Raw genomic sequence first — 50121 nt, forward strand, 5'->3', positions numbered from 1 at the left:
ACCAACAAAAAAGCGATGCAGAGCTCGCCCTCACCGCGGAGACCGCTTACGCCGACGCTGAAACTGGATCCTTCCTGCAGGAACGCTGGGCCTACCAACTACTCGTCCAGGCCTACTACGCGGACGACCTGCCTGCGGCGGACCGGCTCTTCACCCAACACTTCGAGGGGAACGACGAGAGCGTGCTGGCCGACTGGGCCCGCTACCACATGGCGGGGTTTTACAAGGACGACGTAAGACGCACCATCATGCTGGCCAACGCCTTCCGCGAAGTTCCGGAAAAGGCGCACGCGGTATTCACGCGTACCGCCAACGAATTTAATGTCCTGGATTATCTGGACCAGGCGAGTAACGATTACGAACGGTCCAACCTCTACGCCCTGGCAGCAGCGAAACGGCCGGACCGCGCCCTGGATCTACTTAAAGAAGCGTACCGCTATGACCCTACCAATCCGGTCCTGGACCTCCTAATGACGCGGGAGATCAACAAGCTGGAAGACTGGCTGATGAGCTTTCGGCTAACCAATATGGCACCCGCCGTACACGCTGGTTACTTCGGCCCGGAGCAAGATTTCAGCTACCGGGATCTTTACCCTGAACTCGGGGATCGGGCCACGGCCTTCCGGGAAAAGAATTACCGCCGCGACCGGGCCTACCTGAAAGAAGTACGCGCCTTCGCCAAGCAATTCACCTCCCCCACCCCGGACATGACCGTCCTGTACCGCGCCCATCTGGCCTTCCTGGATGAAGATTACGATGCGGCCATCACCCTGCTGCCCGCCGCCGCGGAGGTCAACCCCAAATACGCGCTTCAGGGGGACATCATTTATTACTTGGCGGCAATCCAACGGCCCGGCAACGACCTGCAGGAGTTGAAGGAACTCGTCAGCAACCGCCTCCCTGAACTTGAGGAAGCCCTCGCACCACCACCAGGGACGGAGGAACGGGCGCGGTATGATTCCGGAGATTATTACTACGGAGAAAACCAGGAAGAAGGCAACCGTTCCTCCGCCTTATCCCGGGCCACTTCGCTGCGGTGTGAGGCCCTGAAGGATACCGTTTCCGCCTACTTCATGAGCGTGCGATCATTGCCCTACATCAATGGTTACGGGTATTCCAGTAAGTACTATTCCTACATCGATTACCTGGACCGCGACCTTAGTTACCAGGTCTACGATGGCATCATCGCAACGATTAGTCGTGCCCCAAAAGATCGCTTTGAACGGATGCTAGCCAAGAAGGGGTTTGTCGACGTTAACGCCGTCCGCGACGTCGCCGGCACCTCCGCCCTCCGCCGCCGGGACGTGGCGAAGGCACTGGAGTACATCTCACCGATTGGAAACAAATGGTACGCGGAGACCTATGCGTTTAGCGATTACCTCCAGCAGTCCGTCTTCACCCGCCCCTTCGAAACCACTGCTCCCTTCCCCGGCAAAGCGGCCACGCTGCGGAAATTACTGGACCTGGAACAGGCGACTCAACAGACGGGCGAAGCCGGAGCTGCCGCCTGCTACGAACTCGCCAACGCCTGGTACAATATGAGTTACTACGGTGAATCCTGGATGATGCTCAGCTACGGCTGGTCGGGCTACCTCGAGCCCGGCTATCAAGCCTGGCCGTTCACCAACGGGCACATGGCCCTTCCGCACAATCGGGCGGATTACCGCGCCACCCAGTCCGGCGCTTACGTGCTTGGTTACCTGGATTGCGCCTACGATTTGTCCGACGAACCGGAGTTACTCGCTCAAATTGCTTACCTGCGTGGTATGGTGGACTGGCAGGTACCTCTTACCGCGAAAACCTCCAATTACACCTGGAGCAACGACTACACGTTTACGGCGGATTCCATCTACCGGGTCGCATTCTCCCCCTTTATCCGCCAGTATCAAGGTACCGAATTTTACGACGTCGCAACGGGGCGGTGCAGTGCCCTGAGTTTCTGACCATTGCAATTCATTTGACGGTGCATCATCCGCAAGTTTACTGCGAACCTTTATGGGGCCTTTCCCCCTTTTAGAACTGAGCCTAAACCCACCAACCACAGCCACATGCGTTACCTATTTTTCTTTCTGCTCACCGCAGCTCTAGCGGCCTGTTCGTCGCCCGAACCCGTGAACACCAACGACGCTACCAGCGGCCCGGCGGAAGAGATTTCGCTGCCGGCTCCCGGCATTTCCGAGCGGCCGGCCATCACTGGAGAGGCGGAGATTGATTTGACCGGCCTGGCAGAGTTTCCAACTCAGCTGCAGGGTTGTTCCTGTGCCCTTACGCTGGACGCGCCGGTGGATGATTTCGATAGCGACTACCTATTCGTATTCGGTTACGGCCGCGGCGATGGCGTCATCGGCATCGACGGGCAGGAGTTACAAGTCCGGTGGGACCGGCAGCCGCAGGACCTGGATTCTGATGTGGATGAAGATGTCTACGTCCACGAAGACGATACTTACCGCGTCGTGACTCGGCTTTACGAAGAAGGTGATACCGGTTTTGGGGGGACGATGTTTTCCGGCTCCGTCCGCGTCATTGTCAAAGCTACGGGTGCCTATAAGCAGGCTCGCATTACGGGGGATTGTAGCTGTTAGTGCAACTCTTTCGCTTTACCCATACCGCTCAATGAAGTCCGCTTTTTGTTTCAGGTAGCGTTCGTCGGCGACGGCGGCGTCCCACTTGGCTTTGAAGATGCGGGCGGCTTCGGCCTTTACCGGGTCTTCGGGCGTACGGGGTAGTTCGGGCCGGCCATGGGCGCCACTGACGCCCTTTTTGTCGTCGGGGACGGGCCCGTCATACTTCTTCCCGCCCTTATGGTTGGCGTAGCGGCGAGCGCGGGTGTAGCCCATCTGCAAGAATTTGCGGGCCATATCGGCACCGACGAATTCCCCCTTATCCAGGTATTCCTGAAACTGGGCCCAGATCTTTTCTGATGATTTGGTGGCCGTTTCCGGGTCCTTGAATCGCCAGTTGGGTAGGATCTCCGACTTGTAGGGTTCGACCGTGAGCACGCCCTGTTCCCCACGCCCAATCGCGTAGAGTTCAGGGCGTTCCCGTAGGTCCAGTTGCTTGTAGTCTAAGCTGTAATCGAATTTCCTCACGCGGGTACGGCGGCTCTGCTGAAGACCTCCACCATCTTTTCGTTGAAGGCGGGGATGTCATCCGGGTTCCGGCTGGTGACGAGAGTGCCGTCCACCACTACCGGTTCATCTACCACAATCGCGCCGGCGTTGACGAGGTCGGTCCGGATCGCTTTGTAGGCCGTCATCCGTTTGCCCTGCACGAGGCCGGCGGAGATCATCGTCTGGCTACCGTGGCAGATGGCCGCAACCGGTTTGCCTTCGCGAAAAAAGTGATCGACGAACGCCAGGGCATCGCCATTAATGCGCAGCGCGTCGGGGCTCAATACGCCGCCGGGTAGCAGTAGCGCATCGTAGTCGCTACCCATCGTTTCTTCGGAGAGGACGACGTCCACATCGTAGGTGCCTCCCCAGTCATCTCCGGCCCAGGCCTTGATCTTGCCGGATTCCGGGCTGATGAGGGTCACGGTTGCGCCAGCCTCCTCGAGTGCCTTCCGCGGTTGGGTGAGTTCGACTTCCTCGAAGCCGTTAGTAGCCAGGGCGGCCACGCGTAAATTTGATAGTTGCATGCTTGGGTTGTTTAAATGACTAATGCATTCCTCCTAACGCAAGCGAAGGGTTTCGGAGTTCGTTTTTCCCCGCTGCATCAACCCGATTTGGGCGCTGCCGCGGGTGCAAAGGAAGTGGGGAGAGGATCAATCCGCCACTCTCAGGATAAGTACGCCAAGAAATAGCTAAACCTGATGTTCCAGAACACTCCCCCAGCGAATGGACTTATGAATAACGGACCCAAGCCACCCAACCGACCAAGCTATGCCCGAAATCTGGACCTGCCCCAAATGCCAACGAGAGTTCTTCCGCCAAAACCAAACCCACTACTGCAGTGACCGGACCATCGAAGACATCTTCGAAGGCAAAGCCGCCGACGTCGTACTCGCTTTCGACGCCCTCCTCCTCGCCGTAGCCGAATGGGAGCCCCAAGTGATTGGCGCCGGCAAAAACGCCATCATCTTCAACAATGGCAAAGCCTGGATGGTCGTCCGCGCCCTCAAAACGGAGCTGGACGTGTCCTTCTTTTACAATGAGATCCTCAAAAGCTCCGCCATCAAAACCGCCCGGCTGGATAATATGGGCAAGAACAAATACGTCCACACCCTCCGCCTCCGCGATGAGAGTGACGTCACCCCGGAGGTAGTCGATCTACTCCGCAAAGGCTTTGATTTCATCCTAAATAGTAAGCGGCTCCCGAAATTGAAGAAGGTGGTGACCAAGAAGAAGGTGCGGAAGAAGAAATAGGATTGGTGGGGATTACACGGTATACCTACATGAATCCAATGTTTCGTTAACTTTGGAACATCGGTTTATTCTTCGAATCCAAAGTGTGCAACTCAACGAGACTCTCTAGACTCCAGTCACTATGACAAAGGCAGAAGTAATTAGAAAACTAAGAGAAAATCGATTGGACATCAAAAAGAGGTTCCATGCAGAGATCGTAGCCCTTTACGGAAGTTATGCCCGTGATGAGCAATCCGCCGAAAGCGATTTAGACCTCCTCTACCAATTGGAGGAGAATACCATTTTCGGTTTGGTGGAGATGGAGGAATTGGAAAACTACCTTAAAAATCTCTTCAACGTCCCCGCCGTGGACTTGGCAAACTCAAACTACCTCAATCCCGTAGTTGAATTAGAGATACAAAGTGATCTAGTCTATGTATGACAATTAAAATTAAATCCGCATTTAACCGGCTTGCGTGTATTAAAAGTTTATGCTTTGTAAAAGGGCCGAAGGTCCGGTCCAACTTAGCGTAGGATGAAATAGGCCGCTAGGCCATGGAATCCTACGTGTTCGTTCAGTTAAATCAAATAAATCACACAATTACCATTAAATAAGCCGCTTGGCAATGCAATCCACATATTCGTTGAATTCAATTAAGCAATTGGTATCAATTAAAATCAATCACCCCAACCCCCTACCCACCAATCATCTCCAACAAAAAGGCATTTTCCTCCGCCGAAAGTAATTCCTTCATTTCTGTGGCTACCCATTGGTTGTATTGATCCAACCATTGCACCTGCGGCAGCGCCAGCATATCTTCTTTGACCAGTGAGCGATTAATGGGGAATACGGTGAGGTCCTCAAACTCCAACCAGCCATCCTGGCCTTCGACGGGGCGGACGGCGACGAGGTTTTCGATACGGATACCGTACTCACCCTCCTTGTAAAAACCGGGCTCGTTGCTGAGGACCATCCCCGCCGCGAGGGGGACGCGACCATTGGCGGCGTTGACGCGGGAGTGAATGCCCATCGGCCCTTCGTGGACGTTGAGGAAATAACCCACCCCGTGGCCCGTGCCGTGGCCGTAATTGAGGCAGGCGGACCACAGTGGCATACGGGCCAAAGTATCGAGCTGGACGCCCGTAGTGCCTACGGGAAAACGCGCCATCGCCAGATCAATGTGGCCCATGAGGACGCGGGTGTAATTTTCACGCATCTCGTCCGTCACCTCTCCCATTGGAATGGTACGGGTGATGTCGGTCGTTCCACTCGTGTACTGGCCACCGGAGTCCAGGAGCAACAATCCCTTTTTCTCCAATTTGGCAGACCCCTCCTCGGGCGCCCGGTAATGAATGATGGCCCCGTTCCCGGCGTAGCCGACGATGGCCGGAAAGCTATCCGTAACGTAGCCCGGCTGCTCGGCGCGCAGTGCCGTGAGTTTTCGCGCTACGTCGGCCTCATAGATTTCTTCGTCGGACGTTTTTAGCCAGTGAAACAAACGCAGCAGCGCGACAGCATCGTGTTTCATCGTTTGGCGAAGATGACCAAGCGCTACCTCGTTTTTGATGGCCTTCCAACCGGGGATGGGACTGGCGATTTGGCTACATTCATCACCACCGGCATAAGTAGCCAAACGGCTGGAAAGCGTGGCGGGGTCGAAGCCAATATCCGCGTTGGAAGCATTGACGCGGCGCAGGAAACTGCTAATTTTCTTGTAATCGTGGGTCTGAATGCTCTGGCCATCGGGCGCTTTTTCCGTCCACTCCCGGAATTCGGGGCGGGGCGCGGCGAATAAGGCGTGGTCACCCTGAGTACCCACCACCAGGTAGGCTACGCAAAGGGGATTAAATTCGATATCGCTACCCCGAATATTGAGCAGCCAGGCTACTTCATCGAGGGCGGAGATTACATAGTAATCCAGCCCCTGCTCCCCCTGCCAGGCCATCATGCGTTCCAGGCGATCTTGCCAGGATTCGCCGGCGAGGTCTGCCTCGTGCTCAAAGACCGGCTGGTTGGGTACTTCGGGGCGGTCGGACCAAATACCCCGCAGCAAATCTTCCTCGAGGATAAGATTAAGATCGTTGTCCGCCAATTTCTTGGCCATGCGACGGGCGGTGGTGGCGCTAATGACGCGCCCATCCGCCCCTACATTCTGGCCGGACATCAACGTGCTTCCTAACCAGTCCTCTATACTCGGCGTACCGGCTACGCGATCTTTCATGAGTTCCGTTTCCACGTCAGCGAGCTCGGTATCGGCCTGGGCGAAGTACCGCCCGTCCGTCCACAACTTACTCTCGTGGAGGGTTACGACGAGCGTACCCGCACTCCCCGTAAAGCCACTCAACCACTCCCGACCGGCCCACCGTGGCGCAGGGTACTCACTCTGGTGCGGATCGGTAGAGGGGACGACGTAAGCATCAATCTGGTGCTCAAGCATAGCCCGGCGGAGGGCGGCGAGTTTTTCGGTGACGGTCATGGAAGAGATATTTTGTTGCTGCATATTACGGAAATTCCTGATAGACTTTAGACGTTAGATTTTAGACTTTGGACGGACTTTAGAAGTTAGATTTTAGACTTTAGAGTGGTGCTGAGTTGAAAGGTGCCTGGATTTCGAAAAGCAGTAATGGACAAAATTCCCCGGTAACCTACCGAGGTCCAACGTCCAAAATCCATCAGCCCGATAGTGCGGTATAAAATCTAAAGTCCCTCCCCGTACCTTCGCACCATGAAAGCACCCCGCCGTTTCCAACGTTCCCAGGCTCGCAATTCCACCACCCCACCCGGTCTCGACCGGCCGAAGGATGACATCATTGGGATGCGCCTCAACAAGTACCTCGCGCACAGCGGCGTAGCCAGTCGGCGGCAGGCAGCCGAGCTGATTAAGGCGGGGAAGTGCCAGGTGAACGGCGAGGTGCAGAAAAGCCCCGGTTATCAAATTGAGGAAGGGGATGTCGTAGTCGTGGCTGGTAAGGAAGTCTCGCCCGACGAGCAATTCGTCTACATCCTGCTCAACAAGCCGAAGAACGTGATCACTACCACGTCGGACGAGATGGACCGGACCACCGTCATGGACCTCCTCGGCGATCCTAATCTGGACAACTACCGCCTCTTCCCCGTAGGCCGATTGGATAAGGATACGACCGGTCTCCTCCTCATCACCAACGACGGAGACACCGCCAAACGATTGACCCACCCCAGCCACGAAGTCGTCAAAACCTACCACGCTACCCTGGACCGCGACTTCAGCGAAATGGACCTCACCAAAATGCAGATCGGCTACGATTTGGAGGACGGCCCCTTCGCCGTGGACTGGGTCCGGTTCGCCAAGGAAGACGATCGCCAAACGGTGGCGTTGCAGATCCACATTGGCCGTAACCGCATCGTCCGCCGCGCCTTTGATGAATTGGGCTACACGGTGCAGCGCCTGGACCGGGTTTACTTCGGTGGACTTACGAAGAAGGATTTACCGCGGGGTTTTTGGCGGTTTTTGAGTGAGGAGGAGGTGCGGATGGTAAGGCATTTTAGTTAGTGGCCTCCGGCGGTTGCCAGGGAGGAAGTAGAGAAACTGAGGCTTTTGGCTTCACCGAGAGCAACTCATTTTTCGCAGGAGTCGGGGAGGTTGGGGAGGCCTGCGGCGCTGCGTGACTGCCCGCCCCGAAGGGCTGGCTTGGGTAGCGATGGCACACCGTCAGGTGGCCCATTCTACAAATCAGGAGGCGTGGCCCAACCCGCCATTATTTCGCAGGAGAGGTAGAGATTAGGAGTAAAAGAGTTATCGTAGCGTTTTGTGTTTCAATTTCATTCAAACTGATCGTGCAATAAAAGGGCAATTGAAAATGGCGTAGCACACAGTCATTTTGATGCTTTGCCCCGGAGGGGTAAACCTTGTAGCCCGTGGTTAGATCGGCACGATCTCGCCTCGGGTTTTCGATTTAGGCGCCCGCAATTTGCCCGTCCCGAAGGGCCGGCTTGCGTAGCGATGGCACACCGTCAGGTGGCCCATTCTACTGTGACCCATTAAATCTCCCCCTACCCCAACTCCCCCACCACAAAATTCACCTCCGCCCCCAGCAAAAAATCACCCAGGCCCGCCCCTTCCATCGCAGCCGTAGCCCGACGGACGGGCTCCCCCGCCGGCTCCCAGCTCAAGTCGTAGGTGCCGTGGTGCATGGGCCACCAGTAGCGGGCGCCGAGGTCGCGGAAGCCGCGGAAGGCTTCTTCGGGGTTGGCGTGGTTGTCCTGCATCATGAAGGCGGGGGCGTAGGCGCCAATGCCGAGCATGGCTACGTCGATGGAGGGATATAGCTCCCCTATCTCTTGCCAGTAGGCCGTCGCGGCGGAATCCCCGCCGAAGTAAATGGTATTGAGGCCATTGGAGGCGGGCTCCCCTACCCGCTCAATCATAAAGCTGCCCCAGAGGGTACGGTTAAAGTCCGTCAGCCCCCGGCGGCACCAGTGGCGGGAGGGGAGGAAGGTGATCCGGACTGCCGTGCCCTCCGTATCGTACACCTGGAACCAGGCGGCTTCCTCGATGACCGTTGGCCCGAAACCACGTAGGTCATCGGCACGGTCCACCCAAGGTTGAATGGTCTTGGTTAAGCCCAGCGGACAGAGAATCTTCAGCAGGTGGTTGCTGGCGACGATCTTGCTGATGGAGTCCTTATCCACGTGGTCCCGGTGGTCGTGGCTTAGGAGGAGGTAGTCGACTTGGGTCAAGTCCTCCGCACCGAAGGGGAGTTGAAAGCGGCGGGGGACGAAAGGCATATCCGCCAATTGGGGATCGATCAGCAAGCGCGTGCCACCAATTTGGATGAGGTAGCAGGCGTGGCCCAGCCATACGATCCAATCCTTGGACTTATCCGTCAGGTAATCGGTGGAGGAGTGAACGTTCGGTACCCAGTCATCCACCTTCTTTTCCTTGCGTTGGGGGTTGCGGGAGGTGACCATTTTAAAGACGACGCTCCAATCCGGACGGAATGAGTCCCGTTCGTACAAAAATTCCGTCCCATCGTGGGGGTTTCCCTGCCGGTCCGCGCGGGCGGGGATGAAGGGAAGGTCTGGGTTGCGCAGGTACTTCAAGGTGGGTCTTCGGTGGTGTGTGGTGAACGAACGTTACAGCCCCAACTCAGTTCGGAGTTTCTTCGTCATCTTGGCAACGACGAGATCGTGGCTGTGGTCGATCAGTTCGAAGACGAGGTCCTGGCGGAGGTCACCCTCGTCGATGTAGAGGCTGTTCCAGTGGGTCTTATTCATATGCCAGGCGCCGCGGATGGCCGGGTAGCGTTCGCGGAGGTCGATCGCGCGTTCGGGGTCACACTTCAGGTTGATGCGGAGGTCTTCACTGTCGAGGCTGATGACCCCGAACATCTTTCCGCCTACCTTGAAGACCAGGGCGGTGGGGCCGAAGGGGATGCCTTCCGTTGTATGAGGTTTGGCCAGGATGTATTCCCGGAGGTCGTCGATGGTCATCGTCCCTAAATTACCTGGGTGGTCGGGCTGCCGTCGCCCAGGCTGGGGCGGTAGAGGTAGGCACCAACGTAAGTCAGTACGCTGAGGACGATTGGGGCGATGGGCATCTCACCGGCGTGGAGCCAGCTAAAGGCCATCGCTCCACCCCAGTAGCTGGCGGCGAGGATCACTCCCAGGAGCCTTGTCCGGGGAATGGCGAGGGCGGCCAGAGCAATGAGTTCCACGACGCCCAGAATATAGGGAGCCATGGTGTTGCCATTCATCTCCGCCGCAAATTCTGCTGGCTTCACGAATTTAATAACGCCAGAACCCAGGAGGGCGAAGCCAACGAGGCCGAGGAGGATGAGACCAATTTTTTGCTTATTCATAAGTAGGCACTTTAATTGTGTACGCAACCTACTTCAAAAAGTGGGGCCCACCAAATTGTCCTAAGGCCACTAATCCACCTGATTAGCCAGCCTTTCCCAATTCGGTATATTCGCTGCATGAAAGCTACCCATTTTCTCTTCACGCTGCTCCTTGCCCTTTCCCTCGCACCCGCGGCAGCGCAAAAAACGACTTACCTGCACTGCGGCCGCATCATCGATGGTGTCGGCAATAACCTGACCGAACGGACGATCGTGGTAACGGACGAACGCATTACCGACGTCCGGGCCGGCTACCAACCCGCCGGTGCCGGAGTAGAAATTATTGATCTGAAGACTTCTACCGTGCTGCCTGGCCTCATTGATCTGCACGTACACGTCGAGCAGCAATCCAGCCCCGGCTCCTACATGGAGCGGTTTACGATGGACCCGGCCGACGTGGCCCTCCGCGCTACGACCTACCTCGACAAAACCCTGATGGCCGGCTTTACGACCGTCCGGGATTTGGGTGGGACCGGCGTCAACGTCTCCCTTCGGAGTGCCGTGAACAAAGGATACATTCGGGGGCCACGCATCTTTACCGCCGAAAAATCGATCGCCAGCACGGGTGGCCACGCCGACCCTTCTAACGGTCGCAACAGCGAGCTTTCCTTCGACGCCGGACCGGAAGCGGGCGTCATCAACAGTTCCGACGAAGCGTACAAAGCGGTCCGTACCCGCTACCAACGGGGGGCGGACTGCATCAAAATTACCGCGACCGGCGGCGTCCTCAGCGTAGCGAAAGACGGGCAGGGGCCGCAATTCAGAACCGAAGAAATTGAAGCCATCGTTGCCGCCGCCAAAGATTACGGGATGCACACGGCCGCCCACGCTCACGGAAAGGAAGGAATGGAGCGCGCCATTCGGGCCGGTATCACCACCATCGAGCACGGTACTTACATGGACGAAGAAACCATGGATCTGATGATTGAATACGGAACGATTTACGTCCCTACCCTCCTCGCCGGTGCCTTCGTGGCCGAGAAAGCGGAGATCCCCGGCTACTTCCCCGCCGTGATCGTACCTAAAGCGCGGACGATCGGCCCGGCCCTCATTACCACCTTTGGGCGCGCCTACGAACACGGAGTCAAGATTGCCTTCGGAACCGACAGCGGCGTCAGTGCCCACGGCGACAACGCCAAGGAGTTTGCCCTCATGGTGGAGGCCGGCATGCCGGAAATGGAGGCCATCAACAGCGCGACCTCGGTAGCAGCCGAAGTGCTGGGGCGGCAGGATGATCTGGGTCAAATCAAGCCAGGGTATTTGGCCGACATAGTCGCCGTAAAGGGCAACCCACTCAATAATATCACCGCCCTGGAGCAGGTCCATTTCGTCATGAAGGAGGGCCAACGGGTGAAGTAACGACCACGCAACAATGCTGCCGGCTAGCTTGTAAGTATTTCGTTGTCTTGAGCTTTTCTGACTTTTCGCGGTAAGATTTACGCCGCCGTTTCTATCACCTGAGCCCACTTTTAAGTTTCACACCCCTTGAAATCGTTGATGTTTGGCCCCGCTTGCGGGGGCACGACCAAACCAGTCTCCACGCTTGAGGGCACACCGCTTTTACACGCACACACATGTTAAACCAAGTCACTTACTTCGAGCGTCTGCTCGCTTTGCACCCCAGCAAATTTGAAATGGCTAAACGCCTGACGAGCATTCTATCCATCAGTAGCGATGCTGTTTACCGGCGCATCCGCGGTGATACCGCGCTGACGACCGACGAGCTTTTTGAGCTGCAGCGGCACTTCCACGTGAATCTAACCGACTCCGCGAGCGCGGGTATGTTCGAGTTCAATTTCGCCGAGCGGGAAATCAAGAGCCCGGGTGATTACGTCGACCAATTGGAGGCGCGGATGGCCATGGTCAAAGAACTAACTGGCTTGCGGCTACTGATCGCCAACCCGGGGCTACCCTTCTTTCACGAAATGATCTGGCCCCGGCTATTTGCCTTCAAACTATACATCTACGGCAGCACGGTGTGGAACTTTAGTGGGTGGCAGGACCTGAAATTCAAGCCGGAAGTCATCGATCAAAAGGTGCTGGACCGCGCCTTCGCCATCGGTGAATACTCCTACACCGTACCGGGCATCGAGTTGTGGACGCTCGGTATCCTCCACGCTACGCTGGACCAGATCGAGTTCATGCACCTGGCCGGCAAGTTTGCCGACGATGAGCAGGCCGACCTCTTACTGAGAGAACTGAGTAGTTTGGTTGATCACCTCGCGGAAATGTCCAGTACGGGCCGCAAATTCGTACCGGGAGCGGACCCAGAGCAGGGCGCCCTATTTTCCCCAGCCCACAACGAATTGGCCAACAACGATAACGTGGTGGTCATTGAATCCGACCAGGCCACCACGCTCTTCGCCACCTTCATTACGCCCAACTTCCTGCAAACGGTAAACCCTACTGTAGTGGGCCTGACGCAAAAATGGTTCCACGGTATTGATGCCCTTTCTACCCCACTCGGGGCTACCGCCGGGCGGCAGCGGGGTTGGTATTTCAAGCGGCTACGGAAGCAGTTAAAGGATGTTCGAAACCGGATTGAAAACGAGTAGAATTAAAAATTAATTCTGAGTCGCCACGCGTTATGCGAATTTTGCAACTCACGTAAGGGCCCTAAATATATCTTCGCACCAGAATTGACGGACTCCGGAAAGTGACACTGTTCAAACTCTATTTTTATTGTAATCTCAGTTTTAGAACCGATCACCACATTAGTGGTCATCGGTTTTGCTGATTCTAGGGGTCTGCTCTTCCGGGTCACTTTCCCCGAACGGTAAACTAGAATCACCTGACCTCGACCGCGGTACTGTCCAGTTCTACGGTGGGAATCTCGTAGCTGACGTTAAAATCGTCAATCACCGCATCCAGGATCTTATCCTCTCCGACGGTGTACTGCTGCTTTAATTTGTGGCCGTAGAGCCCGCCGAGGGTAGCCCAGTAGCGCGCCGTCATCCCGCCCCTGAGTTCCTTGATGAGGTCGTAGATCGGCGTATCGATCTCGTTTTCGATCATCGCGATCAGGATCTTGCCCTGGGTTTTGGACATCTTTTTCAGCGGCTCCTCAAACTTCTCCTGCAGCTCTTTTTGCAGGTTTTTGTTGTAGCGTTTGCGCTCCTTTTTGCTCATGTTCTGCGTCATGTATTCCGTCTCCCGGAAGATCCGGATGGCGTCCACGGCGAAGGGATAGGCACGTTGCGCGTAGATCCGGTAGCGGCGGTAAAGCTTAAAATCCTCCTCCGAATCGAAGGCCTCGGGCGAAGTCACCGACATATCGTCCAGCTGTGCGACGATCAGCGTATCCCCACAATCGTCCACGACGTAGGGGTAATATTTCCCGTCCACCTTAGTGTACCCACTATTCTGGGCGCTGACGCAGGTACCGAGCAAGGACAAGCAAAGAAGGGTGAATAGAATGCGCATGGGGTATTCGTTAGGCTACTACTATAAATGTTTTTCCGAGGGGGAAAGGTGTACAGGGTTTTGTTAAAAGATTTGGGTTGAGTAACCGAAATAGAGTGGTAACCAATTGGTTGAGCACTTAAAAAGGACTCCTATTTATTTCTCGTCAGCCCAAAAATAACGAAGGCGGCACCATTACTAGTACCGCCTCCGCTGGATGAATCGAAATCTGTTCTCGGCTACTGTGGATTGGGCCGGCCAATCACAATGGTCAGGTTTTTACCCCGGAAATCGGTCACCTCCGGGTAAGTACCTCCCGGGCTGATGAACATCTTACCCGGTGCGGTGGACGCCGTGATGGCATCGTTGATGGTTGCGTACCAAAGTTGCGTTTCTTCCAGGAAGACCCTTCCGTTCAAAGCTTCGCCGATGACCACGATCTGGGTGGAAGCAGCCGAACTGCTCGTCACGTCGATGGTAGCCGTCTTGGAACCAGCCATACTCGGGTCAAACTCAACTTCGATGGTGGCCGACTCATTCGGTGCCAGCGTGGTGGTGGAAGGCGTACCCACCACAAAGTCAGCACTCGAAGATTGAAAGCTGAGCCCGGTTACGTTAGCATTACCAGTATTTTGGATGGTAAAGGTCCGCGTCACGCGAGCGGCATTCTCGATGATGGTGGTACCGAAGTTGGTACTGACCTGCCCCGTTTCCACGAGGTTACCGCAGGCGACGACGACGTTACGCGTTACCTGAGTGGCCGCGTTACCCGCGTCATCCATAACGTTGAAGGTGACGGGGTAGGTCCCGGCCGTGGTCAGATCTACCTGAGAGTCATCAACCGTGATGTTGTTACTCAACCCACAATTATCAGTAGCCGTAGCGCCGGGGTCGGAGTAGGTTCCGCTAGTACACGTCAGCATCAGTGGGTTGGCACCGATGAGCGCAATGGTAGGCGCAGTCTGGTCCAGCACCGTCAGCACGATCTGGCAAGCCGTTGCCCCGGAGGTGTTCCCCGCAACGTCGCTGAGGGTTAGGTTGACCGTAAGGGTGCTGTTGTTGGTCTGGCCGGTCACGATACCACTGACGGATTGCTGTACGGTGTTGGTACCCAGATTACAGTTGTCCATCGCATCCGTAATTCCTGTGGTCAGATCCGGCACCATTACGGCGCAGTTGGGGTCTCCGTTCATGACCACGTTGCGGGCCGTTGGGCTGGGGCAGGTAAAGGTTGGCGGGGTGTTATCCGTACCCGCCGCGACCGTTACCGTAGAGGCAAAGGTGTCGTCACAGGTAGCGTCGTCAGTATCGGCGACGGAGATGGTGTATCCTCCGGCGGCCAGATTAGTGAAGTTCCCATCTGTATTCGTGATTGGAGTTCCACCTCCCATCGGCGTTGCCGTGTAGGTGATGGGGGTGGTTGCATTATTACAGGAGGTGCAGGTAGCTACGACGGTGATGGAACCATCCGCGGCACCGGGGCAACCCTCCGCTGTGGGCGTAGCCGAAGTGATGCTGAGGTCACAGGCGGGAACCGCTGTCCCGGAAACCGTGAAGGTATAAGGGTCGGCTCCCGGCAGACAGGCATCGGAATTAACGGTCACGGTAGCCGTGTTGCTTCCGGCGGCCAATGGGGCGTACCGAACGGTAAAGGTGGCCGTAGCACCACCGGCGACGGTAGTTGGAAGTGTGCCCACTAACGCAAAGCGCATCCCCTGAGTGACGTCAATACTGGAGATGTTCAGCGGAGAACCGCCTGAGTTGGAGATGGTGAAGGTCCGGTCCACGGTCGTTCCGACGAATACGTTGTTGCCAAAGTCCGTGTCGTTAGTGGCCGAGGCAGTAGCCGCGCCATTGGTGATCGGGTTACCCGCACCGCTGAGGGCGATACGGCCTACGGTGATGGCGGGGGCTGCGGCTACGGGCGCCGTTGAGAAGGTGGTAGTATTCAGGATGTTCGAAGCACCGCTACTATTGGACATATTGTAAGTATCACCGGAGCCATTATCGGAGGAAGAGCCGTCAGCAGCGCCCCAGTAATTGCCGGATGCGTCGATTTTGCTACCATTAATCAGGACGATAGCATCAGTCGAGTTACAAGCAAAATTGTTATTGATGATCTTCAATTCTTCATCGCTGGAATTAGCGGAGAAGTTTGCGCTGACGCCGATACTATTACCCTCCAGCGTATTCTCCGACAGAGTAGTATTGGTAAGTACGATATTGCCACCAGTACTTATGTTAATCGCCCGAAAACGGTCCTTCACCCGGTTCTTCGTAATGAGTGCGGGCGAAGAATTATTGACGCTAATGGCCGTGCTCCCTTGGTTGAGGTTAAGTCCGGCAGCCAGGCTGGGAATGTTTACCCCCTGAATGGTGACGTTATCACAATCGTCTACTCGCAATACGTCCGCGAAGACCTGTTCATAGGCGTCGGTAGCCTTCATAACTACCTCGCTATTCGCAAGCGTGCCGTCAGAGATTTTGAGATCTTCAATACCGGTTAGGCGATAAGCGCGACTACAGTCTACGAATGCATTGTCCTCAACAAATAAGCGCTTATTGGTGTTGGCGTTTGTCGTGAGATTAGTCAATGTGATGGCGCTTCGCGTACTGTTCCCTTCCACCCGGGTTAGTACGTTGTCCGTAATGGTTACATCACTAGTACGGTTAACGAGCACGGCGAAGAACTTAAGGTCTGGAAAGGCGGAATTCGTCACCGCTACGCGTTCACACAGGTCTAGCGAGGCACCTTGGTCGCGATTACCAATTGTAATATCATCCAGCGTTACTTGCTCACAATTTTCCACGGTCATCCCCGTACCGCTTTTATTCGTGCCGGAAAAGCTGATATCGAATCCACTGACGGTCAAATTATCGCATTCACTGAAGTACAGTGGGAGGGTGGTGCACTCCTTAAGTCCATCACCATCAGCGATCAGCACTTCCGGTGATCCAGACGTTGCAAGGATGGGATTATCAATTCCGGTGATGCGAAAACCGCGTGGGCATGCATTCATATCGTTACCCCTTACGTTCATACGCAGACCATTTGCATCCGGGGTTATCGTGGCGAGACTAATGGCTGCGTAGTTTGTTGCGGTGGCACTTTGATTAATGACGTTATTAAGAATGCTTGCTCCTTTACAACGGAAAATGGAGATGGCATTACGCTGGGAACTATTCACCGTACAGTTCTGCACGGTCAGTGTTTCCGTATTCGTAACCTTTATGCCTTCCACTCGCTTACCAACCGTTACGTTATCAATCAATAGGTTAGGACAATTGTTGGCGTCAATGCCGGTTCCACTCGTACCACCTCCAGTATGGCTGAGGTCAAAATCTCTAAGGTTAAGATTTGCGCAGTTATTGGCATATATTATCGTTGCTCGCGCAGTCTTATGGCCATCGCTATCCCGTAACAGTATTTCTGGATCAGTACTCGTGACGCTTGAATTTTTCAGCGTAACGTCTGGAATGCCAATAATCTGTAGTACGTTCTCATCATTGGAGAAGGTATTATTTCGAACGTTCATACGGTTACCCGCGCTTCCGGTAATATTACTCAATTGGATGGAAGAGCTACCGTTACCTGCGCCCGTATCGGTAAAAGCATTGCCCGTCACGGTATGTCCGGTACCTCGGTCAATTCTAACTCCTTCCCGAAATAAAGTGGTAAATGTGGAGCTTGTTACACTGGTAGTATTACAATTCAATAACTGCACTCCTCTTTCTCGTGCTGAACTTACCAACCGGTCAATTGTCACGCCGTCGCTATTTAACACCAAAATACTATTGCCCCGCCTAGCCGTACTACCCAGTGGGTCTACGTAGGAGAGATCAAAGTTTTCGAGTATCAGGTTATCGCAGTTGTCACACGTAAGCACCGTCCCCGTAGTACTCTTGTGGCCGTCAGTATCCTTGAGTAAAATTTCGGGGTCCGTGGGCGAGAGGACAGTGTTCCTAAGCTTCAGTCCGCTAACATTTTTTACGGATAGCGTACTACCTCCACCGGAAATAGAGTTATTTCGAACGTTAAGGCGGCTTCCAGCTACCCCCGTTATATCATGTACTTTAATGTAAGTAGCACTAATATTCGTAGCACCATTACTAAACATATTATTAGTAATGGTGTGGTTAGTCCCCAGCCGAACATTAACATTGTCTCCTTTGACATTGGAGAAGCTGGAATTTATTATTTCAGTACCCGTACAGGTAAATAGCTCAATGCCTTTATCGCGTCTATCCACCGTAAGGTTATCCACCGATAAGTTATCACACAAGCTTGCGCTGATGGCCGTACCGCGTATGTTTGACCCATTTGGATCCACATAAGAAAGGTCAAAATTATCCAGGCTGAGATTGTCGCAATTCGCCAGCTTGAGTACCGTACCAGACATGTCTACTCCTACGTTTGTAGGTAGTAAAATTTCGGGGCTTCCCGAATTCGCAATGGTGAGATTATCCATCGCTTGAATCAGCAGAGCATTACTACCGAATTGAAAGCTGTTTCCAGATACCGATAGACGATTACCACCTACACCTGCACTGATGTTATTGAGGCTAAGCGCCGCCTGCCCGGCGTCAAAGTTGCTACTGAGGAAAGTATTGTTTTGAATCGTTACGTCTGAGCCCATTACCACCTGCAAACCATTCTTTTGAATATTCTCGAAGATTGAATTCTCCACCACAACGATGTCTGCATCCCTAATAAATATGCCTTCAAACAAATGCTTGGCGATGACATTGCGGATAGTGAGGTTATCACAATTGTTGATGTTCATTGCATCTCCACGCCGGAAGGTAGTGCCAGCTTGATCGTAGCTTACATTAATACCATCGATGGTAGCATTATGGCAATTAGATATTCCCAACTTACGCCCATTCGTTGACGTAATCTCCGCCCCCTGGATCTGAACTTCATCGGCAGCTGTGATTCCGATGGTGATGTCACCAATATTGTTGAAGTTGAAAGCCGCACCACCGTTCGTAATAACATTACCGCGTATATTCAACAAGCGCGGCGCTCCACCAACTCCCTGGATGCTCCCAAGGTCGATGTGAGTCGTATTGCTTTTTGCACCATTGAAAGCGTTATTGGTGACGGTAACGTCCGCCGCATCTAATATCTTGACAGCGTTTCCAACGTTAGTGAACACCATATCCGTCACGCTTACTTTCACCGCTTGGTTCGTGTGGACGCCGCCCACTTTACCCTGGTTAAAGTTCGTATTGGTCGAAGCAATCTCTAGCCCGAGGACGGTCAGTTCCATCACTGGAGTATTACCCAGCGTTTTGAAAACCCCGGAACTATTGCGGTCACTCTCAATCTTCACCGTAGGCATCCCGGCCGCGTAGCCCATCGACGTTGATCCATCAATGGTCAGATCATCAGAGATTGCAATCATATCAACAGTACTCAGCGAGATAGTACCGGAAAAACCCGCAAACGAGATGATGTCCGGCCCCGCCGTAGTATTAGCCTGATCTATAGCCCAACGCAGCGAGCCTGCCGTGTTAATGTCGTCACTGTCGTTGGTGACGATGAAAGTGGCCGCCTTTAGCGAAGTCGCCGCGGTAAAAAACACGAGCAGCAGTGCCACGATAGGGCGTAGCTGCGGAATAAAAGTTCTGTGGTGGAACATGACAGTGGTGAAGCAGCCAACCGCCGCGAGTACCTAGACCCTACGCCCAAATCATGAAATTTGAATGCAGACGAACGAATAAGTGTGGTTAGACAGTGAAGGTAACGAAGAGGAAAGCCTGGTTAGTAGTTTAAATCGCGCGCAAGGTAATTAGACTCAGGCGTCATTTCCAACCTTCACGTACACTTTCGGCCATTACGGAGAGGAATGGACATCCAACAAGAAACCTACCGCAGCAAATTCACCACCCCACTCCCCAAGGTAACCTCCCCGTCCGACCAACGCACCCGGTACCGGACAATGTAAGTCCCCGTTGGCCGATCATCGCCGTCCCAGCCGGCGTTGAGGTCACCAGCCGGAAAGTCACCTGCGCGGAAGACTTCCCCGCCCCACCGGTCGTACACGGCCATTTCTTCCACCGTCGCCCTACCCGCGCGGGTGTAGACCATCAGACGGTCGTTGACGCCATCACCGTTGGGGCTGAAGGCCGTGGGCAGGTAGGCATCCCGGCGGCGGGCGATTTGTACTAACGTGGAGTCGGTCGCCAGGCAGCCGGATTCATCCATTACCGTGGCAAATACCAATGTTGGATTCAGCGGCTCCATATCTAGGGCCGGGCAGTTAAGGCAGGTGGCCTCCGCCAGGGTATCACTCACCAGGTAGCTGTATACGTAGCCACCGCGGCCCCCGTCGGCACTGGCGGGTAATTGAATGCGGTCCCCTTCGAGAACGACTACGTTATCGGGCAGATCCACGGTGAGTGGAGCGGGGTCCGAAATGGTAAAGGTCTCCGTTACCTCACAGCCATTTCCGTATTGTATCGCTACGGTGTAGCCACCCGTCGCCACGCTGTCCAGCACTGCTGGGCTGGTAAAGAGAGAGTCGTTAACCCGTAAGCTTGTGGCACCAATCAAATCACCAATCAGGATACGCGCGTCGTCTGCGCCGGCGCAGGAGATGTCCAGCACCTCAACCAAGTCGTCGATCATGGGTGCGGTCGTCAGGCTGAACGTGTAATTCACCACGCTATCGCAAGTGCCGGGCCGGGTGAATCGCCGTTCCACCACCGTATCTCTGGCAACCGTGATTATCTCATCACCCACTGCTACTGGTCCCGCCTCGCACAGCGTTTCGGCCACGCTTACGGTAGTTTCCCGACCCACAAAAACCCGGTAGGTCTGGGCGCTGTCGCAGGTGCCAGGTTGGGGATATAATTCAGTAAAGACGGTATCCTGAGTAATAAAGTAGGTTCCTTGATCGGTTGTAAGCATCTCTGCATTACAGTAGTTCAGTACGGTCGTATTGGCTGCGCCTTCCTCCACGGAAATTTGATAGGTGACGGTACTGTCGCAAGCCCCCGCCGTAGGATATACCTCGGTGAAGGTGGTATCCTGGGTGACGAAGTAATCGGACCGCTCAGTAACGAACAACGTCGGCTCACAGAAGCGATCGGTGACCAGCATACTTGGCGCCTCGTCAATAAAGATGCGGTAGGTCTGGATGCTGTCGCATTCCCCCGGCCGTAAGTACGTTTCCTCGATCACCGTATCGCGGGTCACGAAATAGGTATCCTGCCCGGTCGTTACGGTGGAGGGGCCACATCTCCGGTCCCTTACCTCGGCACCCGCGGCAGCGCCCAACTGGACGGTGGTTACGCGCGAACCCGTACATCCTTCTGCGGTGGTAAACGGCTCGTTGATCACCGTATCCTGAGTGACGAAGTAAGTCCCACCAGCAGTAACCACCGGCCCGGGCTGGCAGATAAACTCGTTAAATTGTTCGTCCACGGCGGGTCGAATCGTGACCGTGTAGGTATGCACGGAATCGCAAGTGCCAGGACGGACAAAGGTCTCCTCAATCACCGTATCCCGGGTAACGAAGTAGGTACTGATGCCAGTCGCGAAAGTCTCCGGACCACAGAGTTGGTCACTACTCGCCCCCGTTACCCCACTACCAATCGTAACCGTGTAGGTATGCACGGAATCGCAGGTGCCAGGCCGGACAAAGGTTTCCTCAATAACCGTATCTCGTGTTATGAAATAGGTACCGAGGCCAGTCGTGTATAGTTCCGGACCACAAAGTTGGTCACTACTCGCCCCCGTCACCCCACTACCGATCGTGACCGTGTAGGTGTGCACGGAATCGCAAGTGCCGGGCCGGACAAAGGTTTCCTCAATCACCGTATCCCGCGTGACGAAGTAGGTGCTGAGACCAGTCGCGAAAGTCTCCGGACCACAAAGTTGGTCACTACTCGCCCCCATCACCCCACTACCGATGGTAACCGTGTAGGTATGCACGGAATCGCAAGTTCCGGGCCGAACAAAGGTTTCCTCAATCACCGTATCCTGCGTCACGAAGTAGGTATTGAGACCAGCCGCGTAGGTCTCCGGACCACAAAGTTGGTCACTACTCGCCCCCGTCACCCCACTGCCGATCGTGACCGTGTAGGTATGCACGGAATCGCAAGTGCCAGCACGGACGAAGGTCTCCTCAATCACCGTATCCCGCGTAACGAAGTAGGTACTAAGGCCGGTCGCAAAAGTCTCCGGGCCACACAAACTGAAGTCACTACCAGCCTGCACCGCGGGCGTAATGGTAACGCGGAAAACCTCAGTACTATCGCACCCCGCTGCGGAGGTAAAGCGCTCCGTAATCACCGTATCCTGGGTAACGAAGTAGGACGCCGCACCCGTACTAACTAACTGCGGCCCACACTGGCTGACGGTAGTTTCATTCAAGAATAATTCGTTCACCGTAACCTCCGTGATGCGCAAACTGTCTCCTCCACTCTCGGCGACGTACCGCTCTCGGATCGTCGTATCCTGGGTAACGAAGTAATCCGCTTGCGGGGTGGTGAATAGCCCCGGCCCGCACTGGGTAGCGGTTCCCGTGGTGGTTACGGCAGACGGGCGGACGAGTACGTATGTCTGCATCGAATCGCAGCCATTACTCCCTACGTAAGTCTCCGTAATAATAGTATCACCATTGATCGCGTAGGTGCCCTGAGCGGTGATGAGGTTATCCTGATTAAAGGGATCAAAAGTGAGCGTGTCCCGCGTAAGGTCATTGACAGTCACCGAATAGGTGATTGTGCTATCACACCCCGTCACGCTGCTGTACAATTCGTTGATCAGGGTATCTTGCGTGACGAAGTACACCGCCCGCTCGGTCACCACCTCCCCCGGGCCACACTGGTTGACCGGGATGACCTCCTGGCTTTCTTCGCCAATGAAGATCTGGTAGGTATGGACGCTGTCACATTCGCCAGGGCGCGCGTAGGTCTCTTCGATAACGGTGTCCCGCTCCACGAAGTAATTGGTCTGCCCGGAAAAGAATACCGTCGGCTCGCAGAAATTGGAGGTCGTCGTAGCGCCCAGAACGTCGCTGATCGTGATGCGATACGTTTGGAGACTATCGCAGTTCTCTACCGTCGTGTAGGTTTCCGTAAAGACGGTATCCTGAGTGATGAAGTAGTCTTGCTGGTCGGTTTGAAAAGCGCTGGCACCGCACAACGTCCGTTGGGTTTCGTTGCTCGGCGATGAGTTGGTCGTGATGATGAAGCGGTGCAAACTATCGCAGAAGGCCAGCGTCTGATACATCTCCTCGATGATCGTATCCTGGTTGATTCGGTAGCGTCGCATCCCGGTGATGTAATCCGTCCCGGCACAGACTACGGGGAAGCTCTCCCCCACGATGCCACCGGCGTCAATACTCACCCGGTAGATCTGGGTACTGTCACATCCACCCGCGCTGGGGTAGGTTTCGTTGATTACGGTATCCTGCGTAACGAAGTAGGTCCGTAGATCGGTAGTAACCCGCGTATTGCCGCAGCCTTCCAACTCAATGTCTGGCCCCGACACGTTTTCGTTGATTGTGATGGTATAGGTGACGGTGCTATCACAACCGTCAAAAGCGGAGAACACTTCGGTGATGACAGTATCCTGCGTAACGAAGTAGGTCTCCGCACCAGTAAAGTAGGCCGTTGGCGCGCAGTAATTATCCCGCACCGCTCCGGTGATGGCCTCCCCTACGGTAATTACGTAGGACTGTACACTGTCACAACCACTCACGCGGAGGTAGGTCTCTTCGAAGGTGGTATCCTGGGTAATGAAGTAATCCTGCTGGTCCGTACTGTACGGCCCTGGCGCGCAGAGGTAATCCGTCGCTTCCTCCTCCACCACCAGGCGGACGTAGAGGGCAAAACTGACCGTACTGTCACACCCATTCGCGGCTACGTAGGTTTCGGAAATCAGCGTATCGGTTGTGATGGTGTACACCCCCTGGTCCGTAATAAATTGGTTCAGCGGCAGACAGGGGATTTGAAAGGTGGTCTGCGGACTCTCCAGCACGGTGATGAGGTAGCGCTGCGTACTGTCCACCCCACTGCTGGCGGTGTACATCTCCGTAATGGTCGTATCCTGAGTAACGAAGTAGGCCGATTGGTTAGTGATGTACAGCCCCTGCCCGCACTGGTCCACCAAAATGTCCGGCCCCGTTACGTCGTTGGCCGTAACCTGAAAGGTGATGTTGCGGACGCTATCGCAACCATTAGCTCCCGTGTATACCTCGCGCTCCGTCTCTCCATCCGCCGGCGTATAGGTCATCTGCGCGGTCGTGTAAGAATCCCCGGCGGAGAGCATGACCAGGGTATCGATGGGTGCAATGGACCCATCCACCACCGTATAGCGCGTGGCACCGGAACAGGTGGCATTCGTTTGCTCCAATTCAACAATACCCGGCACGGAAAGCGTGATGGATGCGTAGCTCAAATTGCTCGCCGTTCCGCTAATGACGTTCCAGGAATAGCCAGCCGCGGCAGGTTCGGGTACGGTAATGGTGACCGTCGCTTCGTCGCAGGCGGTGATGGTTTGGTCTGCTTCAAGGTCCAACCCACCGTTGGTGATCCGGATGGTATCGGTCAGTTGGCACTCCCCTTCGTCGAAGACGATATTCAGGTAGTACGTACCGGGGCCAGGGGGTTGAAATTCCGCATCCGTGGAGCCATCCTGCCACAAATAATCCGCCACGAAACCGGGTGGGACGTTCGGTGAGACCGGGGGAATGTTCGCATTACAAATGTCCAGATCGGGCCCGAGGAATTCCCGGTCGAGGGAGCGGACCACTCCGTTGGTTTCAAAGACCCACCCCGGGCTGGAATTATTGATGTTGGTGGAGTTCCGGCCGGCCAGCTTACCACCCGGCCCAGTTGCGCTCACATTATCAAGGCGGACGTAATCCATCTCCGCTTCCGCGCCTGCCACCATCCGGATCGTGGACGTGGCACCGGCCCGATCCGGTTCAATACCGATGGGGAAACAGGCCGTCCCGACGGCAATCAACCGCTCGTGAATGACCAGGCTTTCGGGGTCCTGATCCAGCGCGTAGTTCTTTCCTTTCGTAAGAATCAGACTATCCACGCTTACCGGGCCGTCAAAGATGCCCCCTCCGCGAAAGATCGCCGTCCGCACCCGCGCCCGCTCCGGCCCGGGTCCGCCGGGGGAGTTAGCGATGAGCTCCGCGTTCTGTTCGTTGTCCGGGCTGGTATATTCCAGCGTCATGTCGTAGTCACCTGGGTTCAGATAGGCCGTACCGTAACTACTGGGGAAGATGATATAGGCATCATCCACCAGTAACTGCGTCTCCCGCGAGCTGATCATCCGAATGGGGAAAGAGCTGGCGGTTAGCGTACACCTACTGGACCCAAGGTCACAGATCGTCTGTACCGGTGAGCCCGCCGGCGCCGGGCTGATGATAATGAGCGAGATATCGATCTCATGGTCATTGGAATTAAAGCGCCCGTTCTTACAGTCGATGATCGTACCGTCCAGGATCGGGCCTCGCAGGTTAAGCGTACCGGAACCGAGGATGTTGAGCTCATCCACCTCCCGGCCGGCGGGTTGGAAATTGACGGTGCCCGTCCCGCGGAAATTGTGATTCTCCAATTCGTTGGTGATGCGGTTATCCAAAAAGCAGGAGCCGTAGAAATCAAAGTCGTCACCCAGGAAATTGACGTCTTCGTCCAGGCCACGCGCGTCGAAAGTGCGGCATTCCGGGACGGAGCTTCCCGCTGGGGTAGCTCCTTCGTAAAAGCGGAGTTCGCCGGCCGCGTTGAAGGACGCCGCGTCGAGCACCACGTCATCGATACGGGAGGGGATACAGGCTCCGCCGGCACCACCGGTCGTTTCGGACCAGTGGGCGGAATCAAACCAACTCCCGGCTCCACCGACCCAGTAAACGGTGCGGGAAGTGGGCGCGCCGGTGAAGGTCCAGCCCGCTGCACCCCCCAGGTCGAGGGATTCGGTGGCCGTCCAGGTGGTGCCCGCCGCGGCTACGTTCTCGATCTGTAGGTTCATTCCACTCTGCGGAGTTGCGGATCGAAGCGTATACGTACCCGATACCGACTCCAGGGTGATCTTGTCCGTACAACTCCCCTCCGCCCGGAAATTATCGGTGGCCAGTTCGCTGCCACCACCGGTCCCCTCAAAGCTGTAGGTAGAGCCCGGGCTGAGCAACAGGTTATCGATCCGCCCATTCAGATTGAAGGTGGTGCTGCGGAGCACCTCTACGGTCTCCGCGTAAAAATCGCGTGCTTTAATTTCCGTGGGCCCGCTCGTAAAAATGGACTTGATGTGGTTCTGCTCCGTGCCGTCGGATTCCAACTCAATCTCCAGTTCCGCCTCCGTTTCGTAGGAAATTAGACTTGCCTGGCTGGCTTCGAAAAACGAAGTCCCGTCGGCATCCAATTGAAATCTGCGGCGTGCGGTTCCGTTGGTGGATTTCAAATAAATGGTGGAGGTGCCAAAATCAACGGAGGCGTCATTACGAGTAAGCAGGAACCCCCCGCAGCTGAGCGGATAATCAGCGGTGATCAAGCTTCCCTGATCGACAATGATATCGGAACTCGCCTCCAGGCTATCCAGCAGGGTCCATTCGCCATTCAGGCCCTGGAATTCAAGTCGCAGTCTAGCGGTTCCGCCGTCACTCTGAATCTCTTTCCCGGCGCCGTCTCCCCGGAAGTTGAGGCGCGCGTTCTGGGCTTCCGAATCCCAGGTACAGTTCGTGGTAAGGTAGAGCGAACCGTAGAGGTCGAGGTCGCCATTTCGCTCCATGTACAAGGTAGCGGCATCGTTATTCCCCCGCCAATCCATCGTGCGAGCGGAAACCTGGCCTTCGAGAATGGTTACCGTTTGCCCCGGCACGGTAAAACTGGCTGCGTCAAAAATGACGTTATTCGAAGGCCCGGGCACGCAGGCTCCGGATGGGCCACCGCTGGTGTAGGACCAGTGATTGGTATCCGTCCAGTCGCCGGAGTTCCCGACCCAGTACCGGTCGAAACCGTTGGCGCTGACAAAACTCCAACCACTGACGTTCCCAAAGCCGCCACTTTCGTTCGCGGTAAAATTGGCCCCGCCCGAGGCGGAGATATTGGTAAAATCCGCACCTTCGACGTTAATCGTCGCTGCGGCCGGAGCACTGAAAAAGGCTTCCTGGTCGGCGGTGAAACCAATGCGTTCCGTACAGGTGCCGAGGATCCGCAATTCATCCTCTACGGTGATGACGGTCCCATCGTTGATCTCGTGTTGCCAGCCGGGGCCGTATTCTAGTTCGGATGCCCGAAGATTAGGATTCAAACGAGTGTCGCCATTTAGGGTAACTGCATCAAAGCTCAACTCCTGATTGGGCACGCTAAAGTCAAAACGCTCATCCATACTCAGGTAGCTCCCCGGACCGGTTTGCACGTAAGTAAACTCGGCAATCCGCGGTACGGCCTCGCCGCCGATCCGGAGGTAAACGATGTTGTTCGCAGTGATTTCAACCCTGAGCGTGGCGCAGCTCGCGGCCTCGGTAGCATCCAGGTCCAACTCAACGGTACCGGTCGCTTGGATAAAGAGATCAGCGTAATCCTCCTGGCCGTCTCCCCGAAAAGTGACGGCGCTCGCAGCTAGGGTCGCCCCCGCCGCAAAGTCTACCGCACCGGATTGCTTGAGAAATCGCCTCGTAGAAGAGAAGTCCCCCTGGACATTAAATATGGATGTCGGGGTTCCCTCCAACGTGACCGCGCTACGGATCAGCTTACCGCCCGTATTAATTGAGGTTGGACCGTTCGTGCCCCGAAAGGTGAGGAGGGATGAATACTGCCACTCCAGCGACCCCGAAATAAATAGGTCACCGTGAATATCCAGGCCACCATCAGTCGAAGAAAAGCCGCCGCCGATCAGGGCCGCTCCCGGCTCGTTCGTCGTGATTCTAAGGTTACGGCACTGCGCAAAGATTTGCAACAAGTCAATTGTCTGGTCCGGGCCCGTGAAGGAGTTGGCGTCGATAAAAACGTCGTCGTTCGCCGAAGGGATGGAGAAGTACAGGTTGCTGCCACCACTCGTCGTGGCCCAGTGGCCGACGTCATCCCATTCCCCGCTGCCCCCGACCCAGTAGTAGGAGTCCGCGGAAAGCGTACAACTCAGGGAAAGCAGGAGTAGAAGTAGGTGAAAAGCTTTCATATAAATTCCTTTTCGCGCCCGGTGCAACGGGGCAAACCATCGGTTTGCTAAGCGGATCTAATGCTTTTCAAAGATACGGACCAGGAAGGATGGTGTTTGCTCGGGATCCGACCTTTAACGCATGAGGTGAACCTCCCCGGCTCCGTGCTCCACCGTTCCGTTATCCCAGCGGACGCGATACCGCACCACGTAGGTCGCGGAGTTGAAGTCACCACCGTCCCAACCGCCGTCTTCGTCGTTTAGAGGGAAGCCGCCGTTTTCGAAGGCTTTCGTACCCCAGCGGTCGTAGACCCGGAGGCTTTCCACGGTACCACTCCCCTCCTTGCTGTATACCGTCAGTCGGTCATTCGTGCCGTCGCCATTCGGGCTGAAGGCCGTTGGCAGGTAGAGCCGCCGCCGTTCAATGATCTGGACGATCGTCGTATCGGTAGCCAAGCACCCCCGGTCATCAACCACAAAAACCCGGACGAGCAGATCTTCCGTCGGCTCTACTTCCAATTCCGGGCAGGCCAAACACCCGATGATGGCCGTTGGGTCCGCAGCGGTAAACCGGTAAGTGAAGGGGGCCCGTCCACCGGTGATCCGCGTAGTCAGCGTCAGGCGGTCTCCCAGGGCTACCGGCGGGTTGAAGGGCAGGTTCACCTCGAAGGGCGGCGGCTGCTTGATGGTGTAGACCCGACTGAAGGAACATCCGTCACCGTACAGCACGTCCACCACGTACTGGCCCGGTCCGAGGTCGTTGATCTCCGTCGGCTCGGTGATGGTCCGTCCGTTTACGCGTAGCCGTTGGAATCGGTCGGGGTCACTCACGAAAATGAACCCATCCCGTTCGCCGGAGCAGGTCACGTCACCCGTTTGGATTATGGCGTCCAGTTGGCTGGCCGCACCGACGTTGACGGTGTAGTTGACTACGCTATCGCAAGTCCCTGGCCGCACGTAACGCTCACTGAAGGTTGTGTCGGCGCTCACGGAATAAGTGCCCTGGGTGGTGCGCACGTCGCCCGCTTCGCAGAGTTGGAAGGACCGGTCGGTCGTGATCTCGCCAATCAACCCTACTTCCAACTCTTCGGTGTAGACACAACCCGCGCCGTATTCGATCCGGAGCGAGTAGGTGCCGTTCTGAAGATCGCTGAAGGTGCTGTTGCCCCGTCCGTTCCGGTCCCCGAGCGTCACCCGGATGGAGGCACGGCCCGCAATGCGGATACTTCCCAACCGGCCGGTTGAACAGTTGCGGGGGTTCACCTCGATGTTCCGCACAAAGTCTTCCAGCTCAATTACGTTGAAAGTGATCCGGCGGATACTGTCGCCACCGATGGCGGAATTGTACACCTCCGTCACGACTGTATCCCGGTCGATGTTGTAGGTCATCCGCTCCGTGGTTAGGGAGCCCGCGCCGCAGAAATTGACCAGGGTATCACTGAAGACCGGCGCCGGGCGCACCAGCCGGGTAGAGGCAGCGTCGGAACAATTGTTGATGTCGGTCACCTCCGTCGTTACCGTCACGGCTTCGGTGATTTGGACGGTCGGGTCCGGGCAGTTGGTACAGCTGAATGTGATCCCGCCGCCGCTGGCCGTCCACGCGTGGCGGAAGGGTTGGGTGCCGCCGTTCACGGTCGCCTCCACCGTGGTCCCGTCGTTTACGACGAGTACCGAATCGGGCAGGGTCACTTCCACGGGCGCGTAGATCACCACGTTGGTTTGGTGGACGCTGTCGCAACCATTGCTTGCTACGTAAGTCCTTTCAACCGTCGTATCCGCGAAGATCACGATGTCTTCCCCGTCAATCGTTACCGTAGCCGGCCCACAGAATTGGCGGGTGGAAGTAGTGACGGGAATTTCATCCACCACGGTGATCACGTAGTACTGGGCGCTGTCGCAGGTGCCGGGTCGGGGATAACGTTCCGTGAAGGTTGTATCCCCCGTGATTTGGTACGTACCAGCCTCCGTCACGAAGGGCCCCGCGGAGCATAAAGTAATGCGACTCGTATCGGGCACAATCTCCCCGACCGATACGGTGTACGTATGGACGCTGTCACAAACCGATGCCGTGACGTACCGCTCACTAAAGGCGGTATCCTGCGTGATAAAGTAAGTCCGCTGGTCGGTAGTGAACGCCGTCGGTTCGCAGAGTTCTACGTCGGAAGTAGTCAGGATGGGTTCCCGCACCAGAACGGTGTAGGTGTGGATGCTGTCGCACTGTCCGGGCCGATTAATGCTTTCGCGGATCATTGTATCCCGGGTCACGAAATAGGTATTCTGCCCGGTCGTGAAATTGGCGGGGCCACATATCTCCCCCACCGACATCGCACCCGCGACAGCGCCCACCTCCACGAAAAACGTACGGACGCTATCACAACCATTGGCCGCAATGTAGGTCTCGCGAATCGTGGTATCCTGAGTGACGAAGTAGTCGGATTGGGCCGTCGAATAGGTTTGCGCGCCACATAACTCGACCGTCTCGGAAGTGGCGACCGGTTGCTTGATCTTAACACTGAACGTGACCAAACTATCGCAGCCGGCGGTGCTGACGTAAGCTTCCTCGATCACCGTATCGCGGGTAACGAAGTAGGTATTCTGGTCGGTCGTGATGGAGGTCGAGCCACAGAATTCATCCGCCAAATTAGTCCGCAGAATATCGGCCACCGTAACGACGTACTGGTGGGTACTATCGCAGACTCCGGCTGCGTAAGTTTCGACGAAACTGGTGTCTTGCATAATGAAATAGTCACGCTGTTCCGTGGCGAAATTGGTCGGCCCACAGAAGTTGAGATCGGTACGGCCGAAGCCAGCCTCCTCCACCGTGATGACGTAACGATGGGTGCTATCACAGGCGCCACCGGTTGGGTAGACCTCTACGATCGTCGTATCGGAAAAGACGCGGTAGGCCATCTGATCCGTGGTGTATTCGCTACCCCGGCAAATGGTGGCTGCGATGAACCCTTCCTGAACTACTTCCAGTTTGACGGTGAAGAGATGGAAACTATCACAGCCATTGGCGGCCAGGTAAATTTCCTCGATGAGGGTATCCTGGGTCACGAAATATTCGTCGAGGTCAGTGGTGAAAACACCCGGCGCACAGAGCGTCGTGGACGAACTCCCGCTGGCCTCCGCCAGCACCGTGACCTCGGTAATGCGTAAGCTATCCCCGCCGTCCTGATTCGTGAATTGCTCGCGGATTATGGTATCCTGGGTCACGAAGTAATCCGCCGCGCCGGTGTTGATTGTCCCCGGGCCGCAGCGGTTTACCATCCCGGTCGTGACGCTGGAATTTGGACGGACGATCACGTAGGTGACGATGCTATCGCAACCATTCGCGGCGGGGTAATTCTCTAAAATCGTCGTATCTCCGTTAATCGTGTAAGTCGTCAGATCGGTGACCAACTCGTCAGCGGCGAAGGGGTTAAGCGTGACGGTAGTGCTGGTGCTTTCGAGAATTGTCACCACGTATGTATGTACGCTGTCGCAGCCGTCAGCGGTGCGGTAGGCCTCTTCGAAGGTGGTGTCTCGCGTGACGAAATAGCTGGCCAAATCGGTCACAATTTCTCCGGGGCCACAGCGCTCGAGTAAACTAGTATCGGCCACCGGCTCGGCGAGGGTGATCGTGTAAATGTTAATCCTGTCGCAGGGCCCCGTGGTGGGAAAAGTTTCCTCAATCACCGTATCGCGGTTGATGACGTAGGTCGCTTGCAAGGTCGTGTATTCGCTACCGCGGCAGACCGATGCAGCCGTCATGCGGGGCGGTGGTGGCGCGGCAATTGTAACTCGATACGTCTGAATGCTGTCACATCCGTTGGCAGCTACGTACCGCTCCTCAATGAGGGTGTCCTGAGTGACGAAATAGTCCGCTTGGTCGGTTACGAAAGTGGTAGGTCCGCAGCTCGCTTCACTGATTTCCAAACCGGCAACGGGTGCATCGATCGTCACCGTCAGGGTGTGGATACTATCGCAGCCCGCCGTTGAGACGTAGCCTTCTTCGATCACGGTGTCCTGCGTTACGAAGTAGGTATTTTGGTCGGTGGTGATGGCGGTAGGCGCGCAGTACTGAGCAGATGAATTGGTGCGAATGACGTCCTCAATCGTCAGCGTATAAACGTGGGTGCTATCGCAGCCATTTGCGGCCGGATACACTTCCGTGATCACGGTATCCTGAGTGACGAAGTAAGTAGCCAGGTCGGTCACAAAATTGGAAGCGCCGCAACGCTGCACCGCCGTCTCTTCGCGAATTACGGGACTCACGTTTACGGTGAAGATGTGGATACTGTCACAGCCGTTCGCCGCGGGATATACCTCCGTGATGGTAGTATCCTGGGTAACGAAATAGGCCTCGAGATCAGTTGTAAAGCTTCCCGCCGAGCAGAGTAGATGGTCGGAAGCACCGCTGGCGTCCTCCAGGATTGTCACCTCGGTGATGCGGAGGCTATCCCCGTTTTCGGAGGATAGGAAGCGCTCCCTGATGGTTGTGTCGGCGGTCACGAAATAGTCCGCAGCGCCGGTGGTGATGGTGCCCGGCCCGCAACGCTCAACGAAGCCGGTGGTCGTCACCGCCGCTGGCCGGACGAGAACGTAAGTTTGGATACTATCACAACCATTAGCGCCCGTTAGCCGCTCGGTAATGGTGGTGTCGCCATTGATTGGATAGGTGGCGATTTCGGTAACGAGCACGTCGTCGGTGAAGGGGTTGATGGTCAGCGTATCGTCGCTACCCTGAAGGACGTCGATCACGTAGGAAATGGTGCTATCGCAGCCGGCGGCGTTGGTGCGTAGCTCCAGGATGGTCGTGTCCTGAGTCACGAAATAGGTGGTCAGGCCCACCGTCTGTTCACCGGGGCCGCACTGGCTGCGGGGGATGCTGTTGCTGGTGGGCTCTGCGACCGTAATCACGTAGGTATGGGCGCTGTCGCAGGTGCCGGGTAAGTCGTATACCTCTTCGATTATAGTATCCTGGGTGACGAAATAATCGGACTGGTCCGTAGTGAAAAGTGTAGGCGCACAGAATAGTTCCGTGGTGGTGGCGGCCAGTTCGTCACTTACCGCGATGTCGTAATTCACCGTACTGTCGCACCCGTTCGCCGCCGGATAGACTTCGCTAAAAGTCGTGTCCTGCGTGATAAAATAGTTGGCCATTTCGGTAACGAACGAACCCGCTCCACAAATACTGCGGACGCTGTTAGTCGTCCGGTTTTCTAGCACGCTAACGAGAAAAGTTTGGACGCTATCGCAACCCAGGCTGGTAGAATACAACTCTTCAATCGTCGTATCCTGGGTGACGAAGTAGGTACGTTGTCCGGTGATGAATTCACCGGCGCCGCACCGATCCACCGACGCTGACACCTCCCGGTTCGGGTTGATGGTGATATTGTAAGTCTGAATACTATCGCAACCAGCCACGGTCAGGTACAACTCCTCAAAAGTGGTATCCTGCGTGATCGTGTACGTCTCCTGATTAGTAACGTATTCCGTCGTGCCACAGAACACCTCCGTAGTCGTCCCCGTCGCCGGATCGTTAATCGTTACGTTGAAAGTTTGGACGCTATCGCAACCGGCCACCGTCATGTAGCGCTCCTCGAAAGTCGTATCCTGCGTAATCGTATACGTCTCTTGATCGGTGACGTATTCCGTCGTGCCACAGAAGGTTTCCGAAGTCGTTCCCGTCACTGGATCATTGATCGTCACGTTGTAGGTCTGGATGCTGTCGCAGCCGGCCACCGTCATGTACAACTCCTCAAAAGTCGTGTCCTGCGTGATGATGTAAGTCTCCTGGTCGGTGATGTATTCCGTCGTGCCGCAGAAAACCTCCGTGGTAGTCCCCGTCGCCGGATCGTTGATCGTCACGTTGTAGGTTTGGATGCTGTCGCAGCCGGCCACGGTCAGGTACGATTCCTCGAAAGTGGTGTCCTGCGTGATCGTGTACGTCTCCTGATCGGTGATGTATTCCGTCGTCCCGCAGAAGACCTCCGTGGTCGTCCCCGTGGCCGGATCGTTGATCGTCACGTTGTAGGTTTGGATGCTGTCGCAGCCGGCCACGGTCAGGTACGATTCCTCGAAAGTGGTGTCCTGCGTGATCGTGTACGTCTCCTGATCGGTAATGTATTCCGTCGTGCCACAGAAAACCTCCGTGGTCGTTCCCATCGCTGGATCGTTAATGGTTACGTTGTAGGTTTGGATACTATCGCACCCGGCTACGGTCATGTATAGCTCCTCAAAAGTCGTGTCTTGCGTAATGGTGTAAGTCTCTTGTTGAGTGATGTATTCCGTTATGCCACAAAACACCTCCGTAGTTGTTCCCGTCGCCGGATCGTTGATGGTGATATTATAAGTCTGGATACTGTCGCAACCGGCCACCGTCATGTACCGCTCCTCAAAAGTTGTGTCCTGCGTAATCGTGTACATCTCCTGATCGGTGGTGTATTCCGTCGTGCCACAGAAGATCTCCGTGGTCGTCCCCGTCGCCGGATCGTTGATGGTTACGTTGTAGGTTTGGATGCTGTCGCAGCCGTCTGCCGTCATGTACAACTCCTCGAAAGTCGTGTCCTGCGTGATTGTGTAAGTCTCCTGATCGGTGATGTATTCCGTCGTGCCACAAAACACCTCCGTTGTCGTTCCCGTCGCAGGATCGTTGATGGTCACGTTGAAAGTTTGAATGCTATCGCAGCCGGCTACCGTCATGTACAACTCCTCAAAAGTCGTGTCCTGAGTGATGATGTAAGTCTCCTGATCGGTGACGTATTCCGTCGTGCCACAGAAGACCTCAGTAGTCGTTCCCGTCCCCGGATCATTGATCGTCACGTTGTAGGTTTGGATGCTGTCGCAGCCAGCCACCGTCATGTACCGTTCCTCAAAAGTCGTGTCCTGCGTAATGGTGTAGGTCTCCTGATCGGTGACGTACACCGTCGTGCCGCAGAAAACCTCCGTGGTCGTCCCCGTCGCCGGATCGTTGATCGTCACGTTGTAGGTTTGGATGCTATCGCAACCGGCAACGGTCAGGTACGACTCCTCGAAAGTGGTGTCCTGCGTGATTATGTAGGTCTCCTGATCGGTGATGTATTCCGTCGTGCCGCAGAAGACCTCCGTGGTCGTGCCCGTCGCTGGATCGTTGATCGTCACGTTGTAGATTTGGATGCTATCGCAACCGACCGTGGTCATGTACCGCTCCTCAAAAGTTGTATCCTGCGTAATTGTGTAAGTCTCCTGATCGGTGATGTATTCCGTCGTGCCACAGAAGACCTCCGTGGTCGTCCCCGTCGCCGGATCGTTGATGGTGACGTTGTAGGTTTGGATACTATCGCAACCGGCCACGGTCAGGTACCGCTCCTCAAAAGTTGTGTCCTGCGTAATCGTGTACATCTCCTGATCGGTGGTGTATTCCGTCGTGCCACAGAACACCTCCGTGGTCGTACCCGTCGCCGGATCGTTGATCGTCACGTTGTAGGTTTGTATGCTATCGCAACCGGCCACCGTCATGTACCGCTCCTCAAAAGTCGTATCCTGCGTAATGGTGTAGGTCTCCTGATCGGTGACGTACACCGTCGTGCCGCAGAAAACCTCCGTGGTCGTCCCCGTCGCTGGATCGTTGATCGTCACATTGTAGGTTTGGATGCTATCGCAGCCGGCCACCGTCATGTATAACTCTTCAAAAGTCGTGTCCTGCGTGATTGTATAGGTGTCTTGATCGGTAGTGAATTCTGTCGTACCGCAGAAGACCTCCGTGGTCGTGCCCGTCGCTGGATCGTTGATCGTCACGTTGTAGGTTTGGATACTATCGCAACCGGCCACCGTCATGTATAATTCCTCGAAGGTGGTATCCTGCGTAACTGTGTAAGTCTCCTGATCTGTGATGTACTCCGTAGTACCACAGAAAACTTCCGTGGTCGTACCCGTCGCTGGATCGTTGATCGTCACGTTGTAGGTTTGGATGCTGTCGCAGCCGGCCGCGGTCATGTACATCTCCTCAAAAATTGTGTCCTGCGTAATCGTGTAGGTTTCCTGCTCGGTGATGTATTCCGTTGTGCCGCAGAAGACCTCCGTGGTCGTGCCCGTCGCCGGATCGTTGATGGTGACGTTGTAGGTTTGGATACTATCGCAACCGGCCACCGTCATGTACCGCTCCTCAAAAGTTGTGTCCTGCGTAATCGTGTACATCTCCTGATCGGTGGTGTATTCCGTCGTGCCACAGAAGACCTCCGTGGTCGTCCCCGTCGCCGGATCGTTGATGGTGACGTTGTAGGTTTGGATGCTGTCGCAGCCGGCCGCGGTCATGTACATCTCCTCAAAAATTGTGTCCTGCGTAATCGTGTAGGTTTCCTGCTCGGTGATGTATTCCGTTGTGCCGCAGAAGACCTCCGTGGTCGTGCCCGTCGCCGGGTCGTTGATGGTTACGTTGTAGGTTTGGATGCTATCGCAGCCGGCCACCGTCATGTACCGTTCCTCAAAAATTGTGTCCTGCGTAATCGTGTAGGTTTCCTGCTCGGTAATGTATTCCGTGATGCCACAAAACACCTCCGTAGTCGTACCCATCGCCGGGTCGAGGAGGGTGACGGTGTAAACCTGGATGCTATCACACCCATTAACCAGCGGATAACTTTCCTCAATGGTCGTATCCTGGGTAATGAAATAAGTACGGAGGTTAGTGACGTATTCACCGGAGCCACACCGCTCGTCCGCTATGGGTGTCCCCTCCCCCGCCGTGGTGATAGTATAGGTGACGATGCTGTCACAGCCGTTGGCTCCCGGATAGGTCTCTTCAAATACGGTATCCCGATTGATGGTATAGGCCGCCATTTCGGTAACGTAAGTATCCACATCGAGGCAGGCGACAGCGACGTCCGTTCGGTTCGGTGGCAAAACCGTCACGTTGTAGGTCTGGGCGCTATCCGCGTTGGTGGCCGTGATATACATCTCGTTGATAACCGTATCCTGCGAGACGAAGTAGGTCATTTGGTCCGTAACGTATTCGCCCGGCGCACAGAGGGTATCAAAAATGGGTGGCCCCTCCAGGTCTTCAATGATGAAGGTGATGTTCCGTAAGCTGTCACACCCACTCGCCCCATCGTACCTCTCCTGTACGGTTTCCGTCATGGTTGGCGTGTAGGTCATCTGGTCGGTGGTGAACGACTCGCCGCGGTTCAGGGTCACCGTGGTATCGACCGGCGGAATGGTCCCTTCCACGATGGTGTACACCGTCGTTCCGGTACAGGGGTCAATGGTTTGGGACAGTTCTACCGTGGCCGGAACGTTAACCGTAATCGTGGTGGCCGTTTGGCTGACGACCGTTCCACTCGTAACCGACCACGTGTAGCCAGGTGCAGTTACGTCCGGGACGGTCAGCAGGTAGGTATCCCCGCAAGACTGAATCAAGGTATCCGGCAGCAAGGTCAAATCGCCGGTGGTCACCACGATCGTATCCGTCAATTCACATTCGTTGGGCGTACCTACGTCGAAGCGGACGTTGAGGAAAAAGGTACCCGCCGCATCCGGCTGGAAGCTAGGCTGGGTGGAGCCATCCTGCCAGCGGTATTCGCCCACAAATCCGGTAGGAAGGTTGGCCTCCAGCAGCGGGATGTTATCATCGCACAGCTCCAGGTCCGGACCGAGGAAATCGCGGTCCAGGCTGAATACCCGGACGTTCGAGTCAAAGGTCCAACCACTGCTGGAGTTGTTGATATTCGCAGAGTTCTTCCCCGCCAAACGCTGTCCGGGGCCGGTCGCGTCGAGGCGCTCCAGCCGGACGTAGTCCATCTCCGTTTCGGCCCCCGCCCCCATGAAGATGGTCGCATTATCGGCGTTGATGGACTGCATTTCAATTGGCGCACAGGCCGTTCCGATGGCGATCAGGCGGTCCTTTACCGTCACTAGATTCATTGGTTTAAAGGAGTAGGTACCATCCTGCTCCAGCACCAGCGAGTCCGTTTCGAAACCACCGTTGAAGTACATGTTGCCGGTCTTCACGCTTACCCGGTTGAAGAGGGGCCCGGCGGCGGAGGGCTCCAGCGTAGCCTCCTGGATGATGAGTTGGCGGTCCACGTCAACACTATCAAAGTGAAGGTTCAGGTTGGTCAGAAAACTGTTGATGAAGAAATCGCCGTCTCCGATGTTGACGATCTCCCCATTGTTACTCAGTAGCCGTGCGTTACTGTTCTCCGTTTGCAGAAAGGGAAAGCCGCTGCCCGCAATTGTTATGACTGAACTACCGATGTCTACCGTCACGACGTCCAATAGGTCGAAGTTGGAGGCCAGGTGGAAAAACTCCTCCAGCTCCATGTCAAAATCGTTCGTCACGAAGGTGCCCGCGCTACACCAGAGGAGGTTGCTGCGCAAATCACTTAAAAGCGTGAGGGTGCCCGTGCCGGACATAAATATCGAAGGCATCAGGTCTGGCTCGGCCAGAAGTTCGTCGGGATCAGTACCCAGGTACTCTAATTGATCGACACGGCTAAGGGTAAGGGAGTTGTCGAAGCTAGCCCGGTCAGAGAAGTAGGCAGAACCGTAAAATTCAAAGTTGCCCTGTTGGAAGACCATGTCGTCGTCCAGTCCCCGGGTATCGATCGTATGGCAGAAGGCCGCCGAGAGGGAACCTAAGGGCGCAAAGTTGATGTGCTCCCCGTCCAAACTAAACGAATTGGCGTCTACGATCACGTCGTCAATTTGCGTCGGGATGCACTCCCCACCGAAGCCACCGGAAGTGAGGGACCAGTGGGCTTCGTCGAACCAGTCGCCGGAATCCCCCACCCAGTATAACGTGCGGGGCAGGGCTACGGAAACAAAATCCCAACCACTTACCCCGCCAAGATCAATGGAAGAACCTGCCTGCCAGGTACTACCGGAAGCCGCAATGTTTTCCAACTGCAGGTAGGAGGCAAACTGGTCCTGGGTAGAAAACAGCCGGTACAGCACCCCGTTCCCCCGGATGGTGATTTGCTCCGAACAGTTCCCGTCCGCCGTAAAGGTGGTGAGGTTCAGGATGGTATTGTTCGTGCCACCCAGCAGGTAAGTCTTCCCACGGAAGAAAGTGACGTTCGTAACCGTCCCGTCCAGGTTCAGCGTCGCGTCCTCCCGCAAGTCCAGAATCTCCCCCTGGTAGTTATTGATATCGTTGAAAAAGACGTCTCCGTTGGAAACGAAAGAGCGGAGTCGGTTCCAGGGCGCTACCGTATTGTCTAGGTCAACTTCCAGCATCCCGTTCACATTATCGTTCACGATGCTGGCCTGGCTGACGTCGAAGCGACCGCCCCCCGTCCGGGGCCGCAGGATGATTTTGAGTTGGTCCGCCTGCGGCCCAGTGGGGAAGGTCTTTACGTAGACGGTCGAGGTGGTGAGGTCCAAATCGAAGCGAGTGTTCTCCAGCAGGATGCTACCCGTACTTACGGGCTGGTCGTTTGAGTTCAGCTCGCCGTCGCCCAGCACAATTTGGTGATTGGTGGCTAGCGAATCCAGCAGGATCCAGCTGCCATTGTGGCCATCAAAGGTGTAGTTCAGTTCTTCCGTGAGGCCGTAGCTGCGCACCTCCTTATTGGTACCTCCACCCCGCAGGAACAGATCGGCTACGCCAGTTTCGGTCGTCCAAATGAGTTGGGGGTTCAGGTAAAGGTTGCCGTAAACGCTGAGGGCCGCCCCGTCTTCTTGGTAGAATGTGGCGTCGTCGTCGTTGGCCGTCCACACAAGGTCGGCACAGGAGAAATCTCCACTGGGTAGCGTAACGGTGAAGCCTCCGCCCGAAAAACTATTCTGGTCAAAAATTGCGTCGTTAGAGGCCAACGGGGGGCAGGCACCCGGTACCCCGCCACTCGTCAGCGACCAGTGGTTACTATCATCCCAGTCGCCCGTGTTCCCGACCCAGTATCGGGCGGAACTCCCGGCGGGAAAGACCCAGTCTCCCAGCAGACCGGCGCCACCGCTTTCAACTCCCACAAAGGTTGCTCCACCCGAGGCGGGTAAGTTTTCTACGAAGGTTCCCGTCACGGTGATGGTAGCCAGGGCGGGCGCATTGATGTCCGTACGCGGGTTGGCCGCGATCGTCGTTGGAGCCGCGCAGGAGGCGGCGCTGACAAATTCGTTCTCCACGAAGATGTCGGGGACGCCGTCCAGTTCGATCCGGCTGCCCCCACCAATTTCCAGGTAGCCGGCGCGCAGGTTTTCCGTGATTCGTGCGTCCCCGTTGAAGATCATCGAATCCGCCGCAATCAGGGTGGTCGTCACTCCGCCGGCGGTTCTTCCGGCGATGTTCAGGCGGCGGTCCCCCGTTTGCGTCCAGATCAGCGCCTGGAAGCGGGGCGCGGCGATGCCCCTGATCGTCAGTTCCGGCGTGAAGGATTCACCGAGGAGTAGGCGACAGGTCGTGAGTTGAGCCTGGTTAGCGGGTTCCATCGTTACGTCCAGTTGGTCGCGCACGTCGAGGGTAACGCCCGTATAATCCACCAGTCCGTTACCTTCAAAGTCGCCGGTTCGGAAGGAGACTACGGAGCCGGCCGCAAAATTGACGCGGCCCCTTTCGATGTTGAAATCCCGGTTCACGTCCAGGTCACCCACGATGTTGAAAACGTCCGTCGCTGCCCCGTCGATGGTCAGGTCGGACTTGAAGTTGCGCCCGTTCGTTTCAATGCTCACGTTACCGATGGAACCGAAGAGGACGACCGGTGCCGCGTAGTCCCACACAATTGAGCCGCCAATGACCAGGTCTCCGTAGATGCTGAGTTCACCGTTGGCAAAGTTGGTGCCCGTCCCAAAAAAGCGAGCGTTGGGCGCCATCGTAGTGATGATGAGGTTGCGGCACTGTACGTCATCATCCTTGAGGTCAATACCCTGGTTCGGGCCGGTGAAGGAGTTGGCATCGATGAAGACGTCATCGTTCGCCGAAGGGATGGCGAAGTGGATCGTCGTCCCCCCACTCGTCGTTGCCCAGTTACCCACATCGTCCCATTCCCCACTGCCGCCGACCCAGTAGAAGTTAGCCGCCTGGAGCGAGGCAAAACTGATGGCACACAAAATGAAAAGGACGTACCTCATGAAAGCGTGTTAACACAATTTGCTCTCCAGTAAGAAAAGCAAGCGGGCGCTGCCGCAGGTGCAAAGCGGGAGGAGGGGTTGCTCCCTACATGTTTGAACAGTGGTCCATACCAAAGGCCCGTTTTCGGACTCCTGAATTAGAGCACAAAGATAAGGAATGGGGTTCACTGGCCGGCCCCATCCAGTACCGGTCTTCCGTGGAATGTCGGACATCAGCAATGGATCACATCCTCCGCTTGATGACACCAATTTTCAATCCCATTTCATCGCACCCGCGGCAGCGCCCATCTTCAGACTTTAGACGTTAGATTTTGGATTTTGGAGTGGCCGTCTAAAAGCCAACATCTATAGTCTAGTGTCTCTATTCCTTCGTAGCACCCACGCCAGCTCCGAAAATGAGAGGTATTCTGTAACGCCCAATTCAGATGTTGAAAGGTCTACCGCATCAGCATCACGTCACCGGTAATGATTTCTTGCGTGCCATCCTGAAAGCGTATTACGGCACGATAGACGAAAACACTGATGCCGGAAGCCGCGTCATCCACCTTACCGTCCCAACCGAGGCTTGGCTGGTTGACGGGTATATTTTCCAGGTGAACGACCTGCCCTCCCCAGCGGTCGAAAATGTCCAGCTGGGCAATTACCGTAGCGCCAGTTTTGTGGTAAAGCGTAAAACCGTCGTTGACACCGTCTCCATTAGGAGAAAAGGCATTCGGAACGTAAATGTCGCGAAGCGTTGGGACGTTTATGAGGACTTGGGTTCCTACCTGGCAGCCAAATTCAATATCCTCAACGGTGAGGTTCACAACCGTGTCGCGCACCGCCAAAAAGCCAAAATCGAGCCCAAATGTGGTGGCGCCCCCAAGTTGCCACCTCACAATCAAATCACGATCACGTGGTAAAAGCGGGTTCAAACGCACAAACTCACAAAACTGCGCGAGAATAGAATCGGGAAGATTTATGTCCAGTGAAGGTGCCAACGTGAAGTCGACAATACCAGCTGCGGGGCAACCAGTAGGGGACGTCGCAAAGTAGGTATAGACACCACTACTATCGAATTCACGAGAAGGAATGCCCAAGCCGTCTTCCCAGGAAAGAAAGTCTTCTGGTTGTGGAATGGTCAAGGTGAATTCATCGGTACAACTAGTCGTATCAATGGTAGGGAAAGAGAATGCATCTGGTGTACGGAGCGTAAAGAAGCTTGTATCGCTGACGCAGGTATCCTGGCGGGCAATAACGGCATATAGTTCCTCCCCGGCCCCTGTTAAAGTGATCGAAGAAATGCGGTCCTCCATAAGCGTTCCCCCACCAGGCAACTGCCATTCGTATGTTACCCCCGGAGCCCCGACCGCCAAGAGGGTGACGAGGCTATCTGGGCAAAGCGTACCCTCCAAGGTAATAACCGGTGCTTGCAGACCTGTTTCCACTCCGCTGCCCTCCAGCAGGAAGTTACTAGGCAAATCAAACGGGCAGCCATCCGGTGCAGTAATGCTCAACTGATCGTACAAACCAAGAGATAATAACGGGGTCGAAAGGGTGTTTTCGGTTGCAGTCAAAGACAGGCTGTTCCTAACGCCTTCCGGACTTACGTAAGAAAAATTGTAAGCCAGGCCATCTTCAAAGCCAGAGCTGAAGAGGCTCATGAAGCCGGCAGTGGCTTGGCCACACGATACTGCCGCCTCCGAAGTGATGTCTACTTGCGGAGTGACCCGTTCACTTTCGATCAGGACCTGCCCGGTAGAAGTACAACCGGTGGCGCTGGTTACAGTAACAAAATGCAACCCTGCCACAAGCGCGCGGGCAGTATCCTCAGTTTCACCATTATCCCAAACGTAGGTGAAGGGGCCCACCCCTGCGCCTGGGGTGGCTACAGCTTCTCCGGGGGCGGTACAATCCGCGATTCTCAGTGGGTCGACCTTAAGTTGGCGGGGGAAAGAGCCGAAGATGGGGAGGGCACCGACGAGCATTGTACCGTTTTCTATTGGTAACTCAGCAACATTGTATTCTAAATCACAATCTTGACCAGCCCCGTTTGGGTTATTGATGGCAGCCAAATGAGTGATTGTTTGGGCGACTTCTTCTCTTCTGTAATCAAAAACATTCGCCCAGTATATTTTTCCGTCCGGTCCATTCTGTAAGCCACCACTTCTAATGCTGTCGGTCTGGGTGACAATCTCATTTAGTTGTCTCGATGTAAAATCATACTGAAAAAGACTGGCTTGGTAGTAATCTGAGTAGTAAAGTTTGGTCCCATCCGGAGACATCGCTAGTCCGTAAGTCCACTCCACTTCAGGACCATTGGAGATAATGGTTGCAGGTCCGGGTGCGAATGTTCCGGTCGTGCGGTTAAAAGTTTGAAAACCGATGGGGCTTCTGCCAAGATTATCTTTTCTCCCAACTGAAAGTACCATGCGGCCAGAATTACCACCGTCTTCCTGATAGATCATTCGAAAGCCAAAAATGCCGTCATTAGGAGCAAGTTGGGTAGGAAAAAAATCAGTGAGTTGGTAAGTAGCGTGTTCATTTACTCCACTAGCTGCTACGTCAAACACGCGTAGCTGATTTTGATTGCGAAGCGCGATAAAGACCCAGGACTCCAAAGATTCGTCAGCTTTCGGTACTGCGTAGACTCCTTCGGCAACATTATCCCTCCCAGAAATAATTTGTACGTTTTTAACTCTGGGGTCGACATCACCAAGAGGTGCATCAATTGTTCCATTTCCAGCAGCATTAGTACGAACGCGCGTGTAATGCGCACGTCTGGGCGCGAACTCAGTAGCGGCTTCTACGGTAAATAGAAGGTAGCTATTACAGTCGGTTGGATCCAACACAACCGCAGTTCCGTACATCGAACTAGAAGACCCTTCAAGGTTCCGCCCATTTGGCATCACATTATGATTTGCGTCGACTACGGTTTGACCATCACTATAAAAGATAATATCTCCCGAGGTTGGATCAACAATTGAGACATTGTTCTCCTGAAGTTGCAATGGAAATCTAACGTTGTTATACGGAACAAATCGGCCAAGATCCTGCGAGAAACGAATACCTGTTTGGGGATTGTTTGGCCCACCGCCCATGAACCACGTATGTCCAATTGTCTGCGCGCAAACACTTAACGACGAACAAAACAATAGCGAGATCAGGCAGGTAAAACAGATCGGTTTGCGCATCGGAAGGAGATTGTTATCAGGGCTAGCCGAAGGTACGCATTATCGAAAGCAGACTATCCCCAACAGGTGCATTTGCATCGGATTGGTAGTAGCCTCTAGTTGTATAGTTTCCGAACTGTGGTCCCGAGCTGTAGGCACCTTCACCCATTTCATCGCACCTGCGGCAGCGCCCTTCTATAGACTTTAGACGTTAGACTTTAGATTTTAGAGTGGCCGTCTAACATCTATCGTCTAAAATCTAAAGAACTTACTCCTTCACGAAGCGCCTACTCGCCTGCACGCCACCAGCCTCCATGACCCGGACGAGATAAGCACCTCGAGGCAAACGCGCGACGGGTACGGTAATGCGTTGATCTCCAGCGGTAAAGGACCGATCAGTTATCGGCAACACCAAACTACCAGCAGCGTTATAAACTGCAACGCTGACGCGGCCGCCGCCGGACCGGAAACCAACTGTCAATTGCTCACTAACGGGGTTGGGGTAGACGTTGAGGGAAAGGGCATTCGCGGCGTTGTTGCCCGGATCCTGAATGGACGTAGCGTTGCAAGCCCCAAACAACGGCAGGTGCTGGAAGTCAGTGGACAACAACTGGCGGGCCGAAGCTTCGGGTACCCCGAACCAATCCATCAGCAGGGAGCCGTAGACGTCACGGAAGTCGTATTGCATCTCGACGCCAAGGCGGATGTCGACGTCGACGGGTACGTTGGCGTTTTCACCAGTTACGCCCGGCTGGACGCAGGAGCCAAAGAGGAGCATCGGCGCTGCGTCGCCGTGGTCGGTTCCGTTGCTGCCATTGCCGACGATGCGGCGGCCGAACTCGGAATAGGTCATGCCCACCACCCGTTCTTCGAGGCCCTGAGCGGCGAGGTCCGCCTGGAAGGCCGCGATGGCGTTGGATAGGGTGAGGAGCAGATCGGCGTGTTCCCCGATGGTCGTATCCCCACCAGCCGCCTGGCCCGCGTGGGTATCGAAGCCACCGAGTTCGGCGACGTAGATGCGCGTTCGGGAGCCTCCGGAGATGAGCTTAGCGACGTCCTTCAGCTTTTGGGCTAGTTGGTTTCCGGCGGGGTAATCGACGGCATTCATACCCAGTTCGCCGGCCCGCTCGATGCTGGTCGCGTACTCGTTATTCTTGGCGATGGTATCGCGCAACCAACTGAGTTCGCGACCGTAATTCGTATCCAGCGTCGGGCCACCCTCGTATACGGGTAGCTGACCGATGCTGCCCAGACCAGCCAGTACCGTACTGTAATTACCGGCACGCCCTTGACAGGTCTCCGCTAGCGCGCTCCCCATGACGATGGCGAATGGATCGGGCTCCTCGGAATTAGGATAGCCTTCGGGGAAGGTCGGGGTCCGTGCATCCAGGTGGCGGCCCAGCCAGCCGGTCGTCAGTACCTCGTCGCTGTCGGAAGCCGTATTCATGATATCCGTCGAGCGAAAGTGGGAGCGGTTTTGCTCGGGGTAACCGACGCCCTGCACTACGCTCACCTTACCTTCCTGGTATAACTGGTGGACACCCGCCATGGCGGGGTGGATGCCGAGGTTATCTTCCAGCGAAAGCACCTTGTTGGCGGGAATGACGAGCTCCGGCCGGGCGGATGTAAGCCCCTCGTACTGGTCGAGCGGAATGATAGTATTGAGGCCATCGTTACCACCACGTAATTGCAGCAGTACGAGGATGCGGCCATTATCTTCCATCTCCTCGGCCAGCCACGGCGCGGAGAGGGCGCTGAGCGGCGATCGGCTCAGCAGGAAAGGCAGGGGGAATACGGAAGCGCGGCGAAGAAAAGAACGGCGTTTCATGGATTGATCTTTAGGAAGGGGAAAAGCAGGGAACTAGATTAACGGAAGGAGCTCAACTCACTAAATGAGTTGATACTCTGGCATTTCCGTCATGGCTCTTACCATTCGGCGCAGGTTATTTTCCAGGGAAGTAGCCAAGCCTTCATCGTTTGGATTCGCCAGGAGGGTAGCGTATTCTACCGACCACTGGGTTTCCGGCAGACCGGGCAAGAGCAGCTCCCGGAGGGCCTCCCGTTGTCCTTCCGGAATGGGCCGGGGGAAGAGCAAGCTTACCCACTCGTCAATCATTGGCCAGAGCGCAACCGGATCGGGGAATTGCCGGACGAGCGCCAGCAAACTAAAGTCCACCACTCCGTAACCCTGAATACCGGGCGTACGGCGGAACAGGTTGTTGATCATCTTATTGCGCAGGGCGAGCGTGGAAGAATTGATCCAGGACCGGTAGAAAAGCGGCTCCTGGTAAAAGGCCGGCCAACCGGAAACGGAGGGCGCGCGGAAGTCACCCATCCCCATTTGGTCCGCCCGCACGAACAGGGCATTGTAGAATTGCTGATCCGGATTATTCGGGTTGACGGGGATGACCGCAAATTGCCGCACTAAGCCCACTACGTACTGAATGGGATGCTTGATCATCGGCCCCTGACTCTGGACGTCAAAGAAGTGCTGGCTGCCCAGCAGCGTCCGTACCACCGGCCCCACCACGTAGTCGTTGGCCCGCAACAGAGCCGCGAGCGGTTGGATGACGTTCGCTTCCACGGCGTCGGTGATCTCGTAGTAGACGAACCAACGGTAGAGCTTGCGGGCGAGGAACTCAGCTGCGGCATCCTTTTCAAAGATCAGATCAACGAGGCGCTGGTAGGTTGTTTCTCCCGTGCTGGGGAACTGGATACTACCGAAGCGAGGGCTCAATTGCACTGCCTCCGCGTCGTGGCGTGCGGGGACAAACTCAGCGGTAAGCGGGAGGGTGACGTCGCTCGCAAACGTCCGCTGGGTACGCCAGCCGGTCAGGGAGCGGGCCATAGCCACGACGTCTTCTTCGGTGTAATTCGTGTAGTCGCCGGGGCCGACTTGCGGTCCCTTACCCACGGTGAAGAGTTCCAGCAGCTCCCGCGCGTAGTTCTCGTTGGGCCGCCGCACGGTATTCTGGTTGCCGTTCAGGAAAGCCAGCATCACCGGGTCGACGGTAACGTCCTTCACCAATTGGCGGAAATCACCGAACGCGTTCTCGCGCAGCAGGGTGCTGTGCAGGTAGTTCCAGCGGACGTCCTGGTACAGGTCATTCGCGAAGTGGTCGTGCCAGAAAAGCACCATCGTTTCGCGGGCGCTGATGCCCTCCTCCACGCGCAGTTTATTGAGCCAGGACCGAAAACTGTTTTTTCGGATGCGGACGGCGACGATACGTTCGCCAACATTTTCTGGGTACGCGTACTCCGTCCAGCTCTCCCCGGCGGGCGTGATGCCATCGTCCTCCTCGGCGATGGGCGGGGTGGGCAGCGGGAGCTCAGTCAGGAGTTGGTCCAGCGTCGCTTCGAGTCCTTGTTCCGTGGCGGTCCGCAGCGTTTCAAACGTAGCTCCGAAGGTAGCGCGGGCGAGGAGGTGGCCGGCCTCCTGTTTCGTCCACGGCCCGGTGTAGGGTTCCAAACCGGATGCAGAAGATACCATTGCGGGCGCTGCCGCAGGTGCCAGGTGAGGACGCAAGAAGGACCTCCGGCTAAGCGTAGTTGGCGTAGGCATAAAAGGGAATTACGTTTGTCATTTCCGACGACCGTGCAAGGAAGGCGGAAAAAGAATTGTTGGTAAGCGGTCACCGATCGGGGTGCAACCGGATCGGTGGGGTAGTAAAGTTAATGGGTTTTGGGGGAATGGGTATCCTCTCCCCCGGCCCCTCTCCGTGGGAGAGGGGTGACCTGACTTAAAGGAATTTTCTAAGGAGTAAAGAAATTACAAGTCACAATGGATTGGCAACCGAGACTTGACGGAGAATTATTCACCTCTAAAACGACTTAAGCCCCGGAGCATTAGCTCCCCTCTCCTCTACAGAGGGATGGGGGGGAGAGGGCCAAATTTTAAAATATACTCCCCCCCACCCGAGTCGTGAACTGCTCCAAAAAGGCCATCCCGAAATGAGAGTTACCCTTCCGGTTAAGGGGCGGGCTCCAGACGGCAATGGCGTAATCCCCCGGCAGAACGGCGACAATGCCACCCCCTACCCCACTCTTGCCGGGGAGGCCGACGCGGAAGGCGAACTCCCCCGCCTCGTCGTACAGGCCGCAGAGTTGCATGATGGCGTTGATCCGTTTGGTCATATTCCCGGTGATGATCTGCTTCCGGCAGATGGGGCTGAACCCCTTATTGGCCAGGAACAAAAAGGTGTTGGACAACTGGGCGCAGTTCATCTCCAGCGCACAGAGAGAGCAGTAGAAATCGAGGATGCTGTCGGTACCATTCTTGATGTTGCCGAAGGAGCGCATGAATTCGACGAGGGCCCGGTTCCGATCCGAATGCGCCCGTTCGGAAGCAGCCACGGTTTCGTTGTAGCCAATCGTGACGTCGCAGGAAAGTGATTGGACAAACTCGAGCAGATCCGCCTTCGGGTTGGCGAGGTAATCCAGCAGGACGTCGCAGACGACGAGGGCCCCGGCGTTCATCATCGGGTTTCGGGGGATGCCCCGGTCGCTTTCCAGTTGGATCAGGCTGTTAAAGGGGGTGCCGGAGGGCTCAACGTCCACCCGCTTCCAGAGGTCGTGGCCCAGCCGTTGGTAGGCCATCGTCAACGTCAGCACCTTGGCGATGGATTGGATGCTGAAGCCTTCCTGCGCATCCCCAAAACTGAATGCTCGCCCGTCGATCGTCATGGCGTGGACGCCGAATTTATCCGGGCTCACCTTGCCTAGTTCGGGGATGTAGTCGGCGACCTTCCCCGTGTTTAGGGAGGGGAGCTTGGCGTGGATGTCGGCGATGAGGTGGTTTACGTCCATTGGGCTAAAGATAGTTGGCTGGTGGGTTGGGGTTTGATAGTATCAGATGATAGTATCACTGACGGTTTTGAGCTTACTCTGGGAAGGGATTTTTGACGTTAGATTTTAGATTTTAGAGTGGGGGCGCTCTAAAATCTAACTTCTGAAATCTAACGTCTCTAGTATATCCACCAGAAACGCTTACCTTACGATACTATCAAATGATACTATCATGGCCTACAAACCGCCCTACACAGTCAGTACGGAGATGCTGGAGAAAGTGAGTGAGATCACCTTGCTCATCGGGCAGATTCAGGGATATCAACTGCTGACCGGCAACCTCAAGTTGAGGCGGCAAAACAAGATAAAGACCATTCTTTCCAGCCTCGCGATCGAAGGTAACACCCTGAATGAAGATCAGGTCTCCGCTATTCTTGACGGCAAGCCAGTGCTGGGGCCTCCGAAGGAAATTCTTGAAGTACAGAATGCACTGGCAGTGTACGACACCATCTCCGATCTAGACCCTTACAACGAAGATGATTTACTAAGTAGCCATCGTTTGCTGATGGGCGGGCTCATCCCGGATGCCGGTCGGTACCGGTCCGGAAGCGTGGGAGTATTTGATGGTGCTAAGGTGATCCATCTCGGCCCTCCGGCCAAAATGGTGCCGCGATTGATGGGCAGTCTCTTCGACTATACTGCTGACTACCGGGAGGAAACAATCATCAAAAGCTGTGTCTTCCATTATGAGTTTGAGTTCATCCACCCGTTCTCCGATGGAAATGGACGGATGGGTCGGCTTTGGCAGACCGTCTTATTGATGAGCAAGTATCCCGTCCTGCAATTCGTCCCGTTTGAAACAATCATTCACCAACGGCAGCAAGGGTACTATCAAGCATTGGCCGATAGCCAGACCATTGGTAATTCTGATCCCTTCATCCTTTTCATGCTTGATGCACTACTCACGGCATTGACTTTTGAAACCGACAGGATCGGCGTGCGCCAGGACTTTGAAGGGCGCATGCTGGCATTTCGGGAAGCGCTTACGAAAAACACCTTCACGCGTAAGGATTACCAGCTCTACCACAAAACGCTCTCCTCCGCAGCCTCCAGCAGAGATCTACGCCGGGGTGTAGATGAGAACTTACTTGCGCGGGAGGGTAAGCAGCGGACGACTACTTATAGGTTTCGCTAGGGCTTTCAAGAGCCTAGTTGTGAAAAAGATACTGGTGGGGCTTTACTCTTTACCGGTCGAGATAATTTTAGACTTTAGATTTTAGACTTTAGAGTGGGTGTGCCTAACCAAATAGCGTTGACAGATTAATAATGAAGTCGCGCCATTACACACGACGGTTTTTAAATTTTTCCTCAGTTAGGTACTTGACACCGGCGGGGAGTATTTGCCCACGCCCCTCACGGG

General features: G+C 55.5%; 22 protein-coding genes (1 of these 22 cut by a window edge). 8 read left to right on the forward strand and 14 right to left on the reverse strand.

Annotated elements, in window-relative coordinates; all coding sequences use genetic code 11:
- Both A3850_RS01470 and A3850_RS01475 read left to right on the forward strand, forming a co-directional pair.
- On the forward strand, positions 1-1943 hold the 3' portion of the coding sequence (locus A3850_RS01470; protein ID WP_068213322.1) for a hypothetical protein. The gene continues 463 nt to the left of window position 1, outside the view; the window shows 1943 of its 2406 coding nt (coding positions 464-2406); its start codon lies off the left edge, out of view; the stop codon is at positions 1941-1943.
- 105 nt (positions 1944-2048) lie between these two features.
- Entirely contained in the window at positions 2049-2582 is a 534-nt protein-coding gene (locus tag A3850_RS01475) for a hypothetical protein (RefSeq protein WP_068213324.1), read from the forward strand.
- Between the two features lie 15 nt (positions 2583-2597).
- On the opposite strand, the gene A3850_RS01480 is transcribed toward A3850_RS01475, so the two are convergent.
- Positions 2598-3089, reverse strand: a complete 492-nt coding sequence (locus A3850_RS01480) for a DUF4385 domain-containing protein (protein ID WP_068213327.1) — start codon at positions 3087-3089, stop codon at positions 2598-2600.
- Positions 3086-3637 (reverse strand): type 1 glutamine amidotransferase domain-containing protein, encoded by a 552-nt coding sequence (locus A3850_RS01485; protein WP_068213330.1) that lies wholly within the window; start codon positions 3635-3637, stop codon positions 3086-3088. Before A3850_RS01485 ends, A3850_RS01480 begins: the two co-directional genes overlap by 4 nt.
- Positions 3638-3881: 244 nt before the next feature.
- Between A3850_RS01485 and A3850_RS01490 the strand changes: the two genes are divergently transcribed.
- Both A3850_RS01490 and A3850_RS01495 read left to right on the forward strand, forming a co-directional pair.
- Positions 3882-4364 (forward strand): DUF5655 domain-containing protein, encoded by a 483-nt coding sequence (locus A3850_RS01490; protein ID WP_068213332.1) that lies wholly within the window; start codon positions 3882-3884, stop codon positions 4362-4364.
- 121 nt (positions 4365-4485) lie between these two features.
- Positions 4486-4785, forward strand: a complete 300-nt coding sequence (locus A3850_RS01495) for a nucleotidyltransferase family protein (RefSeq protein ID WP_068213333.1) — start codon at positions 4486-4488, stop codon at positions 4783-4785.
- Between the two features lie 253 nt (positions 4786-5038).
- Here the strand turns inward: A3850_RS01495 and A3850_RS01500 are convergent, their stop codons facing one another.
- The gene (locus A3850_RS01500; protein WP_082921546.1) at positions 5039-6844 is read right to left on the reverse strand and encodes a M24B family metallopeptidase; all 1806 of its coding nucleotides are present in this window, start codon (positions 6842-6844) and stop codon (positions 5039-5041) included.
- A gap of 225 nt (positions 6845-7069) precedes the next feature.
- Here A3850_RS01500 and A3850_RS01505 point away from each other — a divergent pair, with 225 nt between their 5' ends.
- Complete coding sequence (locus A3850_RS01505; RefSeq protein WP_068213335.1) at positions 7070-7873, forward strand: pseudouridine synthase; 804 nt, start codon at positions 7070-7072, stop codon at positions 7871-7873.
- Between the two features lie 500 nt (positions 7874-8373).
- On the opposite strand, the gene A3850_RS01510 is transcribed toward A3850_RS01505, so the two are convergent.
- The 3 genes from A3850_RS01510 to A3850_RS01520 are packed head-to-tail and all read right to left on the reverse strand — an operon-like array spanning position 8374 to position 10181.
- Complete coding sequence (locus A3850_RS01510; protein WP_231915267.1) at positions 8374-9423, reverse strand: MBL fold metallo-hydrolase; 1050 nt, start codon at positions 9421-9423, stop codon at positions 8374-8376.
- Positions 9424-9456: 33 nt separating this feature from the next.
- Positions 9457-9813, reverse strand: a complete 357-nt coding sequence (locus A3850_RS01515; RefSeq protein ID WP_068213337.1) for an MmcQ/YjbR family DNA-binding protein — start codon at positions 9811-9813, stop codon at positions 9457-9459.
- A 5-nt stretch (positions 9814-9818) separates the two neighbouring features.
- On the reverse strand, positions 9819-10181 hold the full coding sequence (locus A3850_RS01520; RefSeq protein ID WP_068213339.1) for a DoxX family protein: 363 nt from the start codon (positions 10179-10181) through the stop codon (positions 9819-9821).
- Positions 10182-10298: 117 nt separating this feature from the next.
- On the opposite strand from A3850_RS01520, the gene A3850_RS01525 reads away from it, so the two are divergent.
- A complete protein-coding gene (locus tag A3850_RS01525; RefSeq protein ID WP_068213342.1) occupies positions 10299-11579 on the forward strand; it encodes an amidohydrolase family protein in 1281 nt (426 codons plus the stop codon).
- 215 nt (positions 11580-11794) lie between these two features.
- Entirely contained in the window at positions 11795-12775 is a 981-nt protein-coding gene (locus A3850_RS01530) for a hypothetical protein (protein ID WP_068213346.1), read from the forward strand.
- A gap of 232 nt (positions 12776-13007) precedes the next feature.
- Here the strand turns inward: A3850_RS01530 and A3850_RS01535 are convergent, their stop codons facing one another.
- From A3850_RS01535 to A3850_RS01570, 8 genes are all read right to left on the reverse strand, one after another.
- Positions 13008-13643: a DUF4294 domain-containing protein gene (locus A3850_RS01535; RefSeq protein ID WP_068213349.1), complete on the reverse strand. Its 636-nt coding sequence runs from the start codon at positions 13641-13643 to the stop codon at positions 13008-13010.
- Between the two features lie 218 nt (positions 13644-13861).
- Positions 13862-19267, reverse strand: coding sequence for a choice-of-anchor D domain-containing protein (locus A3850_RS01540; protein WP_082921547.1), 5406 nt, complete (start codon positions 19265-19267; stop codon positions 13862-13864).
- 227 nt (positions 19268-19494) lie between these two features.
- A complete protein-coding gene (locus A3850_RS01545; RefSeq protein WP_068213357.1) occupies positions 19495-27765 on the reverse strand; it encodes a gliding motility-associated C-terminal domain-containing protein in 8271 nt (2756 codons plus the stop codon).
- Between the two features lie 114 nt (positions 27766-27879).
- Positions 27880-40764 carry a gliding motility-associated C-terminal domain-containing protein gene (locus tag A3850_RS01550; protein WP_068213361.1) on the reverse strand — a complete coding sequence of 4295 codons (12885 nt, stop codon included), beginning with the start codon at positions 40762-40764 and terminating at the stop codon, positions 27880-27882.
- Between the two features lie 437 nt (positions 40765-41201).
- Complete coding sequence (locus tag A3850_RS01555) at positions 41202-43937, reverse strand: gliding motility-associated C-terminal domain-containing protein (protein ID WP_082921548.1); 2736 nt, start codon at positions 43935-43937, stop codon at positions 41202-41204.
- Between the two features lie 247 nt (positions 43938-44184).
- On the reverse strand, positions 44185-45744 hold the full coding sequence (locus tag A3850_RS01560) for a DUF1501 domain-containing protein (RefSeq protein WP_068213367.1): 1560 nt from the start codon (positions 45742-45744) through the stop codon (positions 44185-44187).
- 60 nt (positions 45745-45804) lie between these two features.
- On the reverse strand, positions 45805-47478 hold the full coding sequence (locus A3850_RS01565; protein WP_082921549.1) for a DUF1800 family protein: 1674 nt from the start codon (positions 47476-47478) through the stop codon (positions 45805-45807).
- Positions 47479-47810: 332 nt separating this feature from the next.
- A complete protein-coding gene (locus A3850_RS01570; RefSeq protein ID WP_068213373.1) occupies positions 47811-48722 on the reverse strand; it encodes a glutaminase in 912 nt (303 codons plus the stop codon).
- A 211-nt stretch (positions 48723-48933) separates the two neighbouring features.
- On the opposite strand from A3850_RS01570, the gene A3850_RS01575 reads away from it, so the two are divergent.
- Positions 48934-49896, forward strand: coding sequence for a Fic family protein (locus A3850_RS01575; RefSeq protein WP_068213376.1), 963 nt, complete (start codon positions 48934-48936; stop codon positions 49894-49896).
- Positions 49897-50121: the final 225 nt, after the last annotated feature.

Source organism: Lewinella sp. 4G2, assembly GCF_001625015.1.
In the GTDB taxonomy this organism is placed as follows: domain Bacteria; phylum Bacteroidota; class Bacteroidia; order Chitinophagales; family Saprospiraceae; genus Neolewinella.

Coding starts and splice junctions, on each gene's coding strand:
- A3850_RS01555 (WP_082921548.1), bottom strand. CDS start 43,937: ATGCGCAAACCGATCTGTTTTACCTGCCTGATCTCGCTATTGTTTTGT.
- A3850_RS01505 (WP_068213335.1), top strand. CDS start 7,070: ATGAAAGCACCCCGCCGTTTCCAACGTTCCCAGGCTCGCAATTCCACC.
- A3850_RS01575 (WP_068213376.1), top strand. CDS start 48,934: ATGGCCTACAAACCGCCCTACACAGTCAGTACGGAGATGCTGGAGAAA.
- A3850_RS01565 (WP_082921549.1), bottom strand. CDS start 47,478: ATGCCTACGCCAACTACGCTTAGCCGGAGGTCCTTCTTGCGTCCTCAC.
- A3850_RS01485 (WP_068213330.1), bottom strand. CDS start 3,637: ATGCAACTATCAAATTTACGCGTGGCCGCCCTGGCTACTAACGGCTTC.
- A3850_RS01475 (WP_068213324.1), top strand. CDS start 2,049: ATGCGTTACCTATTTTTCTTTCTGCTCACCGCAGCTCTAGCGGCCTGT.
- A3850_RS01535 (WP_068213349.1), bottom strand. CDS start 13,643: ATGCGCATTCTATTCACCCTTCTTTGCTTGTCCTTGCTCGGTACCTGC.
- A3850_RS01515 (WP_068213337.1), bottom strand. CDS start 9,813: ATGACCATCGACGACCTCCGGGAATACATCCTGGCCAAACCTCATACA.
- A3850_RS01500 (WP_082921546.1), bottom strand. CDS start 6,844: ATGCAGCAACAAAATATCTCTTCCATGACCGTCACCGAAAAACTCGCC.
- A3850_RS01540 (WP_082921547.1), bottom strand. CDS start 19,267: ATGTTCCACCACAGAACTTTTATTCCGCAGCTACGCCCTATCGTGGCA.
- A3850_RS01520 (WP_068213339.1), bottom strand. CDS start 10,181: ATGAATAAGCAAAAAATTGGTCTCATCCTCCTCGGCCTCGTTGGCTTC.
- A3850_RS01545 (WP_068213357.1), bottom strand. CDS start 27,765: ATGAAAGCTTTTCACCTACTTCTACTCCTGCTTTCCCTGAGTTGTACG.
- A3850_RS01530 (WP_068213346.1), top strand. CDS start 11,795: ATGTTAAACCAAGTCACTTACTTCGAGCGTCTGCTCGCTTTGCACCCC.
- A3850_RS01560 (WP_068213367.1), bottom strand. CDS start 45,744: ATGAAACGCCGTTCTTTTCTTCGCCGCGCTTCCGTATTCCCCCTGCCT.
- A3850_RS01490 (WP_068213332.1), top strand. CDS start 3,882: ATGCCCGAAATCTGGACCTGCCCCAAATGCCAACGAGAGTTCTTCCGC.
- A3850_RS01550 (WP_068213361.1), bottom strand. CDS start 40,764: ATGAGGTACGTCCTTTTCATTTTGTGTGCCATCAGTTTTGCCTCGCTC.
- A3850_RS01570 (WP_068213373.1), bottom strand. CDS start 48,722: ATGGACGTAAACCACCTCATCGCCGACATCCACGCCAAGCTCCCCTCC.
- A3850_RS01495 (WP_068213333.1), top strand. CDS start 4,486: ATGACAAAGGCAGAAGTAATTAGAAAACTAAGAGAAAATCGATTGGAC.
- A3850_RS01525 (WP_068213342.1), top strand. CDS start 10,299: ATGAAAGCTACCCATTTTCTCTTCACGCTGCTCCTTGCCCTTTCCCTC.